56 protein-coding genes and 8 pseudogenes (1 of these 64 cut by a window edge) are annotated in these 55,816 nt (G+C 69.6%); 36 read left to right on the top strand and 28 right to left on the bottom strand.

Annotated features, from left to right (window positions below; all coding sequences use genetic code 11):
* A pseudogene (locus AC07B0_RS32490) lies at positions 1–133 on the top strand (IS5 family transposase) (it extends 694 nt beyond the left edge of the window).
* A 103-nt stretch (positions 134–236) separates the two neighbouring features.
* On the opposite strand, the gene AC07B0_RS32485 reads toward AC07B0_RS32490, so the two are convergent.
* From AC07B0_RS32485 to AC07B0_RS32470, 4 genes and pseudogenes are all read right to left on the bottom strand, one after another.
* Entirely contained in the window at positions 237–671 is a 435-nt protein-coding gene (locus AC07B0_RS32485) for a hypothetical protein (protein ID WP_469382770.1), read from the bottom strand.
* A 173-nt stretch (positions 672–844) separates the two neighbouring features.
* Positions 845–976 (bottom strand): annotated as a pseudogene (locus tag AC07B0_RS32480) (HNH endonuclease); the annotation flags it as partial.
* Positions 946–1,090 (bottom strand): annotated as a pseudogene (locus AC07B0_RS32475) (IS5/IS1182 family transposase); the annotation flags it as partial. The pseudogenes AC07B0_RS32480 and AC07B0_RS32475, both read right to left, overlap by 31 nt.
* A gap of 286 nt (positions 1,091–1,376) precedes the next feature.
* Positions 1,377–1,640: a hypothetical protein gene (locus tag AC07B0_RS32470; protein ID WP_478899675.1), complete on the bottom strand. Its 264-nt coding sequence runs from the start codon at positions 1,638–1,640 to the stop codon at positions 1,377–1,379.
* On the opposite strand from AC07B0_RS32470, the pseudogene AC07B0_RS32465 reads away from it, so the two are divergent.
* A pseudogene (locus tag AC07B0_RS32465) lies at positions 1,588–2,301 on the top strand (hypothetical protein); the annotation flags it as partial. The gene AC07B0_RS32470 and the pseudogene AC07B0_RS32465 overlap by 53 nt on opposite strands.
* A gap of 69 nt (positions 2,302–2,370) precedes the next feature.
* On the opposite strand, the gene AC07B0_RS32460 reads toward AC07B0_RS32465, so the two are convergent.
* The 4 genes from AC07B0_RS32460 to AC07B0_RS32445 are packed head-to-tail and all read right to left on the bottom strand — an operon-like array spanning position 2,371 to position 5,670.
* Positions 2,371–3,534, bottom strand: coding sequence for a cysteine desulfurase family protein (locus AC07B0_RS32460; RefSeq protein WP_478899579.1), 1,164 nt, complete (start codon positions 3,532–3,534; stop codon positions 2,371–2,373).
* A complete protein-coding gene (locus AC07B0_RS32455) occupies positions 3,531–4,475 on the bottom strand; it encodes a hypothetical protein (protein ID WP_478899578.1) in 945 nt (314 codons plus the stop codon). The genes AC07B0_RS32460 and AC07B0_RS32455 overlap by 4 nt, the downstream gene beginning before the upstream one ends.
* A 17-nt stretch (positions 4,476–4,492) precedes the next feature.
* Positions 4,493–5,119 (bottom strand): hypothetical protein, encoded by a 627-nt coding sequence (locus AC07B0_RS32450; RefSeq protein ID WP_478899577.1) that lies wholly within the window; start codon positions 5,117–5,119, stop codon positions 4,493–4,495.
* Positions 5,120–5,124: 5 nt separating this feature from the next.
* Complete coding sequence (locus AC07B0_RS32445) at positions 5,125–5,670, bottom strand: dCTP deaminase (protein ID WP_478899576.1); 546 nt, start codon at positions 5,668–5,670, stop codon at positions 5,125–5,127.
* Between the two features lie 238 nt (positions 5,671–5,908).
* On the opposite strand from AC07B0_RS32445, the gene AC07B0_RS32440 reads away from it, so the two are divergent.
* Together AC07B0_RS32440 and AC07B0_RS32435 are read left to right on the top strand one after the other, a co-directional pair.
* A complete protein-coding gene (locus AC07B0_RS32440; RefSeq protein ID WP_469382764.1) occupies positions 5,909–6,946 on the top strand; it encodes a LysR family transcriptional regulator in 1,038 nt (345 codons plus the stop codon).
* 28 nt (positions 6,947–6,974) lie between these two features.
* Positions 6,975–8,315, top strand: a complete 1,341-nt coding sequence (locus AC07B0_RS32435) for a methyltransferase domain-containing protein (protein WP_478899575.1) — start codon at positions 6,975–6,977, stop codon at positions 8,313–8,315.
* Between the two features lie 26 nt (positions 8,316–8,341).
* On the opposite strand, the gene AC07B0_RS32430 is transcribed toward AC07B0_RS32435, so the two are convergent.
* The 3 genes from AC07B0_RS32430 to AC07B0_RS32420 all read right to left on the bottom strand — a co-directional run bounded on the left by AC07B0_RS32430 (position 8,342) and on the right by AC07B0_RS32420 (position 10,171).
* Positions 8,342–8,659 (bottom strand): nucleoside triphosphate pyrophosphohydrolase, encoded by a 318-nt coding sequence (locus AC07B0_RS32430; RefSeq protein WP_469382762.1) that lies wholly within the window; start codon positions 8,657–8,659, stop codon positions 8,342–8,344.
* 171 nt (positions 8,660–8,830) lie between these two features.
* Entirely contained in the window at positions 8,831–9,373 is a 543-nt protein-coding gene (locus tag AC07B0_RS32425) for a hypothetical protein (RefSeq protein ID WP_478899573.1), read from the bottom strand.
* A 396-nt stretch (positions 9,374–9,769) separates the two neighbouring features.
* Positions 9,770–10,171: an ankyrin repeat domain-containing protein gene (locus AC07B0_RS32420; protein ID WP_478899572.1), complete on the bottom strand. Its 402-nt coding sequence runs from the start codon at positions 10,169–10,171 to the stop codon at positions 9,770–9,772.
* A gap of 205 nt (positions 10,172–10,376) precedes the next feature.
* Between AC07B0_RS32420 and AC07B0_RS32415 the strand changes: the two genes are divergently transcribed.
* Positions 10,377–11,447, top strand: a complete 1,071-nt coding sequence (locus AC07B0_RS32415; protein ID WP_478899570.1) for a MerR family transcriptional regulator — start codon at positions 10,377–10,379, stop codon at positions 11,445–11,447.
* A 248-nt stretch (positions 11,448–11,695) separates the two neighbouring features.
* Positions 11,696–11,827: a hypothetical protein gene (locus AC07B0_RS32410; protein ID WP_469382758.1), complete on the top strand. Its 132-nt coding sequence runs from the start codon at positions 11,696–11,698 to the stop codon at positions 11,825–11,827.
* 776 nt (positions 11,828–12,603) lie between these two features.
* Here the strand turns inward: AC07B0_RS32410 and AC07B0_RS32405 are convergent.
* A complete protein-coding gene (locus AC07B0_RS32405) occupies positions 12,604–12,744 on the bottom strand; it encodes a hypothetical protein (protein ID WP_469382757.1) in 141 nt (46 codons plus the stop codon).
* Between AC07B0_RS32405 and AC07B0_RS32400 the strand changes: the two genes are divergently transcribed.
* Positions 12,743–13,309 (top strand): hypothetical protein, encoded by a 567-nt coding sequence (locus AC07B0_RS32400; protein WP_469382756.1) that lies wholly within the window; start codon positions 12,743–12,745, stop codon positions 13,307–13,309. The genes AC07B0_RS32405 and AC07B0_RS32400 overlap by 2 nt on opposite strands.
* Positions 13,310–13,359: 50 nt before the next feature.
* Here the strand turns inward: AC07B0_RS32400 and AC07B0_RS32395 are convergent, their stop codons facing one another.
* A complete protein-coding gene (locus AC07B0_RS32395) occupies positions 13,360–13,566 on the bottom strand; it encodes a YozE family protein (RefSeq protein ID WP_478899568.1) in 207 nt (68 codons plus the stop codon).
* A gap of 271 nt (positions 13,567–13,837) precedes the next feature.
* Between AC07B0_RS32395 and AC07B0_RS32390 the strand changes: the two genes are divergently transcribed.
* Positions 13,838–14,053: a three-helix bundle dimerization domain-containing protein gene (locus AC07B0_RS32390; protein WP_478899567.1), complete on the top strand. Its 216-nt coding sequence runs from the start codon at positions 13,838–13,840 to the stop codon at positions 14,051–14,053.
* A gap of 126 nt (positions 14,054–14,179) precedes the next feature.
* Here AC07B0_RS32390 and AC07B0_RS32385 read toward each other — a convergent pair.
* Positions 14,180–14,466, bottom strand: a pseudogene (locus AC07B0_RS32385) (HNH endonuclease); the annotation flags it as partial.
* Between the two features lie 102 nt (positions 14,467–14,568).
* Here AC07B0_RS32385 and AC07B0_RS32380 point away from each other — a divergent pair.
* Entirely contained in the window at positions 14,569–15,312 is a 744-nt protein-coding gene (locus AC07B0_RS32380; protein WP_478899566.1) for a hypothetical protein, read from the top strand.
* Positions 15,313–15,428: 116 nt separating this feature from the next.
* On the opposite strand, the gene AC07B0_RS32375 is transcribed toward AC07B0_RS32380, so the two are convergent.
* A complete protein-coding gene (locus tag AC07B0_RS32375) occupies positions 15,429–15,683 on the bottom strand; it encodes a hypothetical protein (RefSeq protein WP_469382753.1) in 255 nt (84 codons plus the stop codon).
* A 245-nt stretch (positions 15,684–15,928) separates the two neighbouring features.
* Here AC07B0_RS32375 and AC07B0_RS32370 point away from each other — a divergent pair, with 245 nt between their 5' ends.
* The gene (locus AC07B0_RS32370) at positions 15,929–16,594 is read left to right on the top strand and encodes a hypothetical protein (protein ID WP_478899565.1); all 666 of its coding nucleotides are present in this window, start codon (positions 15,929–15,931) and stop codon (positions 16,592–16,594) included.
* Positions 16,595–16,661: 67 nt separating this feature from the next.
* Here AC07B0_RS32370 and AC07B0_RS32365 read toward each other — a convergent pair whose 3' ends face one another.
* Positions 16,662–17,552 (bottom strand): hypothetical protein, encoded by an 891-nt coding sequence (locus tag AC07B0_RS32365; RefSeq protein ID WP_478899564.1) that lies wholly within the window; start codon positions 17,550–17,552, stop codon positions 16,662–16,664.
* 56 nt (positions 17,553–17,608) lie between these two features.
* The gene (locus AC07B0_RS32360) at positions 17,609–18,277 is read right to left on the bottom strand and encodes a TetR/AcrR family transcriptional regulator (RefSeq protein ID WP_478899562.1); all 669 of its coding nucleotides are present in this window, start codon (positions 18,275–18,277) and stop codon (positions 17,609–17,611) included.
* A 115-nt stretch (positions 18,278–18,392) separates the two neighbouring features.
* On the opposite strand from AC07B0_RS32360, the gene AC07B0_RS32355 reads away from it, so the two are divergent.
* From AC07B0_RS32355 to AC07B0_RS32325, 7 genes and pseudogenes are all read left to right on the top strand, one after another.
* The gene (locus tag AC07B0_RS32355) at positions 18,393–20,072 is read left to right on the top strand and encodes an ABC-F family ATP-binding cassette domain-containing protein (RefSeq protein ID WP_478899561.1); all 1,680 of its coding nucleotides are present in this window, start codon (positions 18,393–18,395) and stop codon (positions 20,070–20,072) included.
* 44 nt (positions 20,073–20,116) lie between these two features.
* Positions 20,117–21,058 (top strand): Vgb family protein, encoded by a 942-nt coding sequence (locus tag AC07B0_RS32350; protein WP_478899559.1) that lies wholly within the window; start codon positions 20,117–20,119, stop codon positions 21,056–21,058.
* Between the two features lie 433 nt (positions 21,059–21,491).
* Positions 21,492–21,692 (top strand): annotated as a pseudogene (locus AC07B0_RS32345) (ISL3 family transposase); the annotation flags it as partial.
* A gap of 373 nt (positions 21,693–22,065) precedes the next feature.
* Positions 22,066–22,425 (top strand): annotated as a pseudogene (locus AC07B0_RS32340) (hypothetical protein); the annotation flags it as partial.
* 18 nt (positions 22,426–22,443) lie between these two features.
* Complete coding sequence (locus tag AC07B0_RS32335; protein ID WP_478899674.1) at positions 22,444–22,959, top strand: hypothetical protein; 516 nt, start codon at positions 22,444–22,446, stop codon at positions 22,957–22,959.
* Positions 22,881–23,090, top strand: coding sequence for a hypothetical protein (locus AC07B0_RS32330; protein WP_478899665.1), 210 nt, complete (start codon positions 22,881–22,883; stop codon positions 23,088–23,090). Before AC07B0_RS32335 ends, AC07B0_RS32330 begins: the two co-directional genes overlap by 79 nt.
* An 885-nt stretch (positions 23,091–23,975) precedes the next feature.
* Positions 23,976–24,290, top strand: coding sequence for a hypothetical protein (locus AC07B0_RS32325; RefSeq protein ID WP_478899558.1), 315 nt, complete (start codon positions 23,976–23,978; stop codon positions 24,288–24,290).
* 323 nt (positions 24,291–24,613) lie between these two features.
* Here AC07B0_RS32325 and tcmP read toward each other — a convergent pair whose 3' ends face one another.
* From tcmP to AC07B0_RS32310, 3 genes are all read right to left on the bottom strand, one after another.
* Positions 24,614–25,828: a three-Cys-motif partner protein TcmP gene (gene tcmP / locus AC07B0_RS32320; protein WP_478899556.1), complete on the bottom strand. Its 1,215-nt coding sequence runs from the start codon at positions 25,826–25,828 to the stop codon at positions 24,614–24,616.
* 90 nt (positions 25,829–25,918) lie between these two features.
* A complete protein-coding gene (locus AC07B0_RS32315; RefSeq protein WP_478899554.1) occupies positions 25,919–26,665 on the bottom strand; it encodes a DUF5131 family protein in 747 nt (248 codons plus the stop codon).
* Positions 26,666–26,843: 178 nt separating this feature from the next.
* Entirely contained in the window at positions 26,844–27,014 is a 171-nt protein-coding gene (locus AC07B0_RS32310) for a hypothetical protein (protein ID WP_478899552.1), read from the bottom strand.
* Between the two features lie 257 nt (positions 27,015–27,271).
* On the opposite strand from AC07B0_RS32310, the gene AC07B0_RS32305 reads away from it, so the two are divergent.
* Entirely contained in the window at positions 27,272–27,775 is a 504-nt protein-coding gene (locus AC07B0_RS32305) for a hypothetical protein (protein ID WP_478899551.1), read from the top strand.
* 97 nt (positions 27,776–27,872) lie between these two features.
* Here the strand turns inward: AC07B0_RS32305 and AC07B0_RS32300 are convergent, their stop codons facing one another.
* The gene (locus AC07B0_RS32300; RefSeq protein WP_478899549.1) at positions 27,873–28,223 is read right to left on the bottom strand and encodes a DUF6233 domain-containing protein; all 351 of its coding nucleotides are present in this window, start codon (positions 28,221–28,223) and stop codon (positions 27,873–27,875) included.
* Positions 28,224–28,230: 7 nt separating this feature from the next.
* Positions 28,231–28,380, bottom strand: coding sequence for a hypothetical protein (locus AC07B0_RS32295; protein ID WP_478899548.1), 150 nt, complete (start codon positions 28,378–28,380; stop codon positions 28,231–28,233).
* Positions 28,381–28,840: 460 nt separating this feature from the next.
* Here AC07B0_RS32295 and AC07B0_RS32290 point away from each other — a divergent pair, with 460 nt between their 5' ends.
* From AC07B0_RS32290 to AC07B0_RS32255, 8 genes are all read left to right on the top strand, one after another.
* Positions 28,841–29,107, top strand: a complete 267-nt coding sequence (locus AC07B0_RS32290) for a hypothetical protein (RefSeq protein WP_478899547.1) — start codon at positions 28,841–28,843, stop codon at positions 29,105–29,107.
* A gap of 74 nt (positions 29,108–29,181) precedes the next feature.
* Positions 29,182–30,060, top strand: coding sequence for a recombinase family protein (locus AC07B0_RS32285; protein ID WP_478899663.1), 879 nt, complete (start codon positions 29,182–29,184; stop codon positions 30,058–30,060).
* A gap of 58 nt (positions 30,061–30,118) precedes the next feature.
* Positions 30,119–31,888 carry a CocE/NonD family hydrolase gene (locus AC07B0_RS32280; protein WP_478899545.1) on the top strand — a complete coding sequence of 590 codons (1,770 nt, stop codon included), beginning with the start codon at positions 30,119–30,121 and terminating at the stop codon, positions 31,886–31,888.
* Positions 31,885–32,253, top strand: coding sequence for a nitrile hydratase (locus AC07B0_RS32275; RefSeq protein WP_478899543.1), 369 nt, complete (start codon positions 31,885–31,887; stop codon positions 32,251–32,253). Before AC07B0_RS32280 ends, AC07B0_RS32275 begins: the two co-directional genes overlap by 4 nt.
* Positions 32,250–32,633, top strand: coding sequence for a hypothetical protein (locus tag AC07B0_RS32270; RefSeq protein WP_478899542.1), 384 nt, complete (start codon positions 32,250–32,252; stop codon positions 32,631–32,633). Before AC07B0_RS32275 ends, AC07B0_RS32270 begins: the two co-directional genes overlap by 4 nt.
* Positions 32,634–32,681: 48 nt before the next feature.
* On the top strand, positions 32,682–34,268 hold the full coding sequence (gene mdlC, locus AC07B0_RS32265; RefSeq protein ID WP_478899540.1) for a benzoylformate decarboxylase: 1,587 nt from the start codon (positions 32,682–32,684) through the stop codon (positions 34,266–34,268).
* An 845-nt stretch (positions 34,269–35,113) separates the two neighbouring features.
* Entirely contained in the window at positions 35,114–35,971 is an 858-nt protein-coding gene (locus AC07B0_RS32260) for a slipin family protein (protein ID WP_184792047.1), read from the top strand.
* A 398-nt stretch (positions 35,972–36,369) separates the two neighbouring features.
* Positions 36,370–36,771: a hypothetical protein gene (locus AC07B0_RS32255; protein WP_478899538.1), complete on the top strand. Its 402-nt coding sequence runs from the start codon at positions 36,370–36,372 to the stop codon at positions 36,769–36,771.
* A 448-nt stretch (positions 36,772–37,219) separates the two neighbouring features.
* Here the strand turns inward: AC07B0_RS32255 and AC07B0_RS32250 are convergent, their stop codons facing one another.
* The 3 genes from AC07B0_RS32250 to AC07B0_RS32240 all read right to left on the bottom strand — a co-directional run bounded on the left by AC07B0_RS32250 (position 37,220) and on the right by AC07B0_RS32240 (position 38,585).
* Positions 37,220–37,492 carry a hypothetical protein gene (locus AC07B0_RS32250; protein WP_478899536.1) on the bottom strand — a complete coding sequence of 91 codons (273 nt, stop codon included), beginning with the start codon at positions 37,490–37,492 and terminating at the stop codon, positions 37,220–37,222.
* Between the two features lie 152 nt (positions 37,493–37,644).
* Positions 37,645–37,920, bottom strand: coding sequence for an isoamylase early set domain-containing protein (locus AC07B0_RS32245; RefSeq protein ID WP_478899535.1), 276 nt, complete (start codon positions 37,918–37,920; stop codon positions 37,645–37,647).
* Positions 37,921–38,108: 188 nt separating this feature from the next.
* Positions 38,109–38,585 carry an STAS domain-containing protein gene (locus AC07B0_RS32240; RefSeq protein WP_478899533.1) on the bottom strand — a complete coding sequence of 159 codons (477 nt, stop codon included), beginning with the start codon at positions 38,583–38,585 and terminating at the stop codon, positions 38,109–38,111.
* Positions 38,586–38,718: 133 nt separating this feature from the next.
* On the opposite strand from AC07B0_RS32240, the gene AC07B0_RS32235 reads away from it, so the two are divergent.
* The 3 genes from AC07B0_RS32235 to AC07B0_RS32225 all read left to right on the top strand — a co-directional run bounded on the left by AC07B0_RS32235 (position 38,719) and on the right by AC07B0_RS32225 (position 41,093).
* Positions 38,719–39,621, top strand: coding sequence for a DUF3626 domain-containing protein (locus tag AC07B0_RS32235; RefSeq protein ID WP_478899532.1), 903 nt, complete (start codon positions 38,719–38,721; stop codon positions 39,619–39,621).
* Positions 39,608–40,410 (top strand): IS5 family transposase gene (locus AC07B0_RS32230; RefSeq protein ID WP_478899530.1). Its coding sequence is split into 2 segments (ribosomal slippage): positions 39,608–39,949 and positions 39,952–40,410, totalling 801 coding nucleotides; the frame shifts between segments, so codons are not numbered across the junction. The genes AC07B0_RS32235 and AC07B0_RS32230 overlap by 14 nt, the downstream gene beginning before the upstream one ends.
* 158 nt (positions 40,411–40,568) lie before the next feature.
* Positions 40,569–41,093, top strand: a complete 525-nt coding sequence (locus AC07B0_RS32225; RefSeq protein ID WP_478899528.1) for a DUF402 domain-containing protein — start codon at positions 40,569–40,571, stop codon at positions 41,091–41,093.
* Between the two features lie 7 nt (positions 41,094–41,100).
* On the opposite strand, the gene AC07B0_RS32220 is transcribed toward AC07B0_RS32225, so the two are convergent.
* Both AC07B0_RS32220 and AC07B0_RS32215 read right to left on the bottom strand, forming a co-directional pair.
* On the bottom strand, positions 41,101–42,144 hold the full coding sequence (locus AC07B0_RS32220) for a DNA polymerase Y family protein (protein ID WP_478899526.1): 1,044 nt from the start codon (positions 42,142–42,144) through the stop codon (positions 41,101–41,103).
* Positions 42,144–45,599 (bottom strand): DNA polymerase III subunit alpha, encoded by a 3,456-nt coding sequence (locus tag AC07B0_RS32215; protein ID WP_478899525.1) that lies wholly within the window; start codon positions 45,597–45,599, stop codon positions 42,144–42,146. Before AC07B0_RS32215 ends, AC07B0_RS32220 begins: the two co-directional genes overlap by 1 nt.
* Positions 45,600–45,885: 286 nt before the next feature.
* Between AC07B0_RS32215 and AC07B0_RS32210 the strand changes: the two genes are divergently transcribed.
* The 6 genes from AC07B0_RS32210 (at position 45,886) to AC07B0_RS32185 (ending at position 54,286) form a co-directional block, all read left to right on the top strand.
* Positions 45,886–47,100 carry a tyrosine-type recombinase/integrase gene (locus AC07B0_RS32210; protein ID WP_478899523.1) on the top strand — a complete coding sequence of 405 codons (1,215 nt, stop codon included), beginning with the start codon at positions 45,886–45,888 and terminating at the stop codon, positions 47,098–47,100.
* 64 nt (positions 47,101–47,164) lie between these two features.
* The gene (locus AC07B0_RS32205; RefSeq protein WP_478899521.1) at positions 47,165–48,268 is read left to right on the top strand and encodes a tyrosine-type recombinase/integrase; all 1,104 of its coding nucleotides are present in this window, start codon (positions 47,165–47,167) and stop codon (positions 48,266–48,268) included.
* Positions 48,269–48,285: 17 nt separating this feature from the next.
* Positions 48,286–48,639, top strand: a complete 354-nt coding sequence (locus AC07B0_RS32200) for a helix-turn-helix domain-containing protein (protein ID WP_478899519.1) — start codon at positions 48,286–48,288, stop codon at positions 48,637–48,639.
* Entirely contained in the window at positions 48,636–51,062 is a 2,427-nt protein-coding gene (locus tag AC07B0_RS32195) for a site-specific integrase (protein ID WP_478899517.1), read from the top strand. Before AC07B0_RS32200 ends, AC07B0_RS32195 begins: the two co-directional genes overlap by 4 nt.
* Entirely contained in the window at positions 51,059–51,637 is a 579-nt protein-coding gene (locus tag AC07B0_RS32190; RefSeq protein ID WP_478899515.1) for a hypothetical protein, read from the top strand. Before AC07B0_RS32195 ends, AC07B0_RS32190 begins: the two co-directional genes overlap by 4 nt.
* 312 nt (positions 51,638–51,949) lie before the next feature.
* Complete coding sequence (locus AC07B0_RS32185; RefSeq protein ID WP_478899514.1) at positions 51,950–54,286, top strand: tyrosine-type recombinase/integrase; 2,337 nt, start codon at positions 51,950–51,952, stop codon at positions 54,284–54,286.
* Here AC07B0_RS32185 and AC07B0_RS32180 read toward each other — a convergent pair.
* Positions 54,279–54,899 carry a DUF6000 family protein gene (locus AC07B0_RS32180; RefSeq protein ID WP_478899512.1) on the bottom strand — a complete coding sequence of 207 codons (621 nt, stop codon included), beginning with the start codon at positions 54,897–54,899 and terminating at the stop codon, positions 54,279–54,281. The genes AC07B0_RS32185 and AC07B0_RS32180 overlap by 8 nt on opposite strands.
* A 91-nt stretch (positions 54,900–54,990) precedes the next feature.
* Here AC07B0_RS32180 and ku point away from each other — a divergent pair.
* A pseudogene (gene ku / locus AC07B0_RS32175) lies at positions 54,991–55,550 on the top strand (non-homologous end joining protein Ku).
* The last annotated feature ends 266 nt before the right edge of the window (positions 55,551–55,816 follow it).

The raw sequence follows: 55,816 nt of genomic DNA, 5'->3' as shown, positions 1-55,816 counted from the left end.
TGGCTCATGCTCCACCGACGAAGCCGTGATCCACATCGCTATGACCGACCTCATGGCCCGCCGCCTCACCAGCGAGAACGCCTTCTCGTGGCGCGACCCGAAGAAGGCCACAGAACACCCGATTCTGGGATGAAACATCGGACGAAAACGGCCTCTGAGGGTTTGGCCGACGTCATTGCGGGGTGCCCGCTGATTGTTCTTGGTGCCGGGTGGCCGTCCGGGGCCGCTCGGTCGCTTCAGGCGTCGCGGGCCGTCTGGACTTTGACAAAGGAGCGCAGGTACATGCGCGGGTCGTACCTGTTCGTGTCGCACCGGGCCTGGTTGGTGTCGTCCTCGGCGGGTATCCCGGCGAGCAGCATGTCGCGCATGGTCATGGCGGCCGCCTGGCGCGCCTTCGTGACACGCAGACGGCTCTCCTCGCTCCCGTCGTCGGCGGCGAGGACTTCGGCCAGTTGCCGTTCCCAGGCGTGGACCTTCCTCCAGGCGTACTCCTCCCCTTGGGCGGAGCCCATGTGCTGCAGACCGACGAGGTGCCAGCCCTGGTCTTCGGTCAAGCGAGTGCTCGCCGAGACCCAGGCGGTGGCCAGCTCGGCCGCCTTCCAGGCAAGTTCGGCGTCCGTGTCGGCGGGCGGGCGGACTGCATCGGCGTTCTCGTGCTCCGTCTCGTTCATGACCCGACCCTAGCATCAATATCGTCAACTAGACGATAATCGGATGCAGGCAGATCCTTCGGGCGGCGCCTTCGGCCCGAGGGGAGCCGGCCAGCCCAAAGCACCTTCACCCGGCTCGGCCCGCACCCGGCCCGCCCACCGACGCCGCCCCCAGCTCGCCCCCCTCACCACGTGGTCGCGGTCCACTCCGCGCCGTACCGGCACAGCGCCTCCGGCGACGGCGGCAGCCACTGGGCCGGATCCTGGTCCGCCTTCGACCGGTTCGAGCGGGCCGTCACCGCCACCAGGGAAGCCGACTGGCCCTGGCGATGCCGAGCATGGCCTGGTGGCTCCCTCGCGCCCTTCAGTCGGCAGTCGCGGGGGATTTTCCAGGTCCCCATGCGGGCGAAGGTCCCCTCGACGCGGGCGTGGATATCCCTGGAGGGTGTCGGAGTACTGCGGAGCCCTGGGCCTGATGCACGGGCGGGTAAGCACTGCCTCAGAATGTGGCTGTGGATGACAGGTGGCATGTGCGGCCGGACAGTGAACGGCCTCAGTGGACCCTGAGCCCATATCTGGGTGTGGGACCGCTGCGTTTTGGCCTGTCCCACGTACTGATGATCGGTCCCTCGGCTCGGGCCCAGGCGACGGCAGTGGCGGCCTCTGATAGCCCGAGGCCCCCACGACGGCGGCAAGGGCCGCAGCGCGTCGGGCTGCGGGCTCAGGTCAGCCAATCCAGTCTCGGAATCGGGCGTGTGATGGTCCGCACGCCCTGTCGGCCAAGGCAGCCTCGTAAGCCTGCCTGGCTACGGCTTCCATCTCCTCCGCCGAGGTGACAGCGGGCACGAGGCCCCCCGAGCCGACCGCTGAGTGGATCGTGCATCGCGGATAGACCGGCTGAACGGCGTACCACCCGAAGGCGACAACGGCAGCCAGCATGACCAGGGTGATGAAGCGGCGTCTGGGTGTGTGGAAGAACGGGGTGATCACCTACGGATGGTACGGAGCATGCCTGACCCGCTGGCCCGCGCCTCCACTCCGTCACAGACGGGTCAACGATCCCCGCAGCTCCAAGGCAACTGCATTGGCAAACCCGGGCCCCGCACGCCCGGTGGGGCCGGCGTCTGCCCCAGCCTGGCCGGGCCACGCCGGGCCGCCGGCCACGCAGCAGCGCACGGCCGCTGCGGTCTGTCGCCGGGCCAGGTACGTGCAGCGGATCCCGCCGCCGGGATGCCACTCCATCACCGGGGCAACAGCGCTTCCGTGGTCGGGACACCAGATCACTGGAAACCCGCCCATTCGGCAGTCACGCCCAGCCCTATCGTCACGACCGGCAGCACCGCCGACCGTGGCCGACGGGCGCCTGGAGGACGAGGGCTGGCGCGTCCGCCAGGACAGTTCCCGGTTCTGGGCGAACGTGGTCATCACGGCCCTGTGGGACGACAAGGGCGTACTCCAGGGTTTCGGCAAGGTCACCCGCGACATGTCCGAACGGCGGGCGGCCCAGCACGCCCTCAGCGAGCGACGACGGTTGTTCGACCACTTGGTGCAGGCGCAGGAGACGGAGCGGCGCCGCATCGCGTGGGACGTCCACGACGACTCCATCCAGGCCATGGTCGCCGTCGGGATGCGGCTGGAGTTGCTGGCCGAGCGGGTGCCGGAGCCGTGCTCCGCGGGATCACGGGGCCCTGTGAACCGCCTTGGTCTCGTGCGGGGTGGTCTACGCCGCGGCGGTGACAGCTGCTCGGGCTCGGGCGGCCGCCTCTGCGAGCAGGGTGGCAGCGAGGTCGACTTCTGCGGCCGTGGTGGTTCGCCCCACGCCGAGACGCAGAGTGCGGCGTGCCTGGCTCCGGGTGAGGCCGATGGCGGTGAGGACGTGAGAGGGGTCGCTGGTGCCCGTGTTGCAGGCAGAGCCGGTGGCGGCGGCGACGTCCGGGAGGTGGTCGAGGACGTCGGCGGCTTCGGCGTCCGGAAGGGTAATGCTGAGGGTCCCGGGTAGTCGGCTGCTCGGGTGGCCGTTGACGGTGGCTCCAGGAATCGCGTTGAGGAGTTGGTCCTGGAGGCGGTCGCGCCGGGCGCGGATCTGCGTGAGGGCCGGGGTCGTGTCGGTGATGATGAGCTGGGCCGCGGCGCCGAAGCCGACGACGGCGGGCACGTTGAGGGTGCCAGCGCGCAGTCCGCGTTCCTGGCCGCCGCCGGTCTGCTGAGCAGCCAAGACGGTACCGCCCCGGACGTAAAGGGCTCCAGTCCCCTTCGGCCCGTAGAGCTTGTGGGCGGAGAGCGAGGCGAGGTCGACGCCGAGTTCGTCGGCGTCGAAGAGGGCGTATCCGGCGCTCTGGGCGGCGTCGGTGTGCAGGACGATTCCGCGATGGGCGGTGATCTGCGAGATCGAGGCGAGCCGTTGGAGGGTGCCGATCTCGTTGTTGGCGTGCATGACGGAGACGAGGACCGTGTTCGGGGTGAGGGCGGCGGCGATGTCGCCGGGGTGTGCCTGTCCGTGCTCGTCGACACCGACGCGGGTGGAGGTGTAGCCGTGGTGGTCGACGAGGCGCTGGACCGCGGCAAAGACGGCCTTGTGCTCGATCGCGGTGGTGACGATGTGGCCGCCGTGGGGGCGTCTGGCGAGGGCGCCGCCGACGATGGCGAGATGGTTGGCCTCGGTGGCGCCGGAGGTGAAGACGACCTCGAGGGGGTTCTTCGCGCCGATGAGATCGGCGACCTGCCGGCGGGCGGTGGCGACGGCCTTGGCCGCTACCCGGCCGTAGGCGTGGGCGCTGTTGGGGTTGCCGTACTCGGTGGTGAGGAACGGCAGCATCTCCTCCAGGACGCGGGGGTCGAGGGGGGTGGTGGCCGGGTGGTCGAGGTAGATCGGTCGGCTGCTCACGCTGCCTCCTTCTTGGCCCGGGCAGCGGCCGGCGCGGCCGCGGCGTACTTGCGTTCGCCGTCGACGAGGTCCCAGTAGACAGTGCGGGGCTCGGCAAAGACGGAGTAGGCGGTGGCCAGGCACCGCCAGTTCCGGTTCGGCTGGGCACGGGTGAGGACGAAGGCGTCCTCGAAGAGCATGGAGGCGCGCCGCATCAGGGTCGGGCGCGGGTCCTGGGGGCCGAAGAGCTGAAGGTAGCCGCGTTCGCGCAGCCAGGCCTCGGCGTGTTCGGGCTGGGGGTCTCCGGCGAGCTGGCCGCCGTCGGCCAGGGTCTGGGCGGCGAGGCGCTCCAGGCGCCGGCGCCGGCGGGCCTCCTCCCCACCGGGGCAGCGGTCGCCGGTGAACTTCCACTCGTTCCAGCGGGGGGCGGTGTAGCGGTCCCAGTCGACGTCGTCGAGCTGGGCGGTGACCTGGGGCGGCAGTTCACCGCGGGTGAGGTCGGCGACGTCGTAGCCGGGGCCGAGCGCTTCGAGGGTGAAGGTCCCCCGGATGCCGGGGCCCGGGCGGTCCATGCGGATCATGACGGTGAGCTTGTTGGTGAAGCGGTTGGTGGGGCCGGCCAGGATGACCGCGCGCCCGTCGGCCAGCAGGGGCTGCGCGCGGTGCGCGATCTCGCCGATGGGGAAGGTGTTGCCGCCGCGGTAATAGGCCTTCTTCTCCACGCCGCCGTCGGAGCGGATCATCAGCCTGTCGGTGCCGAGCGCGGTGGCGAGGGCGTGGGCGGCGGTGCGTATCTCGGCCGGGCTCTGGCCGGGCCGTAACAGGGCTGCGTTCAGGGTGGGGAGGCCGAGCGAGTGGAGCAGTGCCATGGTCTGCCACTTTGGCCAGCGCCGGTCCCGGGCGGCCGCCGCGAGTTCCTCGGCGCTCTGAGTGTGCAGCGGGCGGGGCAAGGGAATCGCCATGATGTTCCCCCTCGTCGTCAGGCGGTCGCGGTGGCCCGGATGGCAGCGGTCAGCGTGCCGTAGGTCTGGTGGCGGTTCTCGGTGAAGGGGTGGTCGCGCCAGTCGTACTGCTCACCGATGCCGAGCTGGTCGGCGACGACGCGGCGGACGAACTGGCGGGCGAACCGGCCGTCGGCGGGCCAGTAGTGGTGCTCGCCGGGGCGGGGGGAGAGGTACAGGTACGAGCTCTCGGTGGCCGCGGCCAGGTCGACGAGTGAGGAGAGGCGCCGGCCGGGGCCGCCGACCTTCTCGTACGCGGCCAGGATGGCGTCCGGGTCCGGTACGGGGATGAGGTGGAGGTGGGCGTGGCTGCAGCAGGAGGCGCCGAGCTCGCAGTCGCGCGGTCCGTGCTCGGCGACGATGGTGGGCCCGTAGTGGGTCTGGATCAGGGTGCGCATCGCCTCGAGGCCGGCGGCGACCTGCGGGAGGTCGTCGGGCGGGACGTCGGCGGCGGCGTCGAGGTGCTCCAGCGGCATGTAGAGGGAGTAGCCAGGGGTGAGGCAGCCGATGGTCGGCAGGAGGACCCAGCGGTCGGTCGTCTCGGTGATGATGCGGGTCTTGGGTTCGCGCGCGGTGAACTCGGTGCAGAACTGGCAGTCGTCCATGTCAGTCACCTTTTGTTCGGGTCGACGAGTTCGTCGGCGTAGCGGCTTTGCAGGTCTGCGGGATGGCCGTAGAACGGGTGGGCGGTCGCGGCGTGGCCGCCGTCGCGGAGCTGGAGTACGAGGCGGGCCAGCGGCATGCCGTGATGCAGGCGCAGGGTGGCCGGGCTGTGGTTGACGAGCTCCAGGGTCAGATGGCCGGCCCAGCCCGGCAGGACGAACGGGCTGGTGACGTGGACGGCCAGGCCGACTCGGGCCAGATGGCTCAGACCGCCGATCATCCCCATGACGTCCGGGCCCAGGGAGACCGGCTCGCAGGCCGGCGCCAGGATCATTTGCGCCGGCGCCAGGTCGTACGTCGTCCAGTCGGCGATCTGCGGGCCGTACAGGGTGTCGATGCTGGCCTGGTCGGCCAGGTCGACGACGGCGTCCGGCGCGACGAGGGGTTGGACCGGACCGCCGAGCCTCAAGAGCAGGCCGTCCCCGCGCAGTTCCCCGTCCCACGTCACGGCGCCGCTGTTGATGTGGTCCTTGATGGACGCGGCTGAGAGCATGCTTCACCCCCGGAATTCAGGCATCGGTGTGGTGACCGTCGCCAGATCGAAGGCGACTGAGGAAATGTTCCCGTGGATAGCTCGCTATGTCTCCATGTCCACCCGAACATTTCAAGGTTTTCCTGGCGTGAAATGCGGTGAAGTCCACTACTCCTGGCCGCTCGGACAGTGCAAGCTGGTGGGGTAGCGCCCAGGGGAGGGGAAGCGCATGGCGTCGTTACCGTCCGGCCCGCTCAAAGTGCCTGGTCCTGAAGGGTTCCGGGGCGATCTGCTCGCCTGTTCCCCGGACTTGCTGGACCTGACGTGGGACCAGATGCGCACGCTCGTCGTCGTCCACGAGGAGGGCACGGCGCTCGCGGCGGCCCGGCTGCTGGGGCGGGAGCAGTCGAGCGTGCAGAAGCAGCTCGACATCCTCAACCGGAACTTCCAGGCACTGACCGGTGAGCTGGTGGTGGTCAAGCAGGGCCGCGGCCGCGATCTGCTGTTCACCCCCACCGGGCTGGAGGTCGTGGACCGGATCCGGTCCACGTTCTCGGACTGGCTCCAGGGCATCGCGAACTCCCGCCGCCGGCTCGGCTCCACCCTGACCGTGGGCACCACCGAGTTCACGCTCCCGTTCCTGGCCCGGGTGTGGGAGCGGGTGGAGCCCGAGCTGATGGCGCGGGAGGTGGAGCTCAAGGTCGTCCACGTGCGCACCCGCGACTTCCGACAGCGCCTGGACTCCAACCAGGTGGACCTTCTGTGCGGAGGACTGGCTGCGCCGGTCGGGAACGGCCCGCTCGCCCCCGAGTACGACTTCCTGGAGTGGCACCGCGAAGGCCTCGCCCTCCTGACGAACCTGTCCGTCCGCGAGCTGCCCGCCCGGCAGGTCGGCGTCGAGCGGCTGCGGAACCTGCCGCTGGTCATCCCCTCCCGCGGGGTAATCGCCGACTTCGTCGAGCGCTGGTACGGAACCGACTTCCGCACCCATCTCCAGGTCGTCGCGGAGATCGACGACATCTACTACGGGCTGGCCCTGCTGCGCTCAGAGATGACCCGAGGCTGCATGCTCTGCGCCCGATCCATAGGCGAGGCCGCCGTCGCGGGCCGGCTGCCCGGCGGCGAGGGCTTCCGCCTGGTCGAGTTCGCCGACGACTTCGACCCCATGCTCCAGCTCGTCTCGGGAGTCTTCGCGCGCAAGGGCGAGCGGGACACCTACGACGCCTCGCACCCGCTGAACGTGCTGTGGGAGGCCTTCCGCGAGGAAGCCGCCTCCGGCCGGCCGATCCCGCTGTGACCATCCCGTCCGCCGAAGGGCACTTCTGATGCTGCTGGCCTCGATCAACCTCAACAAGCGGCTCGGCGCGGACGGCGCCCGGGCACGGTTCGCCGCCTGGCTGCGCGGGCACGAGGTCGCGGTCATCGTCGCGCAGGAGCCGTACAAGCCCGCCGACCGACGCCCGCCGCTCCTGCCCGGGTACGTCTTCGCGGGCGGGGACGGCCACCTCGCCACCTGGGTCCGCGAGGACATCGCCACGCCGGCCGTCTCTGCGCCGACCAGCTGGGCGCAGCGGGTGGCGCTCGGCTGGCTCACCGTCCTGCAAGTGCACCTCGACGCCTACACCAGCGCGGCGCGCGCCACTCAGCTCGGCGAGCTCGCGGCGCTGGCCGCCGCCGAGGGCGGGCGGCCGCTGCTGATCTGCGGGGACTTCAACCTCGCGCCGCGGCCGCAGGACGGCTTGTACGACGGGGAGGTCAGCGGGTTCACCGCGGACACTGAGCGCAAGGCGCTGCGACACCTGCTGCAGACGGCGTGGCTCGTCGACACCACCAGCTCGGACAGGGAGGCGGAGTTCACGTTCGAGCGGCTCTTCACCGGCAAGCTCAGCCGCTTCCGGTGTGACCTGGCCCTGCTGAGCGACCACCTGGCCGCCGGGGTCCCGGTCGCGGCCCGGCATGAAGTCCGTACGGGGCCGGTGGCATTCACCGACCATTCCGCGATCCTCCTCGACCTGCCGATCACCCCGGAGGTCGCGGAGCCGGACGACGTACTGTTCGCGATCAGTGACCTGACGGGCAAGCAGCCGGCGGCCGCGGGCGCGCGCCCGTACCAGCCGCACAAGACCGCGATGAGCCGCCAGGCGGCCTCACCGGCGGCCCGTGCGGTCACCGGGCACCTGACGGGCCCGCTCGGCATCCGTACGGTCCTCGATCACGGGTGCGGCCGCGGGGCCGACGTCGGCCACTACCGGGCCGCCGGGCTGGACGCCGACGGGTACGACCCTCACGACGGGTTCGGCTGGCCCCGTCCAAAGCGGAAGGGCTACGACCTGGTGACCCAGATGTTCGTCCTCAACGTGCTGCCCGACCCGGGAGCGCGGATCCGCGCGCTGCAGGACGCGGCCGCGTTCGTCCGCCCTGGCGGGCGCGTCGTGGTCGTCACCCGCTCCCCCGAGGAGATCACGAAGGCCGCCGCCAGCGGCAGCTGGACGGCCCATCATGACGGCTACTGGTCGAGCGAGGGGAAGGGGACCTTTCAGCGCGGCATCAGCGCGGCGGAAACCACCGCGCTCGCCCGGCACGCCGGCCTCGCCCCCGCGGTGGGGGCGGCCGGGCTGACCCTGCCGGGAGTAAGTCACATCGTGCTGGTCAAACCCGAGCTGTAGAGGTGTTACAGGACCGGCACCGCAGGTCAGCGGTTGCCGGTCCAGACGATGCGCTCCGAGAACCCGCCCCGCTGCTCGGCCTTGGACGCCCGGATCTTCTCGAGCTGGGCAGCGTCGACGCCGAGGTCCGCCGCGAGGGCGAAGGCAACCTCGAGGACGTCCGCGAGCTCCTCGGGGGCGTCGGTCTCGTCCGCTTCCATGTACTCCGCCACCTCCTCGGCCAGCTTCGCGCGGAGCCGCTCGCGGTACTCCGCCGGATCGGCCACATAGACCTCCGGCTCGGCTCCGTCCGCGCGGATGATCTGAGGGATCCGGTCCCGTACCAGCTTGCCCGTGGTGAGCACGTACTCTCCTGCACCAGTTCGTCCTTGGCCGGCCACGCGGCCGGCCCCGTGTTGTTCGAGCGTAGAGATGGCACCTCATCGGGCGCCATCAGAACCAGGAATCCCACCCGAAGTGGTCAGTTCTTCAGAGCTGTGCGAGCGCTCGTGAGGAGCGCCCTGCTCAGAACTGATTCAACGGCAAGTTCGGCCCCGGTCGTGACGAGCAGGTCGACGTGCTCGATCCGTTCTGGGGCTCTCTGCAGCAGGAAGTTCTGGTAGCCGGGCTTGTCGCGTGCCGTCCGCACGCGAGGCCACCCTCACTGGCTTTCCAGGTACCAGGCGACCTCTTGGTCTGGGAGGGCACAGCGGATCCACAGCGGTGGGGGTGTTCTGTCGAGCGGCGTAGTCACCGATCCGCAGCGTGGCCAGCCGGCCGAGCCGGTTGTGGTCGGGATCGGTGAAGGCCAGCCGCACCATCCAGCTCTGCTCTGAGCGTTCGTCCTTGGTCCACCCCGGGGCGTCGGATCCTTCTTCCAGGGCGAATGTTCCGACGAGCTGATCGTCTCCCCACATGCCGATGAGCTGAATGTCCAGCTGGGAGTCGGCAGCCAGGCGGAGCAGGGACGAACCGTCGGTCGTCGCGGTTCGGATCCGCATCTCGTGGTCGTTGCGGCGGTAGACGAGGTCCGCGAGCGAATCCCAGTCTGACGTGGTCAGGGGCAGCAAGGAGTACATGGCGTTGGTCTCTGTCTACGAGGTCGGATGCTTCACTGCGACGCCGGCGTACGCCGCGGAGACGTAGTCGGTGACGGCGGCGAAGGGGTGGCCGGTCTGGTGCCGCGCGGTGGGGACCGTGCGGACCGGACCGCCGTAGAGGTCCCCCAGTCCCCGAAGACATCACGCGAGGTGACCGGCCACCGGCCCCGGGGCCGGCCACCGTCGCCCTTCGGCCGGCCGCAGCCGCGGAGGGTCTGCCGGACCGCCCGTCGCCGCCGGACACGCAGGAAGCGCCTGTCCCTGTCAGGGATAGGCGCTTCCTGGACAGCCGGCTTCAGGCGGCGGCCGGACCGAACGGCCTACTCGAGTGGCACCACGACCCTCCGGACGCCGGCTCATCGCAAAGGCACGGTCTCAGCCCTTCTTGAAGAGCTCCACCAGATCCTGCCGGTTCACCATGTCGGCCGTCTCGATCGCCGAGGGGGATCCTGCCGAAGGGTCCGCGCCACGCGCCAACAGTTCCCGGATGATCTCGTCTCGCCCCTTGAACACCGCTCCGCTGAGGGGCGTATGCCCTCGAGTGTTGGCCTGGTCCAGGTCAGCTCCGCGCTCCACAAGCGCTTGCACGGTGTCGAGGTGACCGTTGTAGGCGGCCAGCATGACCAGCGAATCACCCCTGTCGTCGACCAGGTTGACTGACATGCCAGCGTCCAGATACGTGGCGAGCGCGGCGGTGTCTCCATGGCGAGCCAGGTCGAAGACCTTGGCGGCGAGCTGCCGCTCCTCAGGGCCAAGCTCAGCAGTCGAGTCAGTCACGATGAGTCTCCATAACATCTCGTAACGTTACGACTTCTCCAACCTAGCCGATCTACGAACGCGCAGGCAGGCATTCGGCTTTGCGGCAGAGCGACAACGAGACCGCATACCGGGCCCACAAGCAGCACAGGGCCGGAGCACCTCTTCGCCAGCCGAGACCGACTGAACCTGCGCCGGGTCAGACGGTGGGCGAGGCCGTCCAGTCGTGGCGTCCGTAGCCGAGCTGCTCGGCGACGGGTGGAGCGTCGCGACCAACGAACTCGGCCGGGGCATCTACCCCCACATCGTGAGGGCCGAGGCCGGCGACGTCGTCCTCTTCTTCGAGCTGGGCGTGGACGAGTGGGAAGAGCTGTACCTGAGCTGCCACACCGCCCACGTCGTCCCGCACTACTACCTCGCCCCCGACTTCGCCACCGTGGAAGAGATCGCCGCCGAAGTCGGGATGTCCGTCGGCCGCCTGGCCCCCCACGGGGCCGGGCCGGCGACCCATCACCGCGTGGACGCCCGCGAGCACCAGGACGTGGCCGAACGGGGCGCTGTGTCGTCCGCGTCGGTCGCCGCCGGCTTCGATCCGGGACGCCGCGGATCCGGAGCGCGAAAAGCCCCCCGGACAAGACGATGGGGTCGGTGGCCCACGCACAACCACACGTGCGCGGTCAGTACCCGCCGCCCCCTTCACCCGTCTCCACCACAAGGGCAGGACTGCGTACGGCAGTCTAGAACCCCTCCACTCTCCGGACAGGAGCACCATCCCGTTATCCCCCACGGCCGCCCCGCCATGACCGAGGACGACATCGCGACCGCCCGAGGGCTGAACGTCCAGACATGGCGCCGCCGCGAAGGCGCAGCCTTCCGCGCCCACGTCCCCGTCACCAACCCCGCCGACCGCCTACGCCTCTACGACCGCGACCAGGCCCGCGCCCACCTCAACGGCACGCCCCTACCGGACCCGCCCCCGCCCGGTGAGCACCCGGGCGACCTCCTCACCGACCGTGAGGCCGGCGACGTCCTCGACGTCAGCCCCCACACCGTCCGCGCCTACGCCTCCACCGGCTACCTCTCCACCGGCATCGAGCTCCACGGACGCCGCTGGTGGCCCCGCCACGAAATCGACGCCCGCCGCACAGCCGACGACCAACGCAGCACCCCCCGCGAGACCGCCGTCCGCGACCTCGCCGCCGACCTCACTGGCCCCAACTCCGTCCAGCCCACCGCCGCCGAGCTGGCCGCACGACAGCAGCTCGACCCCACGGAAGACCAGCAGCACACCGGCTGACGCAGCAACCCCGGTTGTACCCGGCAGAGCCCGGAACGACAGCTGACAACCCGGCGCAAACGGAACGCATTATTCCGAAGTGGCATTTCAGAGAATCGCGTGCAAGCCGATATCAAAAGAGCTAAGTTCGGGCATGGAGTTTCTTTTCATGAGGGGCGCACGCGCCTTTCTGTGAGGTGACCTGCGACGTCCAGGGCACCCCACGGGAGGACGCACAACCGATGCGTCCCACAAAGGAAAGGAACACCATGAGCAAGCGCCCCACCGGGGACCGTCGACGCCTGCGCCGTGCACTGCACATCGCACGCATCCTCACCCCCGGCGTCAAGCTGCTCGCCGCCTGCGCGACCCTCGCGGCCGCACTGGTGAAACTGGGCTGACACCGCCCCGGACCTCTTAGCCAGGCCCGGGACGGCGGTCCACAGGAGGCCTGCCCCGCAACCAGCGCGGCAGGCCTCCGGCATGCACAGAGACGACCTCAGTACATACTGAAACGCCAGTACGCAACGCGCACGGCACAATGCCGCCTGACACATTAAAGTCTATCGGCCAACATCTGAAACTGTAAACCACGTCCACGTCGATCCACGGCGGAAATGACTCCGAACAGTAGCCCCACATGGCGGCGAATCCATGACGACAGCGCCCGTCACATGATGACGGGAAAATGTCGCAATCCATCCCGCAAAGCGGGCCGCAGGAGCATGGAAAGAGGCGGCCCGGTGGTACTGCCCCCGCCGGCGCGGGCACCGAGCCTCACCCGCGCAAACCATATCGGCACGCTCCGACGTACGGGTCAGGGGGAATCGCCCCGCCACACGTACCGGCGGGGCACCCCCGCCACCGTCGGCGTCCGGTCCAGCCGGCTCGTAGTCGGAACGGCCAACCGGGCCGAACGCCCCGTGATCCGACATCAACAGGGCGCCGTCCACGACTTCCTGCGGCGTCCACCCGGTCACGTCCAGGAGCAGCCCCTGCAGCGGCCCGCCGAGCAACTCGGCGTACGCCCGCCCGTCCTGCGGCCCCACCGGGTCACCGGGTTTCGACCCGTACACAGCCCGCCCCACCCACGCAGCATCCATGCCCCCCCAGCCTGCCATCCCACGAGGCGGCCACGGGTGGTGATGCCTCATCACCACCCGGCCCCGGGCACCACTCACACCAGGGGCACGGCCTCCGCACGGCGCAGCGCGCGGGTCAGCGCCCACGCGAGGTCGTCGTAGCCGAGGTCCTCGGGGTCGACTTCGGCGAAGAACGCTTCGATCGTGTCGCGTAGGACGTCGGCTGCCCTGACCATGGCGTCTTCGCTCCCGGACATCCGTTTCCGCGTCCCCCTGCGGCAGCTGATCAGCGATGCACGCGCCGCGTCCGTGATCCGCAGCGATGGCCGTGCTCTGGTGCGCAGGGTCGATCCCGCGGTCGGGGCGGCAGTCGAGGAAGCGCTGAAGGCAGCAGAGCAGCCGGAGCGTGGCTCTGCCAGCAGGCACCTCCGTCAGGCGATGGATCTCGCCTACGCGCTGCATCCGGATCCGGTGAAGGCGTACAGCGAGGCGATCAAGGCCGTGGAATGCGCTCTGCACGACACCATCCAGCCGAACAACCGCAAGGCAACCCTGGGCACGATGAAGGGTGAACTCCTACAGCTCCAGAACAAACTCCGCAGCGCGATCACCGGGTCAAACGGCAGCGAAGGCCTTGAGACGGCCCTGAAGATGATGACGCTGCTGTGGGAGAGCCAGACCAGCCGGCACGGGGCCCGCACCCAGACGCGCGACGAGACACCCGAAGCCGCCAGGATGGCCGTGCACCTCGCCGCCGCCCTCGTTCAATGGTTCGCCTCGGGAGCCATCAAGAAGGCCTGACGGCCGTTCGCCCGCCAGTTCAGTCCAGACGCGGGTCCAGCTGGGAGCGGTCAGCGGGAGGCGTAACGGACCCAGGCGTCCGTAAGGTCCTGCAGTGCCGTTGGCGTGGCACGGCCGCCCTCCAGGTGCGCGGTGAACGTCTCCAGCCGGTCCGGCGCCTCGGGCCAGTCCGGATCGGCTGCGGCCCTCCTCGCAAGCTCGCCGAGGGCGTCCTGGTCCGTCACGTGCCTCAACAGCCACGCGGTGAACCCGCCCATCGACCCATCCCTGTCTTCGGTGATCACCACGCCCGCAGCCGACGAGCGCGGTGAAGAACGCCTGCGGCCGGGCTGGCTGCCTGGGAACGCAGGCAGCCGGTCACTGCCGAAACTACTCCCCCGCCACTGCCTGCCGGTATCGGTCCAGCAGATTCCAGCCGGTGGGCGCGGCCGACCGCCGTGCACAAGCGGCGGAAGATCGACTTACCCGCCTGGGGCCGTTCCGTGAAACTGAGGGACGACGGTCCCTTTGAGGAAGGTGAGGCGCGGGATGGCGGAATCGGAGGATGCCGGTACTATCCGCCACGTCAGCGAGCGGCTGATGAAGGCGCACCCTCAGCTGGACACAGGACTGGTGCGCAGGTCAGTACAGACGGCATACGAAGAGCTCAGATACACGCGGGTCCGTACCTATCTGCCGGTCCTGATGGAACGCAGAGCCAAAGACCTGCTGCCGCCCGATGACCAGACGGAGCGCCACAGCTGACCCAGCTGCGTGACCGTCCTCCGCGCGGCGGTGCCAGGCGAGGATCTCCGCGGGCCAGGGAATGGAGTTCGAGAAGGCCGCCACCCTCGGCGAGGTGACGGCCCTCAGCCCGTCTGCACCCGGCACCTACGGGGCGGGGGTGAACTCCACGTCCGTGCCGCCGCAGCCGGCCGCGATGTCCAGCAGGCGGTCGCGCTCCAGCTCGTCCACCGCGAGACCCCACCGCAGCTTCGTCGCGGTCCACTCCGCGCCGCACCGGCACAACGCATCCGGCGCCGGCGGGAGTCACTCCGCCGGATCCTGATCCGCCTTCTGCCGGTTCGAGCGGGCCGTCACTGCCACAGCGAGGCCGGCTGGCCCTGGTCGCTCGCGTACGCCTCCCGCCGCGCGGGCGTCCATTCCGCTGCTCCAGCTGGCGGAGAGCGTCATTCCAAGCACGCGATATTCGGAGGGGTTTCGGCGTCAGTGAGCCATAGGGTTGGCGCGCCAAGACAGCCTGGTAGCAGGGGAGAAGCGTGCGGTCTGAGGAACGTGTGGGGTGGGAGCGGGACTTCCCGGTCCGGTATCTCCTGGTGCGGGAGGACCCCGAAGGTGAGGAGGAGGGCCTGCTGTGGGGGCGGTGCGCGGATGTCGAGGGCCTGTTCGTGAACCCGCCTCCGCGGGCGCGAGAGGTTCTGACGCTGCGTGGCTGCCCGCGTGAGAGTCTGCTGGTCCAGGCCGTGGCGGGCAGCCCCGAAGCGGTGCGGCTGCTGGGGGACGGAATGCTCTCGATCGAGCCTGTGGATCCCGCGAACGACGGGCCGGCCCGCTTCTGGGACCTGGAGGACACGACTGTCCTGGCCCACTGGCCCACGCCGGGCGATCCCGGACGCGTGGACATCGTCGTGGGCACCGGAGTCAGGGAGGACGACTACTGGGGCGGCAAACGGCTGCCTGCGAGTCCGCGGTTCGACCTGTGGTTCCCCTCGATCCAGGGGGACAGCTCATCGGGCAGTTGCCGTTCCATTGACGGCCTGTTCACCCCGCGCCCGCAGCGACCCACCCAGCCCGTGCACCTGATCGGCTGCGAACCCGCCGCACCGCTCCTGGCCCTGCTGCGTCGTCCCCTTCCTCAGAAGGGCGACCCGATCACGCTCTGGCGCCTCGATCGCCACGGCCGGACGATGACCGGGTACCACCTCGGCCTGGACACCGTCGAGGCACGCCCATCCGTCCTCGGCGGAGCCCTGATCGACGTCACCATCACCGACCCCCGGTGACGACCGCCCCACCCTGGCCGCCCGCGCAGTCTGGGACAACTGGTCCGACGGTGTTCCCACACGGCCCAACCAGTGGGCACCATTCGACGCCGAGGGCCGGTCCGAGTGGCTGCACCTCACCCACGTCGGCCCGTACGGGCCGGAGGCACGTCGTTGCCGCCGGCCATGTCGGCCAAGCGCTGGTCGTGACGCAGGACGGCCAGGACGATCACCGCGATCTTCCCGGGCGGCAGGATCCGCCAACGTGACCCTTTACCGCAACGCACCCGATGCTTGGCCCGCACCCCGAGCCACTCCGGCTCCAGCACCGTCCCGCCCTGCGCCTCAACAGCCGCACGGAACTTCAGCCACGCCTCACCGCTGTCCGGCATCAGCTCCCCTGCCCATCCAACTCACCACCCCCACAGGTACCAGACACCCACGCGCCACACCGTCCACCACCAGCACAGACCGCTAATCTGGCGCCAGCGCTACACCTAGTCCCGTCTCCATGGGGGTTGCGGGTCAGGCCGAGCGCCCCGACCGGTGCGGGAACCGACCCCCGCGCCGGTCGCCACCCGCCGGCACTCTGCTGCCCGCCCTGCCCCTGTCAGACCGGCCCGATAGTGTGGCCGCCATGAGCGACGGCATCGCGTGGATAGGCGCACAGCAGACCACCCCCACCCCGCCCGGTACCCGTGGCATGTACGCCGGGATCTCCCTCACCCTCGCCCGAGGGGTCGATCAGGACGAGTTCCTCATCAACCTCGGCGCTGACCTCGACGAACTGAGCGAGCGCGTTCCCCTGTCCGAGCTGCGCACCCGGCCCCTCCCCGACGCGCCGCCCACCGCACAGTTCAGCTACGCCATGTACGGCACGTGCGGGGATTGGACGTACGTGCTGGAGAACGGGCACATGGCCACCTGGGCAGGCGGCTACCAAGGCAAGGTCAAGTCCATGACCCCCTGCCCGGATGAAGAGATCCTGTGCCTGACCGTCAACCGGTACAGCCCGCCCGCCGCGCTCATCCACGCTCCCGGTGACGGGCGCGCCTACCGGGCCGAGTTCGGCACCGCCACAGGCCGGGGCGGCTTCCTCGACCTGGCGCTGACCGCCGAGGGCGCCGTGTTCCCCTCGATCCCCGACGCCAGTGAGGCCGAGGTCGTGGCCTACCACGAGGAGCACAGGCCGCGCCTGCCGGAGCTGGTGTTCACCGCCGCCGGCAAGTACACCGAGGTCGTCATTGACCAGGCTGCCGTGATGGCCGGTGACCTCCCCGCCGTCCACCTGCTGATGTCCTGACCCCGCGTACACGGAAGCGGCCCCCACCCAGAACCCGGGTGGGGGCCGCTCGCTGTTGTGCCGGGTGTTAGTGCGCAGCGAGCTGGCAGATCACCGGCTGACCGCCGCCGACACCGTACGTGCAGGTGCCGCCGTCATCGATCCGGGTATCCAGCCAGTACGCATCCTTGTCCTTGATGCGCATCTGCTTCATGAAGTTCGCGAAGTGGCCGCCCATGGATTCCTGGTTGTGCATGCCCGAGATCGCCGCCCGGCCACACACCTCGTTGAAGGTGGGGTCAGCCCCGTTCTGCGAGAACAGGTGGATCATGCTGCCGTGCTGCTTCGCGTACATCGAAATGCACGCATCCCCGCTGGGGGTGGTCTTCCCCGGCGGGATCGCCGGGTTGATGCCGCCCTCGGTGGACGACATGCCGCCGCTGTTGTACGACGAGGCAAACGCGAACTCGTCACAGTTCAGGGTGTCGCCCGCGTCGACCAGGGCGGAGGCGTCACCGTTGCTCGCGGCCCACCCGGTGGGGCAGATCCGCCCACGGGAACGGTTGTTCTGCGCCTCGTCGCCCATGTAGTAGAGGGGCTTTTGATCCGTCATCGAACCCGGATGCTTCGGCGTGGCCTTCTGGATCAGCCACGCGTGCGCGGCGGCCTGCGGGAACGCCTTCGCGTTGAACGTGTACGTCGGAGCGACATTCACGAACACGCAGCCCGGAACGGACCCGGGCGGAGCGTCCGCGGCAGGGGTGTCGCAGCGGATACGGTCGAGATCCTCGGTGCCGCCGTCGTAGTCAAGCGACCACTGGTAGCCGGTCTTGAACGGGCGGATCTTCCCATCGGCGGGGAGAATGTTCGCGTCGATCTGAATGTCCGGCTTGAACCGGTAGTCCGTACCGGCCAGCGACGTGTCCCACGTGTACGGCGTCGTCTGGTGCAGAGGAGCCGTCTTCTCTGCACCAGTCAAGGCGAGCCGATCTGAACGGCATCAATAGCCGGCGTGCACCAACGGGTGGGCGGCGGTCACCGGTCGGGGCTGGGGTTCGCGCCTTCGAAGGCGCCGGCCCGGGCCGCCGCCGCGGAGGCCGCGGCGGCGCGGCGCGGCAGCGTCGGGTCCGGGGCGGTGCGGAGCAGCAGCAGTTCGTGGTAGAGCGGGGCGGTCGCGGCGACCAGCAGCGCCCGGCTGTCGGCCGGGCCGGGCAGCTCTCCCCGGTCGGCCGCGCGGGTGACGACCACCGCACAGCGTTCGTAGCGGTCCTCCCAGAACCGCGACAGTGCCGCTGCCGCTTCCGCCGACCGGAACCCGGCGGCGATCAGGGCCGTGGTCACGTTCGGCCCGCCACCCGCCAGCGCCTCGTACACCTCCTGGTTGAGGGCGGTCAGGTCGTTCTCCAGTGACCCGGTGTCCGGTGGGCTCCACGTGTCGTCGGACGCGGCGTCGAGTACGTCGGCCAGCAGGCGACCGACGTCGCCCCAGCGCCGGTAGACGGTCGTGCGGTGGACGCCGGCGCGTTCCGCGACCGCGTCGACCGTGAGCCCGTCGTACCCGGCCTCCAGGAGCAGCGCGCCCGCCGCCTCCAGCACCTGGGCGCGGACGCGGGCGCTCCGGCCGCCGGTCCGGCGCCGTGTCGTGGCCAGTTCGGCCGGTTCCTGTTGGCCGGAACCTTCGCTTGCCTGCGCAGGGGAATCCATGTCAGCATTTTAACGCAACATTCGTCGCCTTAAAGGAGAACTCCGGTGCTCATCCACCACGCCACCGCCCACCACACCGCCGCCGCGACGACCCCCGAACCCCTGGAGCCGCCCCATGACTGCACAGCTCACCGCATCTGACCTCACCAAGTCCTACAACGGCCGCCTGGTCCTCGACTCCGTCGACTGCTCCGTCCCCGTCGGCGAACGCCTCGGCATCGTCGGCGAGAACGGCTCCGGCAAGTCCACCCTGCTCCGGTTGTTGGCCGGGTCCGAGCGCCCCGACCGCGGCGAGGTCGTCCTGCACGCCGAAGGCGGCGTCGGCTACCTCGCACAAGAAGAGGACCTCGCCCCGCACCTGACCGTCCAGCAGGTGGTCGACCGCGCCCTCGCCGAGCTGCGTGCCCTGGAGCGGGACCTGCGCCGGATGGAGGCCCGTATGGCCGACGGCGACGCCACCGCCAAGACCCTCAGCGCGTACGCCGACACCCTCACCGCCTTCGAACTGCGCGGCGGGTACGACGCCGACGCCCGCGTGGAGCGCTCCCTGCACGGCCTCGGCCTGCCGGCCCTGCCTCGCGAGTGCGCCGTCGGCGGCCTGTCCGGCGGCGAGGCCGTACGCCTACGCCTCGCCGTACTGCTGGCCGCCGCCCCGGAGGTGCTGCTCCTCGACGAGCCCACCAACCACCTCGACGGCGCCGCCCTGACCTGGCTGGAGGACCACCTGCGCGCCCGGCGCGGCATAACGGTCGCCGTCTCCCACGACCGGGCCTTCCTGGAACGCGTCGCCACCTCCCTCCTGGACGTCGATGGCGACCTGCACCGGACCGTGCGGTACGGCAACGGCTACGCCGGCTACCTCGCCGAGCGCGCCGCCGACCGGCGCCGCCGCGCCGAGGCCCACACCGCCTGGCGGGCCGAGGCGGCCCGGCTGCGCGCGGCCGCCGCCGTCACCGCCCGCCGGGTGGCGCCCGGCCGTGCCATGAAAGACGGCAACAAGATGGCATACGACCGCGCCGCCGGCCGGGTCCAGCAGTCCCTCGCGAGCCGGGTCCGCAACGCCGAGGAACGCCTCGCCCGGCTGTTGGCCCGGCCGGTGCCGGCCCCCGCGGACCCGCTGCGGTTCACCGCGGTACCGCGCAACGCTGCCACTGATGCCGCCGACCCCGGAACGCCCGCCGGTTCCGGGGACGCGCGAGGGGTGCTGCTGGCCGCGGCGGGCGTCGCGGTCGAGGGGCGGCTCGCGCTGGTGGACGTGAACGTGCCGGTCGGCGGCCGACTGCTGGTCACGGGCCCGAACGGGGCGGGCAAGAGCACCCTGCTGCACGTACTGGCCGGCACCCTGGCCCCCGACCGCGGGCAGGTCGTACGGCACGGCCGGATCGGACTGCTGGCCCAGCACACCGATGCCGGCACGGGCCGCGGAACGCTGCTCGCGGCCTACGCCGAGGGCCGCCCCGGGACCCCCGAGGAGCACGCCGAACAACTGCTCTCACTTGGCCTGTTCGCCCGCGACCGGCTGTCCGCTCCCGTCGGCTCCCTGTCCGTCGGACAGCGGCAGCGGCTGGCCCTGGCCCGCCTGGTCACCGAACCGGTCGACGTCCTGCTGCTGGACGAGCCCACGAACCACCTCTCTCCCGCGCTGGCGGAGGAGCTGGAGGAGGCCTTGGCCCGGTTCGCCGGCGCGGTGGTCGTGGTCAGCCACGACCGACGGCTGTGCGCCCGCTGGTCGGGCGACCGGCTTGCCCTGCGCGCCACGGCACCGGAACCAGCCGCAGCCGCCGCCTGCCCGTGACAACGGGCCCGCCCCTCCCCGCCCTACCGATAGGACGCCCCCACTTGACCACCTCCGTAAGCCCGCTGGGCACCCTCGACCTCCCCACCCCGCACTCCGGCCCGTACGCGCTCGCCGTCGGACCGGACGGCCGGCTGTGGTGCACCCTCGTCCGCACCGGGCGCATCGCCCGCCTCACCCCGTCGACCGGCTGCGTCGAGGAGTTCGTACTGGACTCCGCCGACTGCGGCCCCACCCTGATCACCGCCGGACCGGACGGCGCGCTGTGGTTCACCCGGTACCGCGACCACCGGATCGGCCGGATCACGGTGGACGGCGAGAGCCGCTCGTACGAGCTGCCCGGCGGCGCGGGCGGCCCGTACGGGATCGCGGCCGGCCCCGACGGCGCCTTGTGGTTCACCTGCACGAACTCCGACCGCATCGGCCGGATCGGCATAGACGGCCGGATCGTGGAGTTCCCGCTGCCGTGCGAGGGGGGATTCCCGTCCTTCCTCACTGCGGGACACGACGGGGCCCTGTGGTTCACCCTCAACCAGGCGAACGCCATCGGCCGGATCACCGTCTCCGGCGAGGTCCGGCTCCACCCCCTGCCCACGCCCGGCGCCGCCCCGGTCGGGCTCGCGGTCGGCCCGGACGGGAGCCTGTGGTTCGCCGAGATCGGCACCGGCCGGATCGGGCGGTTCACGACCGGCGAGACAGCAGGCGTGGAGTTCGCCGAGTTCGCGCTGCCGGAGGCCGACTGCCGCCCCCACGCCGTCGCGGTCGCCCCGGACGGGACCTGCTGGTTCACCGAGTGGGGCACCGGCCGGATCGGCTCCGTCACCCCGGACGGCAAGCTCACCGAGCACCCCCTAGCGGCCCCCGACCGCGAACCCCACGGTCTGGCTTTCGCCCCGGACGGCACGCTGTACGTCGCCGAGGAGCACGGCGGCATCTCCCGCTGGGAGGTGCGCCGCCCTGGAAACGCGCCAGAAGAACCCGGCTGAGCTGACCGGTTCAGCCAGGCACACCAGCCCGATGAGCCACAGCACGCAGCCGGGCCGCTGGGACCGGCCCCGGTGATGCTTCGCTGTTCCAGCTCGCGACCGAACTACCCGCCGCAGTCCTCGCCCGCACCCTCGGCATCGACATCGCCGTCGCCGTGAAATGGCAGCGAGCCGCCGCCGGCGACTGGGTCACCTACGCAGCCTACGGCTGGCAGATCAGAACTGAAGACAGAGTGGACGAGGCTCAGCATCAGATGATCCCGAAACCCGGTTCTGGCACAGATCTTGGGGAGTCGTCACGGAGCGCTACCTCGACGTTCGGTTGCGAGGAGACGGGTTCTTGTGAGACGGCGTACGCCTTGTCGTCCCGCAGACAGAATTGACGCTCCCTCAGGTGTCTGCCGATCGCTGCTGCGGTCGGTTGTGGACGGTGATGGTGCTGGTCATGCAGACCGATACACCGTTCTGGGGCTCACTGGTGTTCGAGGGGATCGACGAGCTGGATGTCGAGGCGGTTACGGCCGCGTTCGGCACGGTCGAGGTGATGGCGAGAGGCCGCGCGGCCGGGGCTGCGTGTCCGGACTGTGGCCGGTTCTCGGGCCGGGTCCACGACCGATACCAGCGCAGGCTGAGGGACCTTCCACTCACCGAGCAGGGCTTCGTGATCCGGCTGACGGTGCGACGCTTCATCTGCGGAGCGGCGGACTGCCCGCGCCGGACGTTCGCCGAGCCGTTCTCCCGGCTGACCGTCCCGCACGCACGGTTCACCACACGGCTCAACCGCGCCCTGGAACGGGTAGGGCTCGCGCTGGCCGGGCGGGCCGGCGCCCGGCTGGCGGCCCAGCTGGGCTTCGGAGCTGGCCGGATGACCTTGTTGCGCAGGGTCATGGCATTGCCCGATCCCGCGTTCAGCACGCCGCGTGTGCTGGGTGTGGACGACTTCGCGATCCGTCGCGGCCAGACCTACTCCACGGTCTTGACCAGCGTCGAAGACCACCGCGTGGTCGATGTGCTCCCGACCCGTGAAGCCGGACCACTGGCCGCCTGGCTTGTCCGTCACCCAGGCGTGGAGATCATCTGCCGGGACCGGGCCCCTACGCCGAAGGCGCCCGCCGCGGTGCCCCGACGCTCTGCAGGTCGCCGACCGGTTTCACCTGTGGCAGGGCCTCGGCCGGGCTGTGGAGACCTGCGTCGCCGCCCACCGCGACTGCCTACGTGGGCCCTCGCCCAGCGACATCCCGCCGCAGGACACCCGACCGGCTCCCGGTCAGCCGCAGGACGACGCGGAGCCTGCCGGCCGGCGCGCCGAGCGGAAGAAGGCCGCTCACGCCTTGGTCCACGAGCTCCTCGCTCAAGGTCACTCACGCCGGGCGATCGCCCGACACTTGGGCTGGGGCCTCAACACCGTGCTCCGGTACGCGAACGCAGCACACTGGCAGGACACCTTCCGCGAGAACCGGCCCCGGCCCAGCAGACTGGACCCCTACAAGCCCTACCTGGAGCGACGCTTCGCTGAGGGATGCACCAGCGTCACCCAGCTCCACAGCGAACTCGTCGCCGACAACGCGCCCGTTACCTACCAGATGGTCCGCGCCCACATCGCCACCCTCCGCGGGACTCCCGCCGGCACGCCACCCCGACCTCCGACGGTGCGTCAGGTGACCGGCTGGCTCACCCGACACCCCACCGCGCTGAGCGAGGAAGACCGGGCCGGCCTGAAAAATGTCCTGGCCCGCTGCCCCGAACTGGACACAGCCGCCGGACACGTCCGCGACTTCGGCGAGATCCTCACCGACCGCCTCGGCGCCACACCCCCACCTGGATCGACGCAGTCGACGCCAGCCAGCTCCCCGGCCTCACCGGCTTCGCGCTCCACCTGCTCCGAGACCTCCACGCCGTGACCGCCGGCCTCACTCTCGACTGGAGCTCGGGCAGCATCGAGGGCGCCGTCAACCGCATCAAGAAGATCAAGCGCCAGCTCTACGGCCGCGCCGGATTCGAACTCCTCCGCAAGATGATCCTGCTCCAGTAACACTGCGCGAGCAGCTGCCCACCCGTGGCAGGATGGCCTCATGTTGATCCGAAAGGGCGATGCCGCGTAGGCGTCCCAAGGCCGTCCGCGCAGAGCGGTGGCGGCCACGATGGCAGTGTTCGGTCCTGAGAGTCCGCGGTGTCTCCGCGCGGACTCGTGCAGCGATCCGCCGCGTCGAAGACCAGGAGATGTGGCCCAACGCGGGCGCCAATGCGCTCTCGTGTTTCGAGCGAGCCCTTAAGCAGCCGGGACGCTACCTGGACGCCTCCGAGTTCGAATCGCCCGGGGTGGGAGATGCCCGTGATGACCTCGAGTGGGCGATGCGGCACCTTCCTCCCGGAGCACAACGAGACTTGGGCCGACTGATCACACGCATCGATGAGGAACTCGAGCGCCGCACCCTGCCCGACCCCAATAACATCGAGTTGGCGGTGTTCGGCTGGTGGTGGACCAGAATCCGGGACCGCTGACGGGACCCGGACCCGCGACCCCAATCGAACGACACGTCACCCTCCGTGACGACTCCCCAAGGTCTGTGCCAGAACCCCGTTCTCGTGGACAAAGCCAACCGGCTCGCCTCCTCTCGTTCCCGCGTCCTGTGGGCGATGCCGGCGCCAGGGAAGGTGGGCCCGCCGGTGCAGTCCTGGCGGCGGGTACGGGCGCGCAGGGCCTCCAAAGGGCTGGTGGTGGCCAGGTAGAGCTGGTGAACGACGTCGTCGACCATGTCCTGGTGGGGAAGCTGCAGGAGGCGGTCGAGGTGTAGCCGCCGGGGTCCTCCAGGGCGGTGAGGTATAGCGGGGTGTAGGTGAATCCGTACGGGTTGCGGGCCATGACCTGGTACCAGGCGGCGGCGAGCAGCATGCGGGCCAGGTTCTCCTCCTCGTCGTGGGCGCGGTCCATAGACAACGCGCGGTTGTCGAGGTCGAGGCGGTGCACGGTCTCGGCCAGGCGCGCGGCGAGCTCGTTGCCGACCGCGCGCATCCGCAGCCCCGCTCCCCGGCCGATGCCGCCGGTGAGGTCGATCCCGGCCTCCGTGGCCACGTCCACGGGTGCGGCCGTCGTGAAGGCAAGGCGCAGTCGCTGGTCGATTGCGGTGCCGACGTTGCCGGCCTCGGTGCCGACGCCGGGACAGGGCAGCAGAAGGTGGGCGGTTTGGTGCTGGGTGCGGAAGGACTCGCGCAGCGGCCGTGGGCCGGCTGACAGTTCGCGGTCCAAAAACCGGCGCAGCGGAGTTCGGGGACTATGCAGTCCGGTGGTGAGGCTCATTCGAAGGTCACCGCCTTGAGGAGGCACCGCCCGCAGGCGGTGGAATCGTCACGGCCGGACGCTACGAACGGGCACTGACAACGCGTCACCCACAGGAGGTAGCCGCCTGTCACCCACACGGAATCGTTCCCCCGATCGGGTGGCGGAAGGCATCGGGTGCGGGCCGTCGGCTGATCGCGCGCGGTGTACCTAGGGCCCCGACGCAGGCACGGTTCGAGACCCTGATGTGTGGCGGGCTTCTGGGTGATGCCTGCGGCTCAGCGTGCTCTCGACACGCGTAGCTTCCGTACGTCACCTACCCCTGTGCAGCTGGTCTTGCCCTTCTTGTAGAGCTCCTTGATGGCTGCGCGGACGTGCATCTCCCGGGCTTCGCCGATCACCCCGGCCAGAACTTCGCCTTGGCGGTCGCCCACGACGAAACTGCCGTGCTTGTGAAGGAGGTCCTCCAGGTTGCCGCGGATCGTCTTGATCCATTCGAGGCGGCGGACCTCTTCCTCCTCGTCGAAGGTGTCAGCCGGGCTGAAGAGCATGTCGGCGGTATCCGGTGGGAGGCAGGCGCGGCGCCATTCCACCTGGGCGCGGCTGGCTGCTTCTCCGAAGAGCCAGAGGCCGTCCCTGTGACGGGTGAAGAGCACCAGGTTGTAGGCGACCTGGAGGTTCGCCCGGTTGCGGACCTCTACGGTGTAGGCGCCGGCACCGACGAATTGGCTGACCCGTCGGGCGAAGCCGCGGGTGATGCGGTCGACGGCCTCAGGGTTGGTATGGGAGTCGAGGAACTCCTGCTGCCACCAGTCTCCGCCACAGGCATTGTCTAGCGCCTTGAGGGTCGCCGGCTTGCCAGGGGTGTCTTTCTTGCTGGTGAGCAGGCCACCGATGCGGCGTACGGCGTTGGCGTTGAAGTTCAGGAGGACTTCGGTGGGCTGGCCTCCTGCGCGACGGCTTCCGAAGATCTGCTGTGTGAGGGCCTCGAAGGTGATGCCGAGCCCGAAGGGGTCGAGGAAGGCGAACAGCGGTGAGCCCTGAGCTGCTTCCAGGACGTGGTCCAGGTGCCTTTCGGCGCGGCCCTGCAGGGCGTGGGCTGAGAGTCCCTGCTCGCGGGCTTCTGTGACGAGCGCCGACAGGGACTGGTAGTTCTTGCGGTTCTTCTCGATGAAGTAGCAGTCGAGCTTGCGGAAGTCCGAGATAGCGGCGGCGGACTCGAGGATGAGGGCTGGTGACCCGGGGGTGCCGTCGTCGTACCGGCCGGGGCCGGCATAGCCGTCCAGGTAGACGACTCGGCCGTCCGGGGCGTACTTGCCGACCTTGCTGGCGAAGGGGACCACGTACTTGTCGAGGAGCGCGTGCTTGAGGACGGCTGCGGCCTTCTTGCTGACGAAGAAGGGGCTGGCGACGTCGGTGGCGTGTTCACCGGCGGTCTCACCGCTCAGGTCGAGTACGGCGTTTTCGAGCACCGCTTCATCGGGTTCTTCCAAGATTCCGCCCCTCATCTCAGAATGTCTGGGACAAGTTTGCGGTGGGTGAACCCGGTGTGTATCGGTATTGCCGAAACCGGATCAGGCGGCTCAGACGGCGGCGGGGATCGGCATCTGGTCCCAGGTCCGTCCATCCAGGGATCGTCCGCCGGCCTTGGGTGTGTGGCCGCCCCACTGCTTGAAGAAGAACGCAACCTGCTCCTCAATGCACAGATCGCGGATCTGGGCGGCCCAGGCGGGGTCCATCGGCCGGTGGCGAGGCCCTGACTCACCGCCGGCGATCACCCAGTGGATGCCGTCGAGCCGCAGGCCGTCGAGCGGGCCCAGCAGAGGCTCGCAGGAGAGGAACCGGACCGCGGCAGGCACCTGACGCAGGTCGTCGACTCTCGGAAGCTCCTTCGCGGTCTCCACCGACACGCCCATCCACACGTTGGCCGGCCACTCCAGGCGATCCGCGACCTGCCGCAGTCGGCGGGCCCGCTTGGTGAGGACCTGGTACGTGTGCTGAGGGGTGTCCGCCATGACCTCAAAGACACGGCGTACGAAGTCCAGCGGCACCCGGGCGTGAAAGAGGTCCGACATGGAGTTCACGAACACCGTACGCGGGCTCTTCCACCCGTACGGAACATCCAGGGCATCCGGATGAACCGTGAGGTCGAAGCCGGGCCCTGAGGTCCGCGGATCACCGTCGTTCTGGTACTTGGCCGCTCCCATGGCCTTCAACCGCTTCGCCAAGGTCAGGGCGTAGCAGTTGTCGCAGCCCGAGGAGACGCGGTCACAGCCCGTCGTCGGGTTCCAGGTCGCCTCGGTCCACTCGATCGAACTCCGGTCACTCACCGGTTGCCTCCTGTCTGGCCGCACCCCGGCAACGGCGGGCAACGCACGTCACCGGGAGCGCGGCATCTGCCATCCAACCACCCTTATGTGCCTGCTTCTTGGCCAAAGTTCCTTTCTGGGGCTGAACAGTGAAGAGGAGAGCCCGAACCTGCAGTTCAGGACGGGTCGTGAGAGTCACTCACAGCTGGACATCGATGTGGTTGACGTCAGTGAACTCGACCAGAAGCCCGCTGGCGCGGCGGCCGCGGTCCTTGAAGTAGATCTCCTGGAATCCCTCGGCGGCGATGGCCAGGAGCTGTTCTTCCGTGGCGCCTTGTTCCTGGGCTTCGGGTGTGCGGTTTCCGCACACAAGGGGTTTAGTGACACAGGCTCAAAAACGTTGCCCTGGCCGGATGACTCATGCCCCAACCCGGCGATGGGGCTCCGAAGGACCGGCCGGCGCTTGAAAGCGGGGGACCCACCCGCCTGCCCAGGCCGCTCTGAGATGTCGGACTGCGTTCTCGAAATCCCTCCACCGATGATCGGCCTCGTCGTACGGTCATCGGACACAGTGATCAACCGGCAACACACGGTCACAGGGTGATCGAACCTCGAAGGAGAGACCTCGTGGGCATTCTGAGCAAGCGGCGCGCCAACGGCGACACCGGGAGCGTCCCCGCTCAAGCTGAGCCGGCCGTCTGGCCCGGACACCGCAACCGCATCGACGAGGTGGCGAAGGCGGCCGGCGTCGGTGTGATTCGCGTCCGCTGCCACACCACCACCTGGGACTACCTGCACGACGAGGCGAAGGGGCACCACGGCAAGAGCAGCATCAGGACGCGGCCGGAGGCGTTTCGCCCGGCAACTGGCGACGAGATCGTCACCAGCGCCGACGGCATCGTCACCGTTCCCCTCGGGGGCGGATCCCTCGCCGCGCTCTTCGACTGGTGCTTCGAGGCACAAAGCGTCCTCCACACCGACCTGGAACAGGGCATTGGCCGACGAGTAGGCCGGGCCATCTCCGAGGCCCTCGAAAACCTAGCGGCCGCCCGGGGCCAGGGCGATCCCTCCGCTGTCATCTGGCTGGACGACCGAGTCGCGTCCGACAACCCCACATCCACACAGACGTGATCCTGACCGCGCCGCGCGGGGCCAGCCAGTAGTGCCGCACCGGCTCACGCCTCGGTAGGCACGGGCCCGGATCGTCATTCGGCGTCGGGCCGTCGACTCAGCTGTCCAGCAGGCCGAGCTCGCTGTCGGGGCGGCCCAGTGGGCACGCGATGACCGAGGGCACGGTCCGCAGGACCTTCATAACGGCCTCCCGGGTGGTCGGCTTGCCGCGGTTGGTCACGCGGCATGCGCCGGTGTGGACGCGTTCGGAGCGACGGGAGACGCCGATGCCGTACTCGATCCACCACCGCGGCGGCTCCGGTAGCGGCCGGCGGCGGGCCCGCTCTTCCTCGATGGCCCGCACGGCGCCGATGCGCTCGTCGACGCGGGCCAGGGCGAGCTGCAGCCAGCGGCGTATGACCAGGAGCTGGTCCAGCGCCGGGGGCAGGGGCAGGAGAGGGTCCTGCATGGCTGGGTTACGCCGCCTCGGTCACGTCGCCGAGTGCGATCGGGCAGGTCTGCTTCTTCAGTCGCATCCGCGCGTCCACCACCTCCTCGCGGGCCACCGTCGCCCAGTGGGGGTGGTCGACGACCGCGATCGACAGTTCCCGGATCTCGGCCCACATCCGGTCGACGGTCGCCTTCTGCTCGTCGCTCCAGCCGGGGCTGTCGGGGACGTCTCCGCGATGGGAGAACCGCTCGCCCCGGGCCCAGCCCGTGCAGGGTTCATTCCCGCCCCAACTCCGCCTCCGCGCAGAAGCTGACCTTCGCCCGCGACGCCGGCGCCTATCCGCTGTGGGTTCGCTTCGGAACAGGCGGCATCGAGAAGATCGACGGTGTGGCGGTCCTCGACATCCGGGAGGCTGTCCAGGTAGTCCTCGACGCGGGGGCGCCGTGATGGTGATCGTTCAATTGCGGGGAAGTGTCCTGCAGCTCTGGGTGCCGATCTTCACGGAGGCATCAAATACACGAGCCCTCGGTATCCGCGCCGCAGGCCCGTCATCCAGCCGTCGGCCCGAACCCCTGCCTCGTTGTACATGTCGGTGTGGCTAGACCGCCCCAGTGCCGCAACGTCAGGAGAACATCGTGCGTCTGCGTTGGTCCGTCCCGTTGCCCGATCCGCTGTCCGTCGGCGGCTCCATCCCCCTCTTCGGAGGCCGCAGCCGAGGCGGTGGTGGTGGTGCTGCCGTCCTCCTCGTTGGAATGGTCAAGCTGTGTGGCTACTTGCTGGTAGCCGAGGCGTGGATCCTCTGGTGGTCCCTGAAGGACTGGTACGTCCTCGGTGCCCTCGCGCACCGGAAGGTCACCGGCCGGTCCACCCCGATCTGGCGTTCCCCCGGCGGCTGGTGGTAGCCGCCGGGGTCGGCCTCGAAGCCCTCGTCCAGACATTGGGGAACACGTAGCCGCCGGCAGAGCGTCCCTGGCGGATCAGTCGGGGATCTTGTTCCGTATGGCCCTGTCGTGGTGTCCGGGCGTGTGGTGAATCGTTCACGCTGCGGTGGCGGTCGCCCGGACCGCCAGTCACGGAGCGCCCAGTCCGCATCGGGTACGCCAGGACGTCGCCCCCCCGGCAGGAGCTGGCGAGCCAGCTCGAAGCCCTCCACCGCGCCCAGTGCCACAAGGTCTTCCAGGAGCAGATCAGCACCCGGGTGAAGATCCGGCCCGAGCTGGAGAAGGCGCTCACCCTGGCCCACCAGTTCAAGGAGGCCGCCCCCGAGACGTCCGTCATCCTCACCGTCCACGAGCTCAAGCGCCTCGCCAGAAACGCGGCCGAGCTGATGTTCTGTCCGCCGAGCTCCAGGCCGGCGGCATCCAGCTCGAACTCCTCACCGGCCCGCTCTCAGGGATCTACGACCCCAACGGCATGGGCGCCATGTTCTTCGCCGTCGCGCTCAAGGGCAAGGGCGTCCCGTCCCCGAGATCGCGAAGAAGCTGACCATCAAGACCGGGAAGAACGCGGGCAAGTCTCCGTCGGTCGCCTCGCTCTACCGGGCGCTCGCGGAAGCCGAGCAAGCCGCGGCCGACGACGGCCTGCCGCCGCGGCCCACGCCCGTACGCATCCGCCGGCCCGAGGACCCGCTCACCCCCGAGGAGATCGACCTCCGCGAACGGCTCCAGGCTCAGCCCCAACCGAACGCCGAGCTGCGGTAGTCCCGCCCACGACCTGCCCCGATCCCAAGATCACCGGCGTAGCGTTAACCGCTGTACCGCTACCCCAAGGCCCTTCAAGATCAATCTCACCGATCCTGGCTGCCCCATTGACCCCCAAGGCCGAAATGTCTGAATCGCCGGATATGCCCTGTTAGTCTTCGATCGGGTGCCCTCACCGCATCGACAGAACAGGGAAGGAAGCGCGTGTCCAGGGTGGCAGGAGTCGAAGCGGGTCAGCGCCGCCTGAACGGTCCACAGACGACGGGCCGCGAGTACCGCAATCTGTCGGAGCCGGTGCACGGCATGCGGTGCGACCGGGACGTCACCGTGGGGATGCGCGACGGTATCGAGTTGCTGGCCGACGTGCATCGACCGGACAGCGACGGGCGGTTTCCCGTACTGATCGCGGCGTCACCGTATCCGCGTCAGATCCAGGACCTGGGCGCGCCGATGGGCTTCATCGAGGCCGGTGCGTCCGATTTCTGGGTGCCGCGCGGCTACGTGCACGTGATCGCCAACCTGCGGGGGAGTGGGGGATCCGGGGGGACGTTCGGGTTCTTCGACGCTCAGGAGCGTCGTGACCTGCACGACTTGGTCGAGTGGGCGGCGGAGCAGCCGTGGTGCGACGGCAATGTCGGAATGATCGGCATCAGCTACTTCGCCATGGCCCAACTGGAGGCGGCCGTCGAGCGCCCCGCGCACCTGCGGGCGATCTTCCCGGTGGCTGTCACTACCGACCTGTACGAAGCAGCTATGCACCACGGGCTGTTCAGCTCAAGCTTCGTGACGCCCTTTCTCGCCATGGTGGGGCTCACCTCGGCTCGCAGCGACCGGTTCTGGCGCAACCGGCTGATCGATGCGGCCCGAGACGTTCTGCGTGCGGCGCCGCTGCACAAGAAGTTCGCCACGATGAACGGCGAGTCGTCGGTCACGCTCCTGCGTGCCGCGCTCAAGCTCCACCACGATCCGCACCCGTGGGACGACTTGTGGCGCGCCATGGCGGTCGAGCACCCGCTGCGTGACGCGTGGTGGGACGAACGAAACCTCCTGCCGCTCCTCGACCGAGTCGAGGTCCCCACCTATCTCGGCTGCGACTGGCAGAACGTCCCGCTCCACCTCCCCTCCACGTTCCGCGCCATGCGGGCGCTGACCGGCGCTCCGGTCGTCCGGGTCGCGATGCTCGGCGAGTTCGGACTCACCTGGCCGTGGGAGAGCCTCCACATCGAGGCACTCGCCTGGTTCGACCACTGGCTGAAGAATCACGACACGGGCATCCTCGACGGCCCCGCGATCCGGTACTGGATGCCCGGCGCCGACGAGTGGCGCACAAGCGATACCTGGCCCCCCGAGGGAACTGAGCAACGCGAATGGAGCCTGCGTGCCGACGGCACGCTCGGCGACGAACAGGACAGTCAGGGCGAGCGTTCGTTCATGGTGCTCGGCGCGGGGCTCGGTCGGTCGTGGTCGAGCGACACCGACCCTCCCACCCAACTGGCATGGACCAGCGAGCCGCTGACCGAGACGCTCGACGCCGCCGGGGATTTCGAAGTCGAGCTCCACGCCGCCGCCACCGCCACCGACACGGCATGGGTCGTCACCCTCCAGGACGTAGCACCCGACGACACCGCCGTCTACGTCACCGCCGGATGGCTCCGGGCCAGTCTGCGCCGCACCGATCCTGACGCCGACCCGGCCAGGCCGCCGGGACTCCCCTGCCGTGAACCCGAGATCGTCGTCCCGGGTTCGGTCACCACCTATCGGATCCCGCTCGTCACCAACGCCCGGAGGTTCACCACCGGGCATCGCATCCGGCTCGTGGTCACCAGCGATGACCAGGACGACAGCACCCCGGCCATCATGGGATTCCGCCATGCGCCCGTCGGCACGAGCAGCCGCAACACCGTCCATTCGTCGTCGAGGCTCGTGCTGTCCGTGGCCGGGCAGCCCGTCCGGGGCACCCAGGAAGAGGGCGTGAACTCGTGAAGGATGAGCCTGATGAGAACGCCGGCTCCGACGGCCCGGGCAGCCTCGACCTTGAGCAAGCCCTGACCATGCTCGCCTGGAGCGATCCCGCAGTGACCGAAAACCCCGGCGCGGCGTTGACCCGGCTCGGCATCGACGTACCTCCCGCCCTGCGGTTCGACGTGAAACTCCAGCGTCCGGACACGCTGTACCTCGTCATCCCGCCCGTATCCTCCGACGACGTCGGCGGCGAGAACGTCGTGAACCAGATGGACTTGTGGCGCAGCGGCGACCAGTTCGTCTGGATCCTGCCCCAGGACGCGAAGACGGCACTGCTGGGGATGCGCGAGCAGTACCGCAATCGTGGCGGCGGGGAGGGCCGATGAGCGGTGCCGATCGTTTCACCGAGCACTACCGGCTGCTCAGCACCGACCCGGCGATGAGGGCAGCGCTGCTGGCCGACCCCAAGGCGGCGCTCGCCGCCTACTTCGGCTCCGTCGTCGACGGCGCGTACCGCATCGAGGTCATCGAGCAACGAGCGGACACGATCACCGCGGTCATCCCGGCTCCCCCCGAGCCGGGCGTCAACCCGGCCGCCCGACTGGCCGACGTATCCGGACGGATCTACGACATGCTGCACAGCAGCGGCATCGGCGGCTACCTGATCCCCGACGAGGCACTCACCTGGGTGCTGCGGGACATGCGAGCGCTCTGGGCGGGAGGGGATGCCGCCGATGACGCCGACAGTTCCACCCCGGGCAGCTGATCATGCCGGGCACGCACTGTGCTCCGTACCGCGGGAGAGGAAAGTGGCGTGAAGGTACGCGACGCGTTTTTCGAGGTGCTCCGGAGCCACGGCATCACCACCGTCTTCGGCAATCCCGGCTCGAACGAGCTGCCGCTGCTGCGTGACTTCCCCGACGACTTCCGCTACGTCCTCGCACTGCACGAGGGCGCGGCGATCGCGATGGCGGACGGCTACGCCCTGGCGACCGGCCGACCCTCATTGGTCAACCTGCACGCCGCGGCCGGCACCGGCAACGCCATGGGGAACTTGACCAACACCCAGTCCGGCCACGTGCCCGTGGTCGTCACCTCCGGACAGCAGGCCCGACGCTACACCGCCCTGAACGCGCTGCTCACAAACGTCGACGCCACGGCACTGGCCGACCCGCTGGTGAAATGGAGCTGCGAACCCCTGCGCCCCGAGGACGTACCCCAGGCGCTCTCGCAGGGCATCCTGCTGGCAGGATCCGCCCCCGCCGGCCCCGTCTACCTCTCGCTGCCCCTGGACGACTGGGATCACCAGGCGGATCCCGGCGCACTGAAGCACCTCAAGGCCCGCACCGTGCAAGGCGACCCGGTCGTCTCCGAACTTGCCCTCGACCTACTGCGCCGCCGGCTCACCGGCGCGGCCAACCCGGTCATGGTCGTCGGGCCCGGCATCGACGACGCCACCGGATGGGACGGAGCCTGTCGGCTCGCCGACCGGCTCGCCCTTCCCGTATTCGTGGCGCCGAGCCCGTCCCGCTGCCCTTTTCCCACCCGGCACCCCGCCTATCGCGGTGTCCTGCCCTCGCACATCCCCGGGGTCGCACGCCACTTCGACGGACACGATCTCGTGGTCGCCTTCGGCGCGGCGATCTTCCGCTACCACGAATTCGAGGAAGGCGACTACCTGCCTCCAGGCACCGAGCTGTGGGCCGTGACCTCCAATCCCGACGAAGCCACCCGAGCCCCGTTCGGCCAGGTCCTGGTCGGCAACCCCTCCGACGCCCTGGCCCGCCTCGCCGAGACCGTCCCCGCCCGCCACCGACCGCCACCACCACAACTCGAACGAACCAGCCGCCTGAACGAGGCCGGCCCGGCATTCAGCGCGGAGGCGATCGTCGACGCCCTCGACGCGGCCAAGGAAGAGAGCACCGTTCTCGCCCACGAATGGACGTCGGTCGACACCACCTGGGACCGCTTCGACATCTCACGACCGGGAAGCTTGTACTTTCCGGCATCCGGAGGCCTTGGCTGGGGCCTGCCGGCAGCCATCGGCCTCCAGCTGGGCGATCCCTCGCGCCGCGTACTGGCCATGCTCGGTGACGGCGCCCTGCACTACACAGTCAGTGCGCTGTGGACGGCAGCCCGATACCGCGTCCCCGTGGTCTTCGTCGTCGCCCGCAACGGCGAGTACGGGGCGCTCAAGAAATTCACCCAGGTCATGCAGGCGCCAGGCGTGCCTGGCCTCGAACTGCCCGGCATCGACATCACCGGCATCGCCTCCGCATACGGCATTTCCGCCACCCGCGTCGACACCCTCGCCGGACTGACAGCGGCGGTGACAGCCGCGCTGGCCACGGACGAACCACACCTGATCGAGGTACCCCAGCAGCCGCTGACCGCCAGCTGATCGGCAGCCGGACCCGAACGGCCCCGCCGCCGTTGAACCCGGCATGGCCACAACGATGCGGCTCACGCCCGTCAATGGCGTGGGCCACCCCAGGAGCGAAACGGTTCTGCGCCCCGGACTGAAGCCGATCTTCACCGAGCTCGCCAAGTAATGGGAAAGTGCCGGCCGCCTGGTACCAGGCGGCGCGGATGAGGAGTGGACGATCCTCGCCCGCCCGCTACCCCTGGCCCAGACGCTGACCCCACCTCAAGACTTCCGCGGCGGCTCGCCACCGCGCTCCCCGGGCTGTCGGGCCGGCACCGTGGTTGGGCCCCGGTCCGACAGCCCCACCACTCCGGGTCCGCACGGCACAGCTCCGACACCACGAAGGCCCCGATCGCTCGGGAAGATCAGGGACCTTCGTGGTGTAGGGGAAACTGGCACGACTCCGACACCACGCAGCAATCGGAGCCGCGGACCGCAGGCCCAACGTGGGGGTCCGGCCCCGTGCGGCCGCGGCGCCTCGCCCCCCGCGCCGACCGACCCGGACCTGCTGAGCGCGGACATCCGCCTTCGTCGCAGCTTCGGGAGAACAGGGCCAGAGCCAGGTTGTCGCCCAGTCGGGTCAGGCTGCTGGACCCGGTTTCGTCTGGGCCGGAAGGCCCGGGGCCGGAGGGGTCAATGAAGGCAGTGGACCGTTCGGCCCCTGCCCAGCGCTGGGGGCCCGCGCGATGCTGGGGAGGTGGAGGGCTCGATGCTTGCGCCGGACCCGTGCAGCCCTCCGGGCGCAGCAGGACGCCTGTCTTTGCAGCCGCCGCCGAGGGGCCTCGCGGGCGTGACGTGGTCTCATCCTGGGGAGCAGTACCGTGGGAGTTTGGATCTTCGTTCTGATCGTCGTGGCCGTGGTGGCCCTGGTGGGGCTGGCGATGGCCATCAAGATCGTCAGGCAGTACGAGAAAGGGGTGCTGTTCCGGTTCGGCCGGCTGATCGGCACCCGGGAACCGGGTCTGCGGCTGATCGTGCCGTTCGTGGATGTCCTGCACCGGGTGTCGTTGCGGATCGTCACCATGCCCATCCAGTCCCAGGGCATCATCACCCGGGACAACGTCAGCGTCGACGTCTCCGCGGTCGCCTACTTCCGCGTCGTCGACGCCGTGAAGTCGGTCATCGCCGTCGAGAACGTGGGCGCGGCCATCAACCAGATCGCGCAGACCACCCTGCGGAAGGTCGTCGGCCAGCACACCCTCGACGAAACCCTGTCGGAGACCGACCGCATCAACATCGACATCCGCGAGATCCTCGACATCACCACCACCGACTGGGGCGTGGAAGTCACGCTGGTCGAGCTGAAGGACATCCAGCTGCCCGACAGCATGAAGCGCGCCATGGCCCGCCAGGCAGAAGCCGAACGCGAAAAGAGGGCCAAGATCATCAGTGCCGAGGGTGAATCGATGGCTGCCGCAGCACTCGGCGACGCATCCGACACCATGATGGCTCACCCGCTCGCCCTGCAACTACGCAATCTGCAGAGCCTGGTGGAGATCGGAGTGGACAAGAACAGCACCGTCGTCTTCCCCGCACCTCTCATGAGCACCATCGGCGAACTCGGCACCTTCCTCGCCCGCGAATCGGCCGCCGCCGCACAGCAGGGCAACGCCGTGGTGGACCTCGGCAAGGCCCCGGCTGTCCCGCTGCGTACGAACGGATCCGCCAAGACCCCGTAACCAGCCGGCACCCTGGCCGGACCGCAGCGGCCGGGGTCGCGCTGACCGCATGAGGAGGCCCTGAGGCCGCCGCAGGGGGACCGAGCCCAACCGGCCGTTCGAAATATGTGCGATTTTCGTCGGATGCATGACTTACCTGGCGGTATCCCGTCACAACCGTGCAATCGCAGGTCAGATGCGGCTACACCCGCCGGTCCTCCGGGCCCGGGAGGCGGACTGGGTCCTATGCCCAGGTTGTCGGGTGGTGGCCTGCGGTGGGAGATCGATGGAGGATGGAAACAGCCCACGGTGGGCAGACAGGCGCGCTCCCTTGCCTCATCCCGCCCCGGCGCCGTCACGGCAAGCCTGCCGCTCGCGGATCGCACGCCTACCGGGCGCACGAGACCAGGCGAGACGCCATGGCCAGCATCCATGCGGTGATCCATTGCGACGGGCATCTGGAGTTCCGAGAGGGCACCCCGGGCCCGGTGGACGAGGGCGGCCGCCCGCTGCACGCCGACACCTTCATCATCCAGCGTGCCGGCTGGGGCGGTCCCGGCCTTCACGGCGACACGGGCCCCGCCCACGACCTCGTCGCCGCAAGACTGTTCAACGGCACCGCCACCTCGGTCGTGTCCGCGCTGGGAGGTCCCGAGCAGAGCATCCTCGGCAGCCTGGTCATCGGCGGCGACCATGACCAGCCCGGCCATGGAGCAACCGTGCCCTGCGGCCTCACCACCGCACAACAGCACCTCATACGGGACGTGCACGGGGTCGTCCTCAGAAATGCCCACGCAGACTGCCACGGGGACGGGAGCTGACCTGCCCGCCCGGCCGCACTGCTGACGCCGAGCCCTCGTGCGAGAACGACCAGAGACCATGATCAACGGCTTAGCGTTAACCCCTGCACCGATGTTCCCCGAGGCCGGTGCCCCCTGCGGATCTAGGTCGTGGGTCTGCCTCGCGGGAAGATCGGGTGGGATGGGGTGTGGTGAGGAGCGCACCTGCCCTGTCGGTGTCCTTCCTACCCCGGGGTGCTGTCGGCCGGGCATCGGCCGCCGTCACACGTCGCCTCCACGCAGGCGCGGTCGGCAGCATCCGCCTTCCCGAGGTACCGGGCGTCCACCGCCGACATCCGAGTGGTCTTCAGCCGGCCAGGGCGACGAGCCTTCCGTATTCCAGATGGTCTGTCCGCCTGGCGGTGAGGTGGACGTGAACGTCGGAGAGGTGCTCCTTCAGGGCGGTGTACCCGGCCGCGTACGTCTCCTCCTACTCGCCAGCATCCGGCGGCATCCAGAAGATCAGGAGCTGTTCGTTCCTTCGCGTGCCCTCTGGGCTCGCGAAGGACAGCTGGTGGACGACCAGTCGCGGCTCGTTCGCGGGCATGGCCTGCACCAGCTCGTCGTGCGTCAGGTTGCCCTCGACGTCGGGAACCAGAACACCTGCCGCGCATCGCAGGATCACGGTGTTGATCTCCCGCGTCCCCCTCAAGCCGTGCAGGGCGGCGAGGCAGCCTTCCGAAAGGCCGATCGGGGTGTTCAAGTCTCACCTCGGTGGTGGTCAGGACCTGGGCATCACGGTGCGGCAGCCGAGCTGTCGGAGCGGCCCGGCCGGGGGATGGCCAGCTCGACGAGGAGAGCACGGGTGACCACGAAGCCGCTGCTCCCGGCCCGATGCGGACCGGCGCCCCCTTGTCAGGTGCGGATGCGGCTGTTGGTGCCGTCGTGGTGGTCGGCGTGTTCGTCGTCGAACCAGTAGTCACCAGCGGCGAGGTAGCGGAAGGAGTGTGCGCTGTTGGTGGGGAGAGTGACGCTCGCTGCGCGGGTGCCGTCGCCGCGGGGTTCGAGGGGGTGGGCGGCGGGGTCCCAGTGGTTGAAGTCCCCGACCACACTGACCGGTCCCTCGGGGGTCTTCTCGGGCAGGACGAAGGTGACCTGGGTCTTGCCCTTGAGCCGCTTGCGTTCCAGCACAGGTGATCTCCGTTGTAGAAGGCCGGGCCCGTGCAGCCTCGCCTGCGCCCGCGCCGACCGCGGGCCTGCCGGGCGGCGTGCCGTGCGTACATCACCCGACCGGAAGCTGGGGACGGAAAGGGAGAGGCTGCGAGGGAACGGCGGGCCGAGGATGCCCGCGCCCGGGGCGGGGCCCGGCCGGGGTGGCTTCAGCCGGCCGGGCCCAGCCGTGCGTGGACCTCTCGTCGCCCTGTCACCGTGCCATGGCCGACCGTGAGCCGCCCGGTGTGTGGGTCCGTGTGGGGGGCCCATCGCCGGATGCCGACCGCCCCGGTCAGCTGTCGATGATCGGGAAGAGCGTGTCGGCGCCGGTCGTCTCGAGCAGGCGCCGGAACTGGGGCTGCGGGTTGCGGGTAGCGCAGGATGATGCGCCGGTCGTGTTCCGTCGCGGTGTGCAGCGCGTGGATGAGGGCATTAAGGCCGGAGGAGTCGCAGAACGACAGGCCGGACAGGTCGACGACGATCTCGTCCGAGCCGCACGGCCGGGTGATCGCCGCGTGCAGCGCGTCGCGCAGCATCGGCGCCCGGTCGATGTCCATCTCGCCGCCCACGTGTACGACACGGCGCCGATCGTCACCGTTCACCCGCGACCCCTCACCTCTCTCAAGATCTTCTCCGCCGCCCATGATGAGGCAGGCCGGGTGTGAAGGGGGCCTAAGAAGTCGTCTCGATTGGCGTTCAACGCTCTGTGACACCGGAACGGGCTGTTGGCGGACAATCCACGTGCACTGGTTGATCAAGTTGCGGAACACTGTGCGGATGAGCTCCGCAGCCTCCCAGACCTCGCAGGAACGAGCCCTTCGACATGTCGCGGAACTGGCATCGGGCCCTCCGATGGACCCGACGCTGCGGGTGACTCTCAACTTCCACCCGGACCGTCTGCTGCACGGCAAGCCGATCCTGGACACCATGGGCGAGGACGGCGTCTACCGCTCGCAGTTCGTCACGGGGACCAGCAACGGCGGACTGACGGCGCATCCAGGCGGCGACCGGTCGCGCTGGGAGAGCCGGATTTTCGCCGGGGCGTACGACAAAGCCCCTGCTCATGAGCGGCCCGTCTACGGGTCGTTGAACTTCCGTCGAAAGCCGGTCGGTGGGGCGCCGCGGTTCGGCTCAGCCCACTTTCGGCTGGCTGCCGAGACGCTGGCGCGGACCACGTTCTGCTACCCGGACAGTTTCCTTGAACCTTCGGACTTCGGTGTTGCGGACCGCATGGGGCTCCTCGAGCTTGCCCTCGCCGATCGTCAGGACGAGCTTGACGACTACATCGAGGCGCAGGTGCACGGGCCGGTCCGGCCGGACTGCCATGTGGAGGCGCTGGTCCTGGACCCCTGCTACCGAGGCACGACGGTCGAGGCCGCGGCTCTGCGCCTCGGTTGCCCGGTGGAGTGGCACCCCGGCTTCCGGCTCAGGGTTGAAGAACTCCGACGTCACCCCGGCTACCGCGGCCAGGAACACGTCGACTTGGGCACGCAGATCGCGGTCGACGGCGTGCTCGATCCTCGGATCGTCGGAGATGCCGCACGTGCCGGCCGCTATGACCCCCAGGCGGTCAAGAAGGTGTGGCACTACCTGGCGCGATTCGGGGCGCCCTGGAATGACGCTGCCGATTCGGTGAGTCCGGAACTGGTGGAGGGGGCTGTACTCGATGGCCTTCGTTGAGGGGCTGGTGCCGGAGGGGCTGTGGGAGCTGTTCCGGGCTGTGAGACCGTCGATCCCCACGAGGCCGCAAGGTGGTGGCCGTCGGCGAGTCGATGATCGCGCGGTGCTCGCCGCGATCATCTTTGTCGCCACCTCAGGGTGCACCTGGCGGCAGCTGCCGCCGGTCTTCGGGGCCTCATGGCAGACGGTCCACCGGCGGTTCTCCGAGTGGACCGCTGCGCGGGTGTGGGCGAAGCTCCACCGTCTCGTGCTGGACGAGCTCGGCGCCCGCGGGGAGCTGGACTGGTCGAGGTGCGCGATCGACTCCGTGAACATGCGAGCCCTCAAAGGGGGGAGCTGACAGGCCCGAATCCTGTCGATCGCGGCAAGAAGGGCTCGAAGATCCACTTGATTACGGAACGGACGGGTCTGCCCCTCTCTATCGGCATCTCCGCCGCCAACACCCACGACAGCCAGGGTCTTGAACTCCTCGTCCGGGGCATACCGCCCATCCGCTCCCGCCGAGGGCCGCGTCGCCGCCGTCCCGCCAAACTGCACGGCGACAAGGGCTATGACTACGACCGCCTGCGGAAATGGCTCCGCTCTCGGAACATCACGCCACGTATCGCACGCAGGGGAATCGAGTCCTCCCAGCGTCTCGGTCGTCACCGTTGGACCGTGGAGAGAACGGTGGCCTGGCTGTCTGGGTGCCGTCGTCTCCACCGCCGCTACGAACGCAAGGCCGAACACTTCCTCGCATTCGCCGGCATCGCCGCCACCCTCATCTGCTACAGGAGATTGACCAACTGAGACGATCTCTAAAACAGGACGGAGGCCGGGCTTCCCCGACCTCGTGTGCAGGTCCGCCTGCCCTTCGCCGACCCCGACCGCGCCGACGGCGAGCTTTCACTCGTCGCGCGGTTGTGGCGCGGGCACCGTGGCCGACACTGTCCGGCTAGCGTCTTGGGATGGTCGAGGAGAACGCTTCGGTGCTGGTCGACGTCCGGAAGTACGACGGCAGTCTGAGCGCGCGGTGGACAGCTGTCCGGCTGGGTGAGGACGAGCACGGGGTGTGGCTGGGTACGGCTCAGGGTGTTCCCGTCAGTTCGTCGACGGGCGAGGAGCCGAGCCGGTTCGCGTACGTGGTGCTGGTCCCGCGCGGTGGGTGGTGGACGGCCACGTTCTGTGCCGACCCGGGTCCGGAGGTGTACTGCGACGTGTGCACGGTTCCGGATTGGAACGCGGACGGGACCGTCGTGAGCATGGTGGACCTCGATCTCGACGTCGTACGACCTCGGGGTGGCGGGGCCCATGTCGAGGACGAGGATCAGTTCGCCGAACGGCGGATGCGCTACGGCTACCCCGACAGCGTCGTCGAGGCGGCCCGGCAGACCTGCGAGTGGTTGATGGAGAAGGTCCGTCGCGAAGGCGATGGTGGTGGCGACGAACCCTTCGCCTCGGCGTACCGCTACTGGCTCGGCCTTGTCGGATAGGTCCGCGTCAGCGACTCCCGCTTCGGATGCGCAACGGGGTATTCGCCCTGTCCCTTTTGGCGCTGGTGGCGAGGGTGGCGGGTCGGATGGTGCCGGGGCCGTAGCGGGCGCGGGCTCGGTCGGTGACCGCTTCGATGGCCAGGGCGCGGTCGTCGCCGGGGTCGAGGGTGAGTTGTTGGGTGGCTTCGCTCGCCGGTCGGAGGTCGTGTGCGCGCAGGCTGATGGTGCGCACGCGGGCGCGCTGGAGGGCGAGCAGGTCGTAGAGCTCGTAGGCGGTGGTGGCAATCGGCCTGGTGTGGGCGGTGGCTTCGGTGAGAGTGCGGCTGCGGGTGCTGGTGCTGTGGTCGGCGTAGCGGACGGACAGGGCCAGTCCGCCCGCGGCTTGCTGCCCGTCGCGCAGGCGGGCGGCGACCTCTTCGGCCAGATCGAGCAGGGTCCGGCGATGTTCGGCCGGGTCCAGGACGTCGTGCTCGAAGGCCCGGTCGGCGCCAAGGGACTTCGCGATCGGCTGCGTCTGGACGGTGCGCGGGTCCTGTCCGTGGGCGTGGGCGTGCAGGGCGCGGCCGGCGGAGGCGCCCAAGAGCCGGACGAGGGTCGGCATGGGGGTCTCGGCGACGTCCCCAATGGTGTGCAGGCCGTACGTGTGCAGCCTGGCCGCGGTCGCCGGGCCGACGCCGTAGAGGGCAGCGACCGGCCGCGGCCGCAGCCACCGCTCGGCATCCTTGGCGTCGATCACGGTGGTCCTGCCGGGCGGGGTGGCCGCGGCTGCCATCGTGGCCAGCATCCGGTTCGGGGCCACAGCGCACGTGGTCTGCACACCGTGCAGGGCCATCGTGCGCAGCCTGAGGAGGGCAGCCACCTGTTCCGGGGTGCGTTGCCAGTAGCGGAGCGCGCCGGTGATGTCGAGGTGCGCGGCGTCCGGCTCCATCGCCTGCACGCGCGGGGTGATCCCTTCGGCGACGGCCAGGAGCTGCGCGTACAGGTCCGCGTCGTCGCTGCGGGGAAGGTGCCAGTGGGCGTGGAGGATGCGGCGTTCCGTCATGGCGATCATCACCCGGCGCTTCCGGGGCTGGTGTAGCCGAGGCTCTTGAGGTCGGCGGCGCGGGTGCCGGCGGGCTGGAGGTCGGCGTACGGATGGAGCTTGGCGCCGGTGGTTCCGTTGGCCAGGGTGCGCGCGGGGGCGCCGCTCTGCGCGGGGGTGGGGGCGAGCCGGCTCTGGCCGAGGAGGCCGAGGACGGCTGCGGGGCCGTGGTCGCGACGGGCGGCGGCGAGTTCTTCCAGGTCCCACACCATCTGCCCGACGACGGTGCGCCGTGGCCCGCGCGCCTCGACGGTGCCGCGGACGAGCAGGAGCGCGGAGTGGAAGACGGTGTGGGCGACGGCGTCGTGGCTGTCTTCGAAGAACGCGATGTCGACGAGCCCGAAGCCGTCCTCCAGGGTCACGAAGATGACGCGCTTGCCCGACGGGATGGGTGGGGTCTGGGTGGAGGCGCGCACGCCCGCGACCAGGACCTGCTGTCCGGGGTGCATGGTCTTGAGGTGGGCGGCGTCGGTGGCGCCGATCTCGCGCAGCAGCCGGTGGTGGTGGGTCATCAGGTGCTGGGACACGTCGATCTTCAGCACGTCGATCTCGGCGCTGAGTGCCTCGCGACTGGTCATCTCCGGCAGGCCGGACGGTTCGGCGGTGACGAGTTCCCCGCCGAGGGGGAGCTGGCCGTCGGCGGGCCGGGCGCGGGTGTGGGCATGGAGCTCGGCGGTCTGGAGGAGGAGGTCGCGTCGGGTGAGGGGTCCACGCAGAGGGTCGAGGGCGCCGATCTTGATGAGGCGTTCGGCGATCGGCAGGGCGGGTCGGGCGCGCTGCCAGAAGTCCTGGAGGCTGTTGTAGGGCTGGCCGGACGTGATCCGGGCGACCTGGTCCTCGCTGATCCCCTGCACCGACGACATCGAGAGCCGCACTCCCCACACCCCGCCCTGCGTCTGCTCGATGCGGTAGTCGGCGGCGGAGCGGTTGATGTCGACGTTCAGGACGGGCACGTGGTGGCGGCGGGCGTCGGAGACGATCACGCGTGGCGGCCACATGCCGGGATCGTGTTCCAGCAGGCCCGCGTACAGGGCGGCCGGATGGTGGGCCTTGAGCCAGGCCGACTGGAGCGCGGGCACGGCGAAGGCGACGGCGTGCGCGCGGCAGAAGCCGTAGGCGCCGAAGCCCTTGATGATCTCCCAGACCTCGCCGAGGACAGCGGGGGCGTAGCCGCGGTGGCCGGCCTCGCGTTTGAACCAGTCCTCCACCGCGGGCAGGCGGCCGGAGTCTGCGAGCGCGCGGCGGGCGACCTCGGCGAGAGCGCGGTCGCAGCCGGTCAGGACGGCGAACATGTCGATGATCTGCTCGTGCCAGATCGTCACCCCGTAGGTCGAGGACAGGACCGGGATCAGGTCGGGGTGCGGGTACTGGGGGGCGGCGCCGTGGCGGGCTGCGATGTAGAGGGCGGGCATGCCGCCCTTGACCGGGCCGGGGCGGAAGAGGCTGATGTCGGCGATGACGTCCTGGACGTCGCGCGGCTGGAGCCGGCCGACCAGGTCCTGCTGGCCGGGCGACTCCAGCTGGAACATCCCGACGGTGTCGCTCTTGCGGATGAGTTCGAAGGCGCCGGGGTCGCCGAGGGGGACGTGGTCGGGGTTGTCGAGGTCGATCTGCTGGCCGGAGGTCCGGCGGATCTCCTTGACGGCGTGCGCCATCGCGGACTGCATCCGCACGCCGAGGACATCGAGCTTGAGCAGGCCGAGGTCCTCGACGTCCTCCTTGTCGGCCTGCACCATCGGGTACTGGCCGCCCGGGGTCGGCTGCACCGGCAACCGGTCCAGCAGCGTCGAGTCGGACAGGATCACCCCGCACGGATGCATCGCAATCCCCCGAGGCAGCGCGTCCAGGCCCGCGGCGAGTTCCCACAGCGAACCGAACGAGTCTGCCTCGGCAGCGAGCTGCTTCAGCTCCGGGAGCGTGGTGAGTGCGTCGCGGATGTCGCAGGCCCGGATGTGCGGGAACGACTTCGCGATCCGGTCGACGACCTGCGGCGCGATGCCGAGGGCGAGGCCGGTGTCCCTCAGGGCGTGCCGGGCCCGGTAGGTCTCCGGCATCCCAGTCACCGCGACCCGCTCGAGCCCGAACCGCTCGATGATCCGGTCGTAGACCTCGAGGCGGCGCGCGGACTCCACGTCGACGTCGATGTCCGGCAGTGACGACCTGCGCACCGACAGGAAGCGTTCGAAGAGCAGGTCGTGGTCGAGCGGGTTCGCGGTGGCCACGAACAGGGCGTGGTTGACCATCGAGCCGGCGCCCGACCCGCGTGCCGCGACCCGGATGCCCATCGCGCGGACGTCGGCGACGACCTGGGCGACCGCCAGGAAGTACGCCTCGTACTCCAGCTTGCCGATCACCTTGAGCTCGTACTCCAGCTGCTCGACCGCCCGCCGGTCTCCGTCCAGGCCGCGCGCGAACATGCCCGCCTCGCACCGCTGCCGCAGCAGCCGCAACGCGCCGCCCGGCCCCGGCTCGGCTCCCACCACTTCCGGCTCGGGGAAGTGCGGCCGGCCCAGCCCCAGGTCGGCCACCGGATCGACCACACACTCCTCACCGGAGAGCAGGGTCTCCGCGAGCAGCGCGGCCGCGCGGCCCGGGCCGCCGCCGGACGCCTCCGCGATCCGCTCCGCGGCCGACGCCATGCTGGCGCGGTCCTTCAGCCAGCGATCACCGCAGTCCAGCCGGCTGCGGTCGATCGGCCGCAGCAGCCGGGCGGCGTCGAGCACGTCGGCGATGCGGTGCTGGGCAGGGTCGGCGTAGCGGACCGCGTTGGTCAGCACCGCTCGGATCCCCAGCTGGTCGGCAAGGCCGAGTGTGCGCGCGGCCAGCCGCAGCGAGCCCGGTCCCGTACCGGGCACACCCCACCACACCGTCTCCAGCCTCAGGTTCCCGCCGGCCATCTCACGCCAGGGCGCCAGCAGTTGCTCAGCCAGGTCAGGACGCCCGCCCGACAGTGCGCGCACTGGCTCCGATACCGGCCCGAGCAGAACCAGCAGCCCCTCGTCCGCGTACCGGGCGAGCGTCTCCCACGACACCACCGGCGGGCCGCCGGCAGCCGCAGCATGCGCGGCCGACAGCAGACGGCACAGCCGCCCCCATCCTGTGGCGCTCATCGCCAGCAGGGTGATCCGCAGCGGCGGCTCCACCACATGCGCGCCACCGCGCACCGGGGTACGAGGGCGGGCCGTGGACGTGAGGGGAGCCGGTGAGCGGGGGGCGACGGCGACATCGACGCCGAAGAGGGGACGGATCCCGGCGCCCGTGGCCGCCTTGGCGAACCGGACGGCGCCGGTCACGGTGTCGCGGTCGGTCAGCGCGAGCGTGCCGATCCCGCGCTCCGCTGCTCGGCGTACCAGGTCGCGGGGATGGGAGGCGCCGTAGCGGGCGGAGTAGCCGCTCGCGACGTGGAGATGGCAGCCGTTGGTCATGACCCACCTCCCTACGATCGAATGGAACAGTTTCAGCCACTTTGGCCGGAATCTCTCCCTCCAAGATATCGAACTAAAATCGAACAAGGCGAACCGGTTACTCCGAAGTAGGGATGCGATCACCGGACGGACGTCGTCAGCTGGAAGGACGAGGGACCGACTGGAGGAGGTGGCGCCCGTGGCTCGTCCCGTATGGGCCGGAAACCTGTCGTTCGGGCTGTCCCGTTGACTGAACTAGGGAACGTGTATTAGCAGGTCAGGACGGGTTTCTGCTAGCTTCCCGGCCATGCTTGAGACGGGTGGTTCTGCCCGGGATCTGGTCAGCTTCGTGCTGCCGGAATCGGGTGGGTTGGCGGTATCGGCGGATCCGGCGCGGCCGTACGTGTTGCTGGACGCGTCCGGGGCCGTGGTGGAGCCAGTGGAGCGGTTCTTCGATGAGCTCCAAGCCTGTGGGCGGCCACCGACGACGATGCGGTCGTACGGGATGGACCTGCTGAGGTGGTGGCGGTTCCTGGCCGGCTGGGGGCTGGCGTGGGATCGGGTGACGCGGGCGGATGCCCGGGACTTTGCCCGGTGGATGCAGGTAGCGCCGAAGCCAATCCGCGTCCACTGGCGCCAGCGGTCCCAGGGCTCTTCGACTCCGCCTCCGGCACGCCCTCTGGCCGGCTTGCCGAACACGGTGACCGGCCGAGCGGCGCCGGGAGCGATGTACTCGGCCAGGACGCGGGTCCACAGCGAGACGGTGCTGAGGTCGTTCTACGCCTTTCACCTGGAGGAGGGGAAGGGCCCGATCATCAACCCGTTTCCCGAGGGCCGGGACCGCCGCCGCCCATCAGGTGCAGGGCGCTCCTTCCGAGTGCCGAGCGGTGGCCGCTACCGGCCCTCCGTCCCCACTCGGTCGCCGCGGCGGATCCCGGATCACCGGTTCAACGAGCTGTTCGCTGCTCTGAAGTACAACCGGGACCGGGCGTTGCTGGCGTTCTGGGTCTCCAACGGCGCCCGAGCAGAGGAGCTGTTGACGAGCCGACAGCGGGATCCCCTGCCCGGTGATCAGCTGCTGGGGGTGGTCCGGAAGGGCACACGGGCCTATCAGCAGCTTCCGTCGTCCGTAGACGCTTTCGTGTGGCTGAGGCTCTATCAGGAGGAGTCGTGGAGGGCAGGGACGCCACGGGACCTGGCGGCGCCGTTGTGGTGGACGCTGCGGAGGCCGTTTCGGCCGCTGAACTATCACGCCGCCCGAGCGATGCTGAACCGGGCCAACGCCCTGCTGGGGGCGAACTGGACCCTTCACGACCTGCGGCACACGGCCGCGTACCGGATGGCTCGGGATCCGGAGCTGGCGTTGACGGACGTGCAGTGGGTCCTTGGCCACGCCCACCTGAGCACCACCCAGATCTATCTGAACCCTCGGGAGTTGCATCAGACGGGCGCGAAGTCACAGGTCGGCAGCTCACGGGAGGGACGCGAGGCTCTCAGAAGCTACTGCGCGCTGGCGGTCTGACCAGGCATGTTGCCGAGATGTTCCCATCTGATGCATGATCTGCCCTCCAGAAGGGATGGTCTGGATGGTGCATCAGCGCAAGGTCGCCCTGGCCGGGTCGGCTCACCTAGAGCTCGTCTCCGGTGTGGTCCAGCTGCGTCCCGAGGACGCGATGTTCGATGCGATGCTGCGGGGTTGGCGGGCCCAGCAGAAGGCACGGGGGCTTCAGGACGAGACGGTCGAGGACCGGGAACGGCTCATCCGCCGGTTCCACGAGTTCGCGAACGACTACCCGTGGCAATGGACGCCGGCCCACATGGACGAGTGGTCGGTCTGCCTGACCGGTGAGAAGCATCTGGCGCCGTCCACGATCCGCGGCTACCAGGGCATCGTCCGCCTGTTCAGCGAGTTCGTCATCGACAGCCGGTACGGCTGGGTGCCCGCCTGTGAGGAAGCCTTCGGCGCCTTCCCCGTGGCGATCTGCCACGAGTGGAACACCATCCCCCACCTGCAGGACTACGAGGGCAGTCCGGATGCCCGGCCGTTCACGCGTGAAGAGCTGCAGCGTTTCCTTGACTACGCCGACGACCAGGTCGACCGCGCAGTGCGCGCGAAGCGCAAGGGCGCCCTGGCCGCCTACCGGGACGCCACCCTCTTCAAGGTCATCTACGGCTGGGGACTGCGACGGACCGAGACGTCCAAGCTCGACGTCGTCGACTTCGGGCGGAACCCGCAGGCTCCGCAGTTCGGCCGGTACGGCACCCTCAACGTCCGCTACGGCAAGGCCAAGAAGGGCCAGCAGCCCAGGCGCCGGAACGTGCTGTCGGTGATGGACTGGGCCGTCGAGGCGGTCGCTGACTACGTCGAGAACGTCCGGCCGCGGTTCGGGTTCCCCGACCATCCGGCCCTGTGGATCACCGAGCGTGGTGGACGCCTCCAGCCCGGCTCCATCAACGACCGGTTCGAGGCATACCGCGATGCCCTAAAACTCCCAAAGGACTTGGTCCCGCACTCAATCAGACATTCGCACGTCACCCACCTGACCGAGGACGGAGTGGACCGGCGGTTCATCCAGCAGCAGGTCGGCCACGAGTGCGACAGCTCCACGGCGATCTACACCCACGTCAGCGACGACTTCATGAACACTGCCCTGCACAAGGCACTGGCCCCGGCGTTCGCTGGGGTTTGACGGGAAGGACCCTGACGATGACCGCCAAGCTCGACTACCGCTGGCACCTGCGCAAGGTGATGGCGGACCGCGGGATGTTCTCCACCACCGACCTCATCCCGCCGCTGGCCGAACGGGGCATCACCTTGTCGACGAGCCAGGTCTACCGGCTCGTGGTCGAGCGGCCCGAGCGGCTGAGCCTGAAGATCCTCATGGCCCTGCTCGACATCCTGGACTGCCACATGGACGACCTCGTCGAGCCGATCGCCTCGGCCACCGCAGTGAAGAGGCCGAAGAAGGCCGCGGCCGCGGGCACCGCACCGCCCGCAGCGGACGGGCTCGGTGACCTGCGGCCCAAGCGGGCCAGGATCAGGGGTGTCGACCTGCCATGACCACCACCGACCAGCCGGCCCGCGCGGTCACGGACCCCGTCGGCCTGATCACGGACCTGATCACCCGCATCGAGAAGGACCTCGACCCCGCGGCCGTCCGGGACGTGGTCCGCAGTGTTGCCGGTGGCCGCGCGAAGTCGCGCCGGCTCGCCGAGGCCCTGGCGGCCCGGCCCGAGGTCCTGTCCGACGGCAGCTCTCCGGCGCCCCGGGCCATCGGCGACCTGCTGATCGCGCTCCGCAAGGCCGGAGCCACGACGATCTCGCCGCCGGTCTGCCGCGATTGCGGCAAGCACCTGCGGACCTTCCAGCGCCGAGGCCAGGACTGGTACTGCGGGGTCTGCAACCAGGACACCGCCGAGTGCGCCGGCTGCGGAAACCCCCGCCGCCTTCACTCGCGTGACCGGGCCGGCCGACCGCGCTGTTCGATGTGTCCGGACGCCGACCCACGCGACCCGGTCGACGTCATCCACGAGGTGATCACCACGATCAGTCCGGCCGCCGACCGCGAGATTGTCGCCGACGCGGTCCGCCGGTCCGCTCCGCGGCCCTCCTACCAGCAGAAACTGGCCTGGACCTTGGAGAGCAACCCCCGTCTGCTGACCGGCGAGGGACACCTGGCTACCCTTCGCGCCATCCCGCGCTTCATCGACCTGTTGCACGCCGCCGATGTCGTCGGCATCGTCCAGCCGGCCTGCCCACGCTGCCGACGCGTCGTCCGCATCGACAAGCCCCTCGACGGGCAGCGGGTCTGCCGCAACTGCATCGCCAAGTCCCGCATCGAGGAGTGCTCGCGCTGCGGCGCCCGGCGCGAGCCAGCCACGCGCGATGCGGAGGGGAGGCCACTGTGTCCGCACTGCCTGATCACGGACCCGGCCAACCTAGAGGCCTGCATCGTCTGCGGCAAGCGGCGCATGGTCTGCACCCGTACTCCCGACGGGCCGATCTGCCCGAACTGCCGTCCTCTGCCCTCCCTGGTCTGCACGATCTGCGGCCGGACGGCCCCCTGCATGCTCTCGAAGCTGACCGGGCAGCCCCGCTGCGGTCGTTGCGACCAACGAGAAGTGCACTGCACCGTCTGCGGACGCTTCCGGGACATCCACTCCGGCACCACCGACGCCCCTGTCTGCGGGCCCTGCACGAAGCAGGACGCCGAACTCTGGCGCCCCTGCCCGACCTGCGGCGAGGCCGAACGGCTGACCGCACCTGGCCCCTGCCGCCGCTGCACGCTCAAGCAACGGCTCGACGACCTCCTCACCGACGACACCGGCACCATCCCGCCCAAGCTGAAGGCCCTCCACGACGCCCTGGCCGACACCCAGCGGACGGCGACGGCCATGAGCTGGCTTTCGAAGGGCATCGTCTCCACCGTCCTGTCCGACCTGGCCTCCGGCCGGCGCCCCCTGACCCACGAGGCCCTGGACGAACTCCCCGACAGCAAGGTCGTCGAGCACATCCGCACCGTCCTCGTGGCCGCCGACGCACTGCCGCCCCGCGACGAGCAGATGGTCCGCCTCGAACGGCACGTGAAGGACCTCGTCGCCTCCCATGCCACCCCCGAGGGCCGGCAGATCTTGCACCGCTACGCGACCTGGCACCTGATCCGCCGGCTTCGCCGCCGAAGCCGCGGCAACGACATCACGCACACCCAGCTCAACGTCGCACGCGTGCACCTGAGGGCCGCCGTCTATCTCCTGGACTGGCTCACGGACCAGAACCTGACGCTGGCCAGCTGCCGCCAGAGCGACCTCGAACGCTGGATGACCCGCGACGAGACCCGACTTCGAAGGGAAGCAGGCCACTTCGTGCGCTGGGCCCTCGCCCAGAAGATTGCCAGCGACCTCAGCTTCCCCGCCGTGAAGTGGAACGGCCCGTCCCAGGCCATGGACGACGACGCCCGCTGGGCCACCGCCCGCCGCCTGCTGCACGACGACACCATCCGGACTGAAGACCGCCTGGCAGGCCTGCTGTTGCTCCTCTATGCCCAGTGGCCGGCGGCCATCTCCCGGCTGACCATCGGTCATATCGAGGAGACGGCGGCGACGGTCCGCATCCGCCTTGGTGCTGTCGCGGTCGCCCTGCCGGGGCCCGTCGCCAAGCTGGCCCTGCAGCAGGTTTCCGCCCGCCGCAGCCACGCGGCCCTGGCCCAGACCGACTCGCCCTGGCTCTTCCCCGGCGGCCAGCCGGGCCGCCCGATCAGCGCCTGGGCCATGGGCGAAAGGCTCCGCAAGCTCGGCATTCGGCTCGCCGAGACCCGATCGACCGCGCTGTTCCAGCTCGCCACCGAGCTGCCCTCCGCGATCCTCGCCCGCACCCTGGGCATCCACATCAGCGTCGCCGTCAAATGGCAGCGGGCCGCTGCCGGCGACTGGGCCGCCTACGCCGCCGACGTCAGCAACCGCACTCGAAAGGCTCCAGCCCCGTGACCTTCCAGGACCATCTCCGCACCCTTGCCGAGCAAGCGATCAGCTCGATCCCGCCTGGCGAGGCAGAGGACATCTACGTCGTCTCGTTCTTCATCGACAACGAGAGGGACGACCCACGACAGCCCACCCTGACCATCGGCTACAACACTGAAGCCCAGTTCCGACGCACCATCGCGGACGCATCCGACGAGGCGGAAGCCCGCTGGAACTACGCCTTCTGGCTGCAGAACGAGCTCACGGTCATCGGTGACCTCACCCGAGACCCCGACGGAGCCACAGCGCGCCACCGGTGGATCAGCGATCTCGGACTTTGGTACGACGAACCGGCCCGCGCCGAGGACTGGACGACAACCGTCGGACCCATGGCCGCGAAGATCGAGGCCAACTTCAACCAGGCATGCGTCCATCTCGCTCGCGACCTCCACAACGATGGCGTCATCAAGAGCGTGATCGGCAAGCCGATCCCGGTGGTCCTCCACGAACTGGAGTACTACGAGGGGATCGCTCGCCGGACCGAGGCGGCCAACCCACCCGGACTCGCCGACGACTTCACGACCTGGGTCCGCACCGGCTGAGGCATTCAGGCGGTTCCAATACCCGACTCCACCATCACCGGCCGGGCGTGACGAGATCGTCGACGCGGTCAGGGCCCATCACCTGCGCCAGGAGCGGCTGGCACGCATCCCCGCGGTACCGGCGGCCGGGTATCGACCCCAGGCTCTCAACGATCTGTTCGGAGGAACGTTGTGACGGCCCGCGTCCGGCACCTGACAGGCACGCCCCTCGCTGGCCCCGGCGAGCGGCTTCCGGTGCCCCAGGCCGCCGGCGGGCCGCTGGAACGGGCCCGCGCCCGGTTTCCCGCCCGCGTGGCGGGCACCCGGTGGCCGATGACGTGCAGCTCTGCGGACGAGGTGCTTGCCGCCCTCCAGCTGCCGCCGTTCACCGGGGCAAGCGTGAACACGTGTTGGTACCGGCTCACGGGGGCACGGGCGATCCTTACCTGGCTGGCCGGGTTCCCCGGGAGCAGCTGGCAGCAGCGGTGGGAGGCCTCCCCGGCGTCGGCGTCCGCGCGCGGATGGGCCGATCGCGGGCACACCTGGGTCTCCTCGGTCACCGAGGTTAAGCGGCGGTCGACCGTCTTGTCGGGTCTGCTGTTCCTGGCCGAAGCCGACGTGCTGCGGCTACCAGTGTCCTGGCTGGCTGGCCACAGCAGCAACCACCTGCGGGACTTCGTCGAGGAGGTCCGCGATCCAGCCGGCTACGCGCGTCTGAAGGCACACGTCGGGCCGAAGCGGTGGCAAGAGCTCGGCGGCGGCAAGGCCCGCCGGGCACTGGCCCGGATCCTCCTGGCCAAGGGCGGAGGCTTGGCGGACATCACGGTCGGCGACGCGATCGAGCACCACACCGTCGTACGGGGCGAGGGCGGCGGGAGCAGCCTGTTCTACTCGTGGCTGCGGGAGCTGGACCATCTGCCGTCCGACGCACCGGCGACGCTGCGGCTGCTCGGCCGGGTCACCGGCCAGCTCACCAGCGAGCAGTTGGTGGACCGGCACGGTGTGGAGTGCGCGCCCATTCGCGCGCTGCTGATCGACTACCTGGAAGAGCGTCGCCCACGGCTGGACTACGCCTCGTTGGACGGTCTGGCTCGCAACCTGACCAGGAACTTCTGGTCAGACCTGGAGCGGCACCATCCCGGGATCGCCTCCCTCGACCTACCCGTGGACGTGGCTGCCGCGTGGAAGGAGCGTCTGAGGACCAGAATCCAGCGGCGTCGGCGCCGGGACGGCACCGTGGAGGAGACGGTGGTCGAGCGGGCGGACCGGGCCATGGTGCTGATGTCCGTCCGCGCGCTCTACCTGGACGTGGCGCGCTGGGCGGCGGAGGAGCCGGCCCGTTGGGGCCCCTGGGCGGCCCCGTGTCCGATCAAGGAAGCCGAGACCTTGGACGGCAAGCGCACCAAGCGGATCAAGGCCCGCATGGACCAGCGCACCCGCGAACGCCTGCCGGCCTTGGACACCTTCGCGCGGGCCGTCCTCGACCCCCACCGCGACCGCCTGACCTGCCTCGAAGCCCTGCGCGCCGTGCCGCGCGGCACGGCCTTCACAGTCGCGGGCACCACATTTGTCCGCACCAAACACGGCAGGGACAGCGCCCGTGACGCAGCCGGCAAGCTCATCCACTTCGACCTCGCCGAGCACCGCGCGTTCTGGGCCTGGGCGGCGGTGGAGTTCCTGCGCCACACCGGCGCCCGCATCGAGGAGATGCTGGAGGCCAGCCACCACGGCCTGGTCCAGTACCGGCTGCCCACCACGGGCGAGGTCGTCCCCCTCCTCCAGATCGCCCCGTCCAAGACCGACCAGGAACGTGTCCTGCGGGTCAGCCCCGAACTCGCCGACGTCCTCTCCGCCGTCATCCGCCGGGTCCGCGACCCGAAGACCGGCACCATCCCCCTGCTGGCCGCCTACGACTACGAAGAGCGCGTCTGGAGCCCTCCCGCACCACTGCTGTTCCAGTGGGACTGGGCAGGAGAGCGATCCCGCATGACCGGCGAGCTCATCCGAAAAGCCCTGGGAGAGGTCCTCGACTTCATCGGCCTCACCGATACCAGCGGCCAGCCCATGGACTTCGCACCCCACGACTTCCGGCGGATGTTCATCACCGACGCCATCCGCTCCGGCCTGCCACCCCACATCGCCCAGGTCATCGTCGGCCACTCCGACATCAACACCACCATGGGCTACAACGCCGTCTACCCCACCGAGACCATCGAAGCCCACCGCGCCTTCATCAACCGCCGCCGCACCCTGCGCCCCGCCGAGGAGTACCGCACCCCCACCGAAGCGGAGTGGGAGGACTTCCTCGGCCACTTCGAACGCCGCAAACTCTCCGTCGGCACCTGCGCCCGCGCCTACGGCACCGCCTGCATCCACGAACACGCCTGCGTCCGCTGCTCCCTCCTGCGCCCCGACCCCGCCCAGCGCGGCCGGTTGGTGGAGATCCGCGACAACCTCCTCGACCGGATTGCAGAAGCTGAGCGCGAAGGCTGGCTCGGCGAGATCGAAGGCCTGCGCGTCAGCCTCGACGGCGCCGAATCCAAGATCGACCAGATCGACTCCGCGCCGGGCAGAGTGGCGATCAACCTTGGCATGCCGCGCAAGGCCCCGGCTCACCCCGCCCAGAAGACGGGAGCAGAGCAGACGGCTTCCAGCCGTCAGGTCACCTGAGTTCCGTTCTGGCGAAGAGTTCAGCGCACTCGCTGGCGAAGGAACAGAGCTGGTCTACGACCTGCCGGTACTCCTGCGGATCCCGCACCGCGTTCGGCGTGGCAGCAGTCCACTGCTGCCATAGTCCGCCGGGCGCAAGGTATGGCGCTGCCCGCTCGGCCCCAAGGACAGCGTCGAGGTGAAGCAGGGTGCTGAATACCGAGGTTTGGTCCCAGCGGAGGTCGGGTTCAGGCAGGTAGCGATCAAGGTATTCGCAGAGCAGATCGGCGTCCGCGCTGGTACCAAAGCTGGCAAGAGCGATGCAGAGAGAACCTTGGTAAGGGCCTCCGCTGGCCAGCAACAGGTCGCCGATCCGGCTCCGGAACTCGGTCCTCCCGGCCACGGCAACCAGCCAGGAGGCAGTCCTGCGCTCTCGCCACCCGCCCTCGAAAAGGATGGCGAGTTCCGCGGGAGTGATCTCCCCGGCAGCCTGGACCAGCTCTCTCACGAACAAGTCGCGCTCAGGTCCGCTCAACCGCAGTGGGCTTCCGCCCAGCCGCATGTACCGCCGGCCAGGCGTGACAAATCGTCGGACCAGGTCCATCAGCTCGGGGTCGACGCTGGCATAACGCATGGCTGCATCCTTACGCGGGGACGAACCAGCTGCCAGCGGTTTACCCAGGCCCTGAGTAGCGATCGCTAGTTCAGAGAAGGTCAGCCTGCCGGTGGGCCTCTACACCGCCACCGACAGCCACACCATCCACTTCCATCAGCTCCAACGCGGCACCGCCGACCGGATCCGCAACCGCCGGGTGAACGAGCGCACCGGCGACGAAGTGGACCTCTCGGACCTGGTGAAGGGCTACGACACCGGCGAGGAGTAATCCTGGTCGAGCCGAAAGAGCTGGACGACATCGCCCCGGGCCGCTCCCGGTCGCTGGAGATCGCCGGGTTCGTCGACCTCGCCGAGGTGGACCCGATCTTCTACGACAAGACCTACTACCTCGGGCCCCGCGGCAAGGAGTTCGGCAAGGTCTACAGCCTGCTGGAGCAGGCCCTGGCCAAGACCGGAAAGGCGGGCATCGCCACCTTCGTGATGCGCCAGCACGAGTACCTGGTCGCCCTCAAGGCCGAGAACGGCCTCCTCACGCTGCACACCCTGCACTGGGCGGATGAGATCCGGGACCCGAAGCAGGAGATCGACACCCTCCCGGGCAAGGCGAAGGCTTCTGACAAGGAACTGAAGATGGCCGAGCAGCTCATCGGCGCGATGAGCATGACCTGAGATCCCGAGGAGTTCCACGACACATTCCAGGAGCAGGTCGCCGCTCTGATCGAGGCGAAGAAGGCCGGCGAGACCGTGGAGAAGGCCGAACCCCCCGCCGAGCCGACCGGTGTCGTCGACCTCATGGAAGCCCTGCGCGCCAGCGTCGAACGCGCGGGCAGCCCTAGGCAGTGTCTTCAAAGGGGCTTTAGCCAGAGGAACAGGGATGCGATGGTGACGGCTGCCTGGTAGGACTCGCGGGTTTTGTCGTAGCGAGTGGCGATCGC

Source organism: Streptomyces sp. NPDC044704, assembly GCF_056433525.1.
This window is presented reverse-complemented; position numbering and strand designations above follow the sequence as displayed.

Bases quoted from the DNA above. Each gene is read 5' to 3' on its own strand.
- AC07B0_RS32485 (WP_469382770.1), bottom strand. From the start codon at position 671: ATGAACGAGACGGAGCACGAGAACGCCGATGCAGTCCGCCCGCCCGCC.
- AC07B0_RS32455 (WP_478899578.1), bottom strand. From the start codon at position 4,475: ATGGCGATTCCCTTGCCCCGCCCGCTGCACACTCAGAGCGCCGAGGAA.
- AC07B0_RS32450 (WP_478899577.1), bottom strand. From the start codon at position 5,119: ATGGACGACTGCCAGTTCTGCACCGAGTTCACCGCGCGCGAACCCAAG.
- AC07B0_RS32445 (WP_478899576.1), bottom strand. From the start codon at position 5,670: ATGCTCTCAGCCGCGTCCATCAAGGACCACATCAACAGCGGCGCCGTG.
- AC07B0_RS32435 (WP_478899575.1), top strand. From the start codon at position 6,975: ATGCTGCTGGCCTCGATCAACCTCAACAAGCGGCTCGGCGCGGACGGC.
- AC07B0_RS32425 (WP_478899573.1), bottom strand. From the start codon at position 9,373: ATGTACTCCTTGCTGCCCCTGACCACGTCAGACTGGGATTCGCTCGCG.
- AC07B0_RS32410 (WP_469382758.1), top strand. From the start codon at position 11,696: ATGAGCAAGCGCCCCACCGGGGACCGTCGACGCCTGCGCCGTGCACTG.
- AC07B0_RS32400 (WP_469382756.1), top strand. From the start codon at position 12,743: ATGGCGTCTTCGCTCCCGGACATCCGTTTCCGCGTCCCCCTGCGGCAG.
- AC07B0_RS32405 (WP_469382757.1), bottom strand. From the start codon at position 12,744: ATGGTCAGGGCAGCCGACGTCCTACGCGACACGATCGAAGCGTTCTTC.
- AC07B0_RS32395 (WP_478899568.1), bottom strand. From the start codon at position 13,566: ATGGGCGGGTTCACCGCGTGGCTGTTGAGGCACGTGACGGACCAGGAC.
- AC07B0_RS32390 (WP_478899567.1), top strand. From the start codon at position 13,838: ATGGCGGAATCGGAGGATGCCGGTACTATCCGCCACGTCAGCGAGCGG.
- AC07B0_RS32375 (WP_469382753.1), bottom strand. From the start codon at position 15,683: ATGCCGGACAGCGGTGAGGCGTGGCTGAAGTTCCGTGCGGCTGTTGAG.
- AC07B0_RS32370 (WP_478899565.1), top strand. From the start codon at position 15,929: ATGAGCGACGGCATCGCGTGGATAGGCGCACAGCAGACCACCCCCACC.
- AC07B0_RS32360 (WP_478899562.1), bottom strand. From the start codon at position 18,277: ATGGATTCCCCTGCGCAGGCAAGCGAAGGTTCCGGCCAACAGGAACCG.
- AC07B0_RS32355 (WP_478899561.1), top strand. From the start codon at position 18,393: ATGACTGCACAGCTCACCGCATCTGACCTCACCAAGTCCTACAACGGC.
- AC07B0_RS32300 (WP_478899549.1), bottom strand. From the start codon at position 28,223: ATGCAGGACCCTCTCCTGCCCCTGCCCCCGGCGCTGGACCAGCTCCTG.
- AC07B0_RS32295 (WP_478899548.1), bottom strand. From the start codon at position 28,380: ATGTGGGCCGAGATCCGGGAACTGTCGATCGCGGTCGTCGACCACCCC.
- AC07B0_RS32270 (WP_478899542.1), top strand. From the start codon at position 32,250: ATGAGCGGTGCCGATCGTTTCACCGAGCACTACCGGCTGCTCAGCACC.
- AC07B0_RS32255 (WP_478899538.1), top strand. From the start codon at position 36,370: ATGGCCAGCATCCATGCGGTGATCCATTGCGACGGGCATCTGGAGTTC.
- AC07B0_RS32240 (WP_478899533.1), bottom strand. From the start codon at position 38,585: ATGGGCGGCGGAGAAGATCTTGAGAGAGGTGAGGGGTCGCGGGTGAAC.
- AC07B0_RS32235 (WP_478899532.1), top strand. From the start codon at position 38,719: ATGAGCTCCGCAGCCTCCCAGACCTCGCAGGAACGAGCCCTTCGACAT.
- AC07B0_RS32225 (WP_478899528.1), top strand. From the start codon at position 40,569: ATGGTCGAGGAGAACGCTTCGGTGCTGGTCGACGTCCGGAAGTACGAC.
- AC07B0_RS32220 (WP_478899526.1), bottom strand. From the start codon at position 42,144: ATGATCGCCATGACGGAACGCCGCATCCTCCACGCCCACTGGCACCTT.
- AC07B0_RS32215 (WP_478899525.1), bottom strand. From the start codon at position 45,599: ATGACCAACGGCTGCCATCTCCACGTCGCGAGCGGCTACTCCGCCCGC.
- AC07B0_RS32210 (WP_478899523.1), top strand. From the start codon at position 45,886: ATGCTTGAGACGGGTGGTTCTGCCCGGGATCTGGTCAGCTTCGTGCTG.
- AC07B0_RS32205 (WP_478899521.1), top strand. From the start codon at position 47,165: ATGGTGCATCAGCGCAAGGTCGCCCTGGCCGGGTCGGCTCACCTAGAG.
- AC07B0_RS32200 (WP_478899519.1), top strand. From the start codon at position 48,286: ATGACCGCCAAGCTCGACTACCGCTGGCACCTGCGCAAGGTGATGGCG.
- AC07B0_RS32195 (WP_478899517.1), top strand. From the start codon at position 48,636: ATGACCACCACCGACCAGCCGGCCCGCGCGGTCACGGACCCCGTCGGC.
- AC07B0_RS32185 (WP_478899514.1), top strand. From the start codon at position 51,950: ATGACGTGCAGCTCTGCGGACGAGGTGCTTGCCGCCCTCCAGCTGCCG.
- AC07B0_RS32180 (WP_478899512.1), bottom strand. From the start codon at position 54,899: ATGCGTTATGCCAGCGTCGACCCCGAGCTGATGGACCTGGTCCGACGA.